The organism is Janthinobacterium sp. GW821-FHT03A03, from assembly GCF_059421435.1.
The window spans coordinates 229,498-286,733 of the sequence record NZ_JBWKUZ010000003.1; the positions used below are offsets into that span (position 1 = coordinate 229,498).

Sequence of the window (57,236 nt, forward strand, 5' to 3'; positions counted from 1 at the left end):
TTTTCGGGCGCGCGTTCGAGACGGCCGAAATAAAGGTCGACTTGCCGGCGTTCGGCATGCCCAGCAGGCCCACGTCGGCCAGGACTTTCAGTTCCAGGCGCAGTTCGCGGCGTTCGCCTTCCTTGCCCTCGCCTTTTTGGCGCGGTGCGCGGTTGGTCGAGGACTTGAAGTGGATATTGCCCCAGCCGCCTTCGCCGCCCTTGGCCAGCAGTTCGATCTGGCCGTGTTCGGTCAGATCGGCGAGGATTTCGCCGCTCGCGTTGTCGATGATCAAGGTGCCGACCGGCATGCGCAGGTGGATGTCATCGGCGCCCTTGCCATAGCAATCTGCGCCACGGCCAGGCTCGCCATTGCGAGCCTTGTGCATTTTGGAGAAACGGAAATCGACGAGCGTGTTGATATTGCGGTCGGCGACGGCCCAGATGGACCCGCCCTTGCCGCCATCGCCGCCATCGGGACCGCCGAAAGGCCGGAATTTTTCACGGCAGAAAGATGCGCAGCCGTTGCCGCCATCGCCCGCGATGACTTCGATTTTTGCTTCGTCGATAAACTTCATAATTTTGCCGCCATAAAACTAAAAAGGCTCTACCTTGGGCAGAGCCTTTCGATTGAAGGCTTGCGCCTTACATCATGCGATCATGGCGGAGCGAACTGGCGCTCCGCGAATGAATTACGCTGGTACTGCTTCGTTTGGTACAACGGTCACGAATTGCTTCGAGCCGGCACCTTTGACAACGAACTTCACTTTGCCAGCGATCAACGCGAACAGAGTGTGGTCCTTGCCCATGCCTACGCCTTCGCCGGCGCGCACTGGGGTGCCGCGTTGACGAATGATGATGCCGCCAGCATTGATAGCTTGGCCGCCGTAGACTTTAACGCCCAGACGCTTTGATTCTGAATCACGGCCGTTTCGCGTTGTGCCGCCGCCTTTTTTATGTGCCATTTAAGACTCCTTGATAGCTGATTATGTAGACAAACTGCGTCAAACAGCGGCGATTAGCCGTTGATCGAAACGATTTGGATTTCGGTAAAATTCTGGCGATGGCCTTGATGCTTCTGGTAGTGCTTACGACGACGCATCTTGAAAATTTTGACCTTATCATGGCGACCATGCGCCACAACCGTAACCAGTACCGTTGCACCTTCGACCAATGGCGCACCAAATTTAATGGTGTCGCCCGCGCCTACTGCGAGAACTTGATCGATGGTGATTTCGGAACCAATGTCTGCCGGTATCTGTTCTACTTTAAGTTTTTCGCCAGCGACAACTTTGTATTGTTTGCCACCGGTTTTTATGACCGCGTACATGATTTGAAACCTCATCAAATGTTGAAAGAATTTGTCCCACTGTCACGCAAAGCAAGCCGTACACAACAGGGGGAACCAGCGATTATACACGGACTGAGAAATTGCGTCAAAAACTATTCACAAAGCTTGACGATCGTGGTATGTCGACAACCTGGACACGATGTCAGGCTTGCGCAAGGCGGACAGCAAAACGCGCGGCAATGACAATCAGAACAATCAATTGCTCTACAGTCATAGGCAAACGTCACGCACGCGCAAGCCATGTCGTATAATCGCGGCACCCACAATCTATTGCAGGTTCGCCTTGTCTGACGCTAACAAACACGTTAACCAACACACCATCGTGCAAACGATTGCTGCCGATATGGACGCAGTCAACACGGTGATCCGCCAAAAACTGCATTCCGATGTGATTCTGATCAATCAGATCGCTGAATACATCATCAGCGCAGGCGGCAAACGCATCCGCCCCGTGCTGATCTTGCTGGTGGCCAACGCCCACGCCTATCGCGGCACGGCGCACCATGAACTGGCCGCCGTGGTCGAATTCATCCATACCGCCACCCTGCTGCACGACGACGTCGTCGATGAATCGTCGATGCGCCGCGGGCGCCAGACGGCCAATGCCCTGTTCGGCAATGCGGCCTCGGTACTGGTGGGCGACTTCCTGCACTCGCGTTCGTTCCAGCTGATGGTGTCGCTCAATAATATGCGCGTCATGCAAATCCTCTCCGACGCCACCAATGTGATCGCCGAAGGCGAAGTGCTGCAGTTGCTGAACATGCACGATCCGGACGTGACGCAAGAAAGCTACCTGAACGTCATCCGCTCGAAGACAGCCAAGCTGTTCGAAGCCTCGGCGCAACTGGGCGCCCTGATCGCCGGCGCCAGCGAAGACGATATCGAGGCGGCTGCCGAATACGGCCGCTCGCTGGGCACGGCCTTCCAGCTGATCGACGACGTGCTCGACTATGCCGGCGACGCCGCCGAAATCGGCAAGAACGTGGGCGACGACTTGCGCGAAGGCAAGCCGACCATGCCGCTGATCTGGCTGATGGAAAACGGCACGCCGGAACAGCGCGAACTCGTGCGCAGCTGCATCGAGCAGGGCGACGAACAGCATTTCGACGCCATCCTGACGGCCATTACCAGCAGCGGCGCCCTCGACTACACGCGCCAGCAGGCGGAAATCGCCGGCCAGCGCGCCGCCGACGCCATCGCCGGCTGGCCCGACAGTGTCTACAAGCAATCCATGCTGCAACTGTGCTCGTTTGCCGTGGACCGCAATCACTGATCGCGTTTGACCTGCATCAATAAAAAAACGGCGCCGATGGCGCCGTTTTTATTACTGCCGTTCATGCTCCATGGCCGCATTCGCCAATTCCTGCACGATGGCCGGTGCCGCTTCCAGCCGTTCGCTGTAGCGGCTGCCCAGGTAATCGCGGCGGTCGCGCACGAGCAAGGTAAATTTGTACAGCTCCTCCATCACGTCGACCAGGCGCTCGTAATACGGCGACGGCTTCATGCGCCCGTCATCGTCGAACTCCTGGTAAGCCTTGGCCACCGAGGACTGGTTCGGAATGGTGACCATGCGCATCCAGCGCCCCAGCACGCGCAAGCCGTTGACGGCATTGAACGATTGAGACCCGCCCGACACTTGCATCACAGCAAGAGTCCGGCCCTGCGTGGGGCGCACGCTGCCCGTTTCCAGCGGCAGCCAGTCGATCTGCGATTTAAAGACGCCCGTGACGGCGCCATGCCGCTCGGGGCTGCACCAGACTTGCCCTTCCGACCACAGCGACAGTTCGCGCAACTCCTGCACTTTCGGATGCTCGGGCGGGACGCTGTCGACCATGGGCAAGCCGTGCGGGTCGAACACGCGCGTGTCGGCGCCGAAATGGCGCAGGATGCGTTCCGCTTCCAGGGTCAGCAGCTTGCTGTACGAGCGCTCGCGCAGGGAACCGTACAGCAGCAAAATGCGCGGCGCGTGCGTGGACACCTTGACCGGCGCCAATTTATCCAGGCTGGGCACGTCCAGGTGCGCGGCATTGATATTCGGTAAGTCGTTCATTCAGGCCACCGGCTTGCCGTCGGCGCCCACCACGGCCTGGCCGTCTTCCTTGGTAAACGCGCCTTGCTGGGGCAATGGCAGGATTTCCAGCACTTTTTCCGACGGCCGGCACAGGCGCACGCCCAGTTCCGTGACGACGATGGGGCGGTTGATCAAAATAGGATGGGCTTGCATGGCGTCCAGCAGGGCCGCGTCGGGCAAGTCAGGATTGGCCAGGCCCAGCTCGTCGTACAGGGCGCCCTTGTCGCGCATGGCCGCGCGCACGGACAGGCCCGCACGCTTGATCAGGCCGGCCAGCTCCTCACGCGAGGGCGGGTTCTTCACGTAATCGATAATGACGGGCTCGACGCCTGTGTTGCGGATCAGGGCAAGCGTGTTGCGCGAGGTGCCGCAGGCCGTGTTGTGATAGATCGTGATCGTCATGTCGTAGTTTCCTTCGGTAAAGTAGTCAGGTCCGGCACGCAGCAAGGCGTGCCAGCGCAGCAATTCTCGGTCAAAAAGGCCAGCAAGCCGTTCATGCCCGCGTAATTGGCCGCATAGATGATGGAACGCCCTGCCTTGCTTGCCGTCACCAGATTGGCATGCGCCAGTTCCTTCAGGTGAAACGACAGCGACGACGGCGCGATGGCCAGCGCGTCGGCGATTTTCGTCGCGGCCATGCCATCGGGCCCCGCCTGCACCAGCAGGCGGAACACGGCCAGCCGCGATTCCTGCGCCAGCGCGGCCAAGGCGGCGATGGCGCCGCCGCTCGTCAGTGCAGCCAGCTCGGTCCTTGTGGTGTTTTCATTTTCCATATTTCAATAATAGTCGAATTATTGAATCATTTCAAGCGACGGCTCCTGGCGGCGTCTCTTACGTAACCCAGCGCACCGACCGATATGCGCAATCGGTCTACCTTGATGAAAAATCACTGCGATCGGCATCACCATGACACGCTCGACACTCCTGAACATGCTCGGCTGGAGCCTGGCCGCCCTGCTGGCCCTGATCGCTCTCCTCGTCATCGTCGTGCTGACCTTCGACTGGAACCGCGCCCGGCCTTACATCAACGAGAAAGTGTCGGAAAGCACAGGCCGCAGCTTCGTCATCGGCGGCGACCTGCAGGTGGCATGGAAGCAAGGCCTCAAGACGGAGCCGGGCTGGCGCCGCTATGTGCCGCGCCCTGTCATCAGCGCCCAGGATGTACGCATGGGCAACCCGGACTGGGCCACGGCCGGCCCGCAACTGGCCAGCGCCAGGCGCATCGACGTGGCCCTCCACCCGCTGGCCCTGCTGCAGCACAGGCTGGTACTGACGGACCTGGCGCTCGACGCACCGCAGATCGCCCTGCAGCGGCGCGCCGATGGCAGCAACAGCTGGACCTTGAAGGACAATGGCCCGTCGGCCTGGGAAGTGGACATCCAGCGCATGGCCTTCGCCGACGGCGCCATCCGTTATCTGGACGAGGGCATCGCGCTGGACGTACAAGCCAAGGTCAGTTCGACGGCGCCCGATGCCACGCCGGGCGATGCGCACGGCAATGCCCCTGTGCACAAATACGGCATTGCATTTACCCTCAGTGGCAGCTACCGCAAGGCGCCCGTGACGGGCGGCGGCAAGGCGGGCGCCGTGCTGTCATTGACCGACAACAACACTGTCTATCCCGTGCAGGCCCACGCCGTGCTGGGCAAGAACAAGGCCGGCATCGATGGCACCCTGACGGACCCGCGTTCGCTGTCCGGCATCGATCTGCAGCTGAACCTGGCGGGCGCCAGCATGGCCGACCTGTATCCATTGACGGGCGTGCTGCTGCCGGAAACGCCGGACTACGCCACCAGAGGCCGCTTGCTGGGCAAGAAGGATGGCAGCAGCTGGAACTGGACTTATCAGAATTTCAAGGGCACGGTGGGCCAGAGCGACCTGGCCGGCACCCTGCAATATTTGCCGCGCCAGCCGCGGCCCCTGCTGCGCGGCGAAGTGACGTCGCAGCAGCTGCGCCTGGAAGACCTGGGCCCCACCATCGGCGCGGACAGCAATGCGCAAAAACAGGCGCGCGGCAAGGCGCCCGTGCAGCCAGACAATAAAGCGCTGCCCGTGGAACAGTTCAATACGGCGAAATGGGATGCGCTCGACGCCGACGTGAAATTTACCGGCAAAAAACTGGTGCGCACGCACGATATCCCGCTCAACGATATCGTCGCCCAGATCCACATGAAAGACAAGGTGCTCAGTTTGACGCCGCTCAACTTCGGCATGGCCGGTGGCGACATTACCTCGAACATCACGCTCGATGGCCGACAAAAGACCATCGCCGCGCAAGCGAAGGTAGCGGCGCGCCACCTCAAGATACGCGAACTGTTTCCCAAGCTGCAATCGATGCAGGCGAGCTTCGGCGAAGTGTATGGCGACGCGGCCCTGACGGGTCACGGCAACTCCGTTTCCGCCATGCTGGCCAGCGCGAATGGCGAGCTGGCGGCCACCGTCAGCGAAGGCTCCGTCAGCCAGTTCATGCTGGAACTGGCCGGCCTGAACCTGGCCAACGCCGTCTTCGTGAAAATCTTTGGCGACAAGCAGGTGCACCTGAACTGCCTGGCCAGCGATTTCGCCGTCACGAATGGCCAGGCCGACGTACGCCGCTTCGTGCTCGATACGGACACGGCCGTGGTGAACGTCACGGGCAACGTCAACCTGGCAAGCGAAACCCTGAACCTCGACGTGCGCCCCCGCACCAAGGGCGCCCGCATCATCACCCTGCGCACGCCGCTGTACGCGAAAGGCACGTTCAAGCACCCGGACGTGGGCCCGCAAAAAGGCCCGCTGGCCCTCAAGGCGGGCGCCGCCGTGGCCCTGGCGACCGTCGTCACCCCGCTGGCAGCCCTGCTGCCCTTGGTCAACGTCGACAAGGCCCCCGACACGGACTGCGCCGCCGTCATGGCGCAAGCGAACGCCACGCGCAAGGCCCCCACCTCCCCGGCGACGCATGCGCCGGCAAAAAAAGTGAGCGAAGCGGAAATCAAGAAGGCGCAACAGGAAAAGAAATAGACCTTGATGCAGCCGCTTGCAACCCACTCCGCCATCTGCTGTAATGAAGGAAAGCGGGGTGTGGCTCAGCCTGGTAGAGCGCTGCGTTCGGGACGCAGAGGCCGGAGGTTCGAATCCTCTCACCCCGACCAAGAATTCCCTTATAAATCAAGGGTTTTTCAGGTTTCGACAAATGTGGTTTTGACAGTTCTTTTCCCTTTAGTGGCAAATTAGTGGCAAAGCTTGCGGTTTCGCCGCAAAACATATAACCCCACGTCAATAGACTCTGCTCCATAACACCTAGGAGCGCAGTCTCATGGCATCTATTGAAAACCGGTCCCGCTTCATCGTCACTGTTCAAAATCGCGAAGACCTGACCCAAACCTTCGCTTACAACCGCGAGAAGCAACTGAAGCTCTACCTCGCGGAGCTGAAGGCAGGCGGCTACAAACCGAAACTGGAGCGCACCGACGACAGCTTCGCCATCCGCATGCGCGAGGCCGGCCACCGCCCCCAATGCCTCTATGCGCTTAGCGAAAAGGAGGCCATCGACATCAAACAGCGCCTGGAATTAGAACGCCGCAACGGTCTGTTCGTGGACTATGCCAAGGGCCGCAGCGTGACATTCGCCGACCTGCTGGCCCGATACCTTCGCGAGGTGTCTCCCCGTCACAAAGGCTTCGAGGTCGAAGGCTACATAATCAATGCCCTCTTGTCCGATGCAGGGCTTCCGCGAGTGGACATCGCCCAGGCATACGCCGACCATAAGAATCCGCACCCTAGCCTAGAAGGCAAGACGTTCCGCAAGCCTTCGGGCAGGAAAATGCGCGTACCGTCACCTGCTTCGTGTTTCATTCGCAAGCCCTTCGCGGATATAGTGCCAGACGACTTCAACGATTACATCGATGACCGTTGTCAGTCAGTGGAGGCGCCCACCGTGGACCGGGAAATAGACTTGTTCTCGGCCGCTTGTCGCATGGCTATCGACACCTGGCGCATTCCCGTCGCCAAGAGTCCGATGGACGGCATCATGCGTCCGAAGTATTTCAATGAGCGTGACCGACGCCTGAAAAATGACGAAGAATCGCGCTTACTGAGCGCAACATATAATGAGGACGCTCAGAAATCCATCGAACAGCGTCTTGAAGAACTGATGCACTGTGAACGCGCGGCCTCAACTGAAGCGGCCACCAAATATCGACGCAAAAATATTATCAAGGATGCGCGCGCATTGCATTTGCCTGAGGCTGAGGCCAGCTATTCACATACGCCTTGGCTGGAGGCCTTTACCCAGTTCCAGCTTATGACCGCTGCGCGCCGCAGCGAAACTATGTCGCTGACCTGGGACAACATCGACTTCTGCCAGCAGACAGCATTTATCCCCGAGTCCAAAAATGGACGCCCTCGCAAGCTGGCGTTACGCAAGGATATGATTGAGTTGCTCCAGAAGTTGCCGCGCGATGGCGAGAAGGTGTTTCCGATGAGTCTGGACGCGCTGCGTAAGGCGTGGATGCGAATCTGCGAAGCCGCCAGCTTGGTGGGTGATGATGAGCTTCGTGTGCATGACCTTCGGCACGAGGCAATTTCCCGCGTCGCTGACGCGGGAGGCACACTCCCCGGTGGGTTCTCGTTGGTTGACCTGCAGGCGTTCAGCGGACACCGCGACACGCGTATGCTGCTTCGCTATACCCATCTGTGCATGCCCAGCTTGGCAAAGCGACTGGACGAGGCGTTTGCTGATAAAAGCCAAACCGTGGTGCATCGCGGGCAACGGCGCCTGAAGAAAGGCGCGCAGTTGAGCATGAAAGACTTAGCCAACGCACAGCCGACACAATCACCCGCGTTGATTGTCGCGTCGGAGCCACAGGCGCGGCCATGCAACGTAGTGCCGTTCCGCCCCCGCGCCGCAGCCTGAGCAACAGGTCCGGTAAGACGAGGGCTTCGCAAGTGCCCTCGTCTCTTCAGCAATGTGCTGCTACTTCAACTTCGTGCTGTAGGAGGAGCAACGGCTTTTCACCGAGTTAGCTTACGAAACACCTTTCCCCACCGGCCATCTCCAATGTCCCTACGCGAGCTCATCTACGAACTCCATCTGCCTGCAGCCCCCCCTCCAACAATGCCATCAAGGGTATGCATTTCCATGCATACAGAAAATTGCGTAATGGATGGCGCGCCAATGTGCTGGCGGCGATTGGGGGCAAGGTGCCTGCGGCACCAATTTCCAAATGCGCGCTGGAAATAGAACGGTACTGTGCAGGCAGCTTGGACTGGGATAACGCCTATGGCGGCTTGAAGCCCCTTTGGGGTTGCCTCGTGGTGCCGAGCGCGCGTAATCCGGGCGGACTGGGGCTGATTGAGGATGATAGCCCCAAGTTCACGCCTGAGGCACCACGCGTACTCCAGTTGCCGGCAAAAAGAGGAGCAGGCTACGCGGTCGTGCGCATCTACGCCATTAGCTAATTGGCCGCTGGCGATGGCGCCTGCATTCTACGTTAAGGAATCGCGCGGCGAGATTTTCTGAGACGAATCAGCTCGCGAACATCATCCTCTGGCCCTGTATCGGTGAGGGTCAATTGTTCAAAGCTACCGGATGTTGTGCACTGACGCACAATTTCAACCGGCTACTCAGCGGACGTTGGTCACAGCAATCACCGCATTATTGTCGCTAGCGCCTGTTCGTTCATACCGAATATTCTTGCAGTGTGTCAAAATAGACAGATTAATGGCGGAGAAACTATGCGTAAAATACACCTGAATTTCTTGCAGGACTCCGACCGCGCGCTGACCGTGCTCGTCACAGTGCCCGTGGCGCTCATGTTGGTCGGATTTGTCGTTGCAGTCTGCGCAATCCTAGGCGAACACTCGTCGCCGTTCTAGCCTCCAGGCAGCGTATACATCGTGTTCAGACATTGACGCGCGCGAAGCGAAACGCGTCAGTTCATTTCTACAATACCTGGCGCCGGACCGGCTTGGTAGGTGCTACAACGCCTCCTACAGCTCCCTCGCGGCCGGTGGGGAACCTATGGTTTATTTCTTCTAAGAACCAATTCACCTTCCACTTCGCTTCCATCTGGCATTTTCACTTTACCTTTCACTTCAATATCGTAATTATTATAGAGCGCGAAAATCAATACTGAACCAACGCCCAAAACGACTATTGCAGTTAAAGATGAACCACCAACAGCGAAAGCAGCCACCCCTGCAGTTAGGCCAACTGGATTCCAAAAATTCGTAGCAGCAACGCCAGCCCCAACAGTAGCCGCCACCATTGCAGCGCGAGAGGAATATTTTACGATTTTAATATTTTTAGCCAATGAGCTATTAATGACAACTATTTCTTCCACATTTCGCTGAAGTGCTTGTTTCAATTCTTCCTTACTTGACACAACTGCATAATTTTTCATGATTTTACCGTAGTAATATGGTTCGAATGTATGCTAATTCCGTTTACTGCCAACCTGGAACGCGAACGACAAAAGCAGTGTTCATCAGCACATGCAAGCCGGCTCTAATTTAATAGCCCCATCTACCAATCAGCGAGGATGAAATTCTTCCAAACTTATCTTTTTCCCTATGCTCATGTTACATTGCGCGTATATTTAAATCGATTGAACCACTTATCCCCTTGGAGACACTATGACGTCGTATGCAGAGTATGTTGAACAAATCGCAAAATTGCAATCCCTGGCCGAGGCTGCCCGCAAAGATGAAATCAGTGGCGCAATTCAGAAAATCAAGGAACTGATGCAGCTTTACGGAATTACCGTGGAGGACCTCGCCGCAGGAAGTCGTGCGAAGCCGGCAAAAGCCAAGGGTTCGGTTGCGCCACAATTTAAGAACCCTGAAACGGGTGAGACCTGGACTGGCCGTGGCCGTGCGCCACGCTGGCTTGATGGCAAGGATAGGGATGCATATCGGATTGCGAACTAAATTCGATTAAAAGCTGGCGTAGCCAAGAAGACCCTGCATGCCCTGGCCGCGATTTTGACCAAGAACAAAGCGTTTTGGACTTCGTACCCCCAGTCCATTTGATGGTTTTCGCAAAGCATCTTCTGCGTCGATTACCTCGCCGGTTCGCACGAGCTCAGGTAACTCGCGCTTAAAGTGTTTGAAATAGCATTCGGCAATAAAGACTCGAAGCGGGAGCCTCCATCTTTGTTTCCCCTCGGTGGAAAAGGAACCGAATTTCTTTAGATTCAGTCCCAACTCGTGAGCCATCTGAATTTCCGCACCGCTCAGCCTGAACCGAGGCCGCGCATCAAACCAAGGATTAAGTTGTAGCCGAATTTTAGTCATTCAAATCGAATTCGTCTCGAGGTCAAAAATAGTCGGTGGTCGTGCCAAATAAGGGCCGTGGTGACTGCTCGCGCTCAACACCGCTGGACTCGGCGTACATGGTAACGGGACACAAGCACGCACCACTTTGGCTTAATATCCAAAGAATATTTTCTTAATAAATGACTCTATAACGAAAGAAGCGATGATAAGTAAACTTAGCAATGTACTTTTGAGTGTCGACGATGTCATTCCTGGTGACGTAATTCTTTTACGGAATCAGACGTGGTGGAATTTAATTCTAAAATTTTTGAAAATAAAAATAGAAATGCTTTCGGCGTAATGGCGAGAGATTTATCTTATTATCTTTGAGAGTCCGTTAGAGAGGTCAAGCTAAGCCAAACGCAGGGAAGATTAAACTCCCTGCATCCATTCTCCCACGCGAACAGCAATTTCTTGAGGGATTCTGCCTGATATAAGATTTGCCACACTAAACCGCTTATCGTCCTGGATACTATATTTTTTAAAAAACCGTTCCAACAGAGCTTTTCCGTGAATACGGCGAGAAATAGCGAAGACTCGTTGCTCGACGGTTCCTTGAGGCAAATCAAAGGCTTCAATTTTTTGTTTCCAAGAGGCGTAATCAGCAAACTCTTGAGCGCTGAAAGCTTTGAATGGTCCAGCGTGGAGCAGTTGCTCGAATGCTGCGCGGCTATCTACCTGAGAACCAAAACCATCACCAATTTTTGCCTTACCGAGCGAATGCAGCAAAGCGTTAGCTGCGGCATGAGCAACAAGAATATCGCAGTGCGATAAAATTTCAACCATTACTTCATCAGCTGGGCGGCGGCCATCTCCCCTTGTCTTCGAATTAACACGCTCCTGCTCCCAGGCAACAGCATCAATCAAATAGTTTTCCAGCTCCCATCGCAATGTATAGTAAATATTAGGGTTTCTATTTTTATTTTCAGAGAGAAATAATGCATCGTCAGGCATACAAGAGAGTTCTGAATCCTCAACTGCGTCGCGGTCAATTAATCCGTAAGCCTGGATGCCGGCTGCACGCTGATGCAACACATTACGTTCAACGCCAGTGCAGCCCGGGAGCGGAACTGGTCCAGATTCAGAAAGCTTGAAGACCGCCTTATCGGCGATTCCCGCAAACCAGTAATTTTTATAAACTCCAAGGTCATCTTGGCCCTCTACAAAAATTTCAACGCGGTTGGCATAGCGGCTTCGAATTTGCGCCGTCGAGAGACCTCGGCCACGTATACTAGCCATGAACATCCCCTTCAAAGCTACGCTTAAGGAAGGCTACCTCTTCTTGGATTTTCTGCGCTCGCTCCTCCTCCTCTGGACTCTCCAAAATAGCTGCAGATTTTCGAAGGCCTTTCTCCTCGACTTCTATGGCTAACGAATCTATTATTTCCATAGCGTGACTAGCAAGATACACACACAAGCCAGCATTTCGATGGAGCATTTCCTTTAATCTAAGGGAAATCCGCGAGCGCCACTGAGTATGCAAGTGGGCGTCAACTTCATCAATAATCAGTATTGTATTCCGGGTCATGTGAGCCCCTACCCGAAGGAAAATCTGCATCAACGACTTTTCACCACTACTCAGCTGGTCCAGGCGATATGGCTGAGAGCCGAGCGTTCGAACCTTGGCAACCAGCTCATTACGATTAGGAATCCCCAACAACTCTTTATCAGAATCGGCAAACATGAACTCATTTACGAATTCCAATGCTGCATCGTATCGACCATCGTCCAGCCAAAGCATCCACACGAGTAGATTATCCAAGGACTCAGTCCAACTGCGGCCCTCTTGGCGGAACACATGCAATGGGCGGTAGTTCCAGTCAGTGGGCGGTTCAATTGCCCTACGCTCGGACGAAGGCAACTTCACGATATCACGATAGGCCGGGAAATAAATCATCGTGGGCGCAGATAACGGAGAATTAGCAAACGCCTCCACGTTCTCTCCGACACTATCTGCAATCCATGAAACGAATTCCTTAGACCAGTTATCGGCCATACCTGCCCAGCGGAAATCACTACTACCTCGTCTGATGACGCTTACGTTATGCCAGCTATCGGCCCGTACCTCGAGTAACATATCCTGAGACCAAGGCTTGAACCAGACCTCCGATTCAGCACGGCCCCCAAATATAGAAAAGACAACGGTGTGTGAAACACCTTCGCTGGCATACGAAGCCCGGAAATCGAGCTGAGCGCGGCCCTCTCCTGCATCCAAAGGCTCAAATCCAAACGGATTCGCGGGACGCTCTGGATGGTTACCTAACACCCCCATAAGCGCGGCCATAGTCTCAAGAATATGGGTTTTACCGCGCCCATTTCCACTCAGAAAAAGAAAGTAGTTACTGGGCTCACCGGGCTCATCTCTGAAGTCGAAGTATTCGACCCTATCCTGAAAAGGGCCAATTCGCTCCAATGTGAGCCCCAGCGGTACAAACTCTGTCAATATAAACGAATTGTCCATGTCTTTCTTTTTAAGAGCGCCGACCCGAAATTATTGATTTAATATCCGAATTATCCACGAATGCACACTGCACTCGCTTCACTTCCTCACCTACAATTTTCACAAGCGCATCGCCCTGCCCAAGCAAGAGTTCAGCACCAGAATCGTCCAAGATAATCCGCGATTCGGAAGATTTTTGCACACTCAAAGCTACTCGGCTTGGGACATTCGTTCTTAGCAGACCACTCAGCGTCACGCTATCAGGCCTTTGTGTTGCCAATACCAGATGTATCCCACTAGCACGCCCCTTTTGAGCCAGCCGAACTAACGGCATTTCCGCCTCGGGGTGTTGCATAATCAAGTCGGCCAATTCCTCCACGAAAACTACATGATAAGGCGGTGCATCAGTCCTTTGTTTTCTCCATTCCAGGAGGTTTTTGAACCCCAGTTCTGCAAGCTTCGCTTCACGTTCGCCCATCTCCCTCACGATATCTTCAAGATGTTTTTTGGCAACTGTCATATCCGTGATTGGGCTTTCAGGTGTAAGGTGAGCCAATCCTTTGTACACGGCAAACTCGACCTGTTTGGGGTCGATGAGCGACAATTTCAATTTATCCGTTCCGCTCTTCACAAGTAGCGAACAAATAATCGCATGCAGGGTCACGCTCTTACCGCTGTTCGTAGTACCTGCCACCAAGAGATGCGGCGCCTGGCACAAATCGAACTTGACTGCCGCACCCGTGGGGTCAACACCCAGACAAACGCCTAGTTGTGCTTGTGACTCGTCGGGGACTTCATTGGAAATTTGGCTCCACGTAACTGTATGCCAGGCATCCTTAGGCTTCGGAATGTGTGCGGTAACAGTTCGTGGCGTACCTGGCAAAGAAAACGAAATAGGGCCCGTGCCCAGAATAAGTGCCAGATTTTCATTTGCCTTCTGTAGGGCACGAAGCTGTGTTGCATCAGCCAAAACCAAATCAAAACTCTGTAGACGCGGTCCGTCGGTTCGCTTAGCAATTTGCGCCGCGATACCCAACTCCGTCAGAGCAGCCATTAGTGGCCCACTCAGGTCCGTCTCGACCGCGTCCGGAACTTGGACGCGGCTCAGCAATTCCTGATACAGAAATTCGTAGAAATTATGAGTTTCACGCCAGCCTGTACGAATCTCCGCGAGTCCCCGCCGAATATGGCGTTGGAGCAAACGACCAAATTCATCGTGTGCCGCATCAAATAAGTCCAAGTCATGATAAACAGATAGAACTGCTCTATACGAATCCTCGTAATTGACCTCAGGTTCTTTCCCGAGCAACTGCTCCCAAGCGTATTCGCCACCCCGTGGACGATAATCATCGTAGTCTTCAGACGGGGGCTCAGAGCGCGCAAATGACAAAGCCAAGGCTAACCGCAGGGCTTTCCACTTCGGCTCCCGGTCTTCTGCAAGAAGACCTTTTCTTAAGATTTTTCGGACGAGCAACTCATCTTCTTCACTTATGTAAACCTTGCTCATTGAACGGCTCCCGCTGCTTGGTGCATTGATACCCCTGACGTTACGATAGTCGAATCGCCTTTAGGATTGCTCAAGCAGAATTCACCAGCAATGAAAGGTTTGAGTAAAGCGTACTTTGCAGCATCGAGCTCGGAATCTGTAGGCAAAACAATTACCTGTTCCGCCGCGGCTGGGTAGAACTTAGTAATCAACAGCTTTTGGTGTCCGGCATCGATACGAGCTAAGGGCGTATCGATTACGACCGGACATGGCATCCCAGCTACATCCTTTAGCGCCCAAAGAAACGACTGCGCTGCGAGTTGCTTCATACCGGCAGAAATATTTCCCATACCAACGGTTTTTGCATCTGAATCCAAGTAATTAATCTTATAATCGTCGTCAAAGACAATACTTTGAATTAACGAATTTGAATCCATTAGCACTTTAAAATGCTCATTCATTTTTTGCTGTATTTCTGTCTGGCGCGCTTGCTTTAGCGCACCTCGGTATAATCGAATTCCGTTCAGAGCCTTCTCAGCTATTTCGACTCCAACTTGATTTCGAGTCGCCTCACTAACTTTTCGTTCTTGAACATTTACGTCAGTCTTCAATTTTTCAATTAAACGACCAGCCGGATTGAGACTCTCTTTAAGGGAACCGATTCTTTCGCGAATCTTTTCAGATTGACCAGTCAAATCGGCGATTTCTGAACGGCGTGCCAGCTGCCGCTCACGCTCGGTCTCAGGAAGTGAACTTAGGTCATCGAGCTGCGCTGAAAGTGCTAACTCATCCCTAGAAATTTTGATTATGTCTCGGAGCTGCGAAGTGTAAGTTTCACGCACGACCCCATTGGTAGTATACGGGCGAAGCACGGACTCAATCTTTCTAGCCCTTTCAACACTAATTCTCCAAGCACCTTCATCATTTGAGGCGCTAGCCAATTCGATTTCCGACTCAATTAATAGCTCGGCTTTTTGTTTTAAGAATTTAGTCTGCGACTCAGTCAATTGCTGCTTTGGATGTTGCGGTTCGTCGAACAATCTGGATGGTAAGCGAGAAATAATTGCACGCAGCTCTTCAACCAACTCCGCTTTACCCTGGGAGCTATCTTTTATTTTAGCTATGGCTGCGGCAAGAAGCTTAGGATGACATACTAAGGGAGCAGCACCAGGGAAAGAGTCTATAAATAAAGCAGTTTTAATCTCCAAGTCGCTTTTTTTCTCTGCAATTTGTGACTTCACAATGCTTTCGCTTTGCTCATTCACGGCCGCCCGTGAAGTGTTCAGACGCTTTTCAAGTTCTTTCATTCGACGTTTGAGGTCAACATCTTCACGTTCGAAGTTATCAATCTCAAGTTCAATTTGAGAGCGCTTGGACCGCTCCACTTCATATTGCCCACGAAGTTGCTCTAATCGCAGCTGCTCTTGACGAGCATTACTGTCCCGGCGAAGTTTTTGAAGAACGCGGCTTAGATAATTATCAGCTGTATTAATAGAGGTAATATCAAGCAGACGCTCGACTTGTTCCAATACGGCCTCAGAATTACTTTCTGCAATTTTTTGGACCTGCTCAGCATCGTATATAAAAAAAGGAACTAACGACCGGGGAAGTCGGCGGTTCAAAAACTCTTGCCGTTGCTCTCCATCATCGAGGACATCTTCGTCAGTTACAAAACTCGGCTGAATTACCAAAGTCTCTACAATCGTGGAGGTTCCTTCCAATGACCAGGACCTGGTTGCGATGACCGTTCCTCTCGCTTCTTCCCAAGTTACAGAGATACTACATTCCATTTCTTTGGCTGCGAGAGCCTTGCGATTGAATACACCCTCCCACTCTGCGCCACGGCCGAGCATGTATTCTCGCGAAGTGTATTGTTTTCCTTTTGAAACGGTTCGCAATTCAGTATCACCGCTGCCGACAAAAAATAATATCAGCGAATTAATGAAACTAGTCTTACCAAATCCATTTCTACCATGAATCAGAATGACATTTCGGCCTTCTTTGTTCAAGCTCGGAAAATCAAAAACGCCTTCACGGTAGGAAAACAAATTCTTTATTGTAATATTTTTAAAAATCATGGGGCGGCTTGCTCCACCTGCTTCGCAGCTAAAATCAAAGTTTGTTCGAGGTCGCGTTCTAGGCCTGTTTTAGCGCCGTATATCTCAAGCGATGACCATTTATTTTTCGTCAGATGTAAAATAGCATGCAACAACTCAGCTGGTACGTCCGCTTCAAGCGCCGCAGTCTCCAAAAAATCAATCGCAGACGCCTTTACCGCTTCTTCCGGATGTTCAAGGTAATCGGTAGTCAGGGTACGCCCAAACTTTTTCGCAATATTTAAGACTTCCGCCTTTGTATAATCAAATTCCACGTTCCAAATTCGCTGAATATTAGTGAGGTCCTCAGTAGAAATCAACTCCCACCCAGCTTGTTTTTCTGTTTCTAACAGTTCGTGCAAAATTTGTTTTCTGGCTTCGCCGGTAAAGGGACCTGTCCCTGGCGTTCCGTCCCGTTTGACAGGACTCCGCATTCCCTCTGCGTCCCTATATTCAATTAGGTGTGTTCTGAATGTGTTGAGTGGTTTCATCCACTCTTCACCAGTAGCAATAAATCCTTCCATGGATTTATCCTGCTTTACTACAGTGCATGTCCAACAGCCGAAACGACTCCCCCCGCAAGAAGGTGTATTCAAGTCGAAGACCACTGGGCATTCCCCGCCATTTGCCTGACGATACAATTGAATAATCTTATCGTGGTTACCACCCCAAGCAGGGGGATTGGAATATAGATATTCCCACACTTCATCAGTTGACCACGAAACAATAGGTTTGAACACCATCGCGTCAGGTATCTCGTGATGCGGATTCAAATTTCGTTCACTATTCGTGAACGACTGAATTGACTGAGCACGCAAGGAGCTTTCATCCATACGTGAGCCCAGTAACAAAATCACGCTTCCGCTTTTTGCGACAATCGTATCAATCGCACGTCGTGAAGGTTTAATTTTCATATTGCTCGTGCACCACCGGAACCAGCGGCTAGGAGGCGGGTAACCTTTACCGATTAATTTTGCCCAGAATCCTTCGTCCATATCTGGGAAAACTAGCTGAGTGTGCAAATTCAGGTTGCGTGCACGTGCTGAAGCCTCAATGCGCTTCATTGCATCCATGACGTACTCGGATACGATAGGCGCTTCTACCTTTGTATCACTCGACAGCACATAGACTGGCTTTTTTGCAGCAGGCCCAAGCTCGAGCAACAACTCCATCACAAGTTGGAGAACGAGAGTCGAATCTTTGCCTCCAGAGTAGGCAACGACCCACGGTCGGTTATCGGCTTCATATTGCTCACGAAGCAGTTGTTTGGTTTCGTCGATGTTGTTCAAAATTCTCTCACTTCCAGCCTGGCAGATGTCGCCTATAAGCTCGCTTACGTCATCACTTAATGATGACTATCTATTGTACCTTGACAACTGTTTTGTCAATTGCTTTCATGCAATTACTACACATCCCACCGAGGATGGTGCCACTACTGCCACAGTTGCATAACAATAGCTCTTTCCCTTGGCGCTCACTCTAGAGGTCTGTTAGGCCCTATTTCATCCAGGCTGACTTCTACATGGGTTCGTCCCAGCGCTCTCATGCACTGAAGAAAGAATGCAAAACTGAATGTCCCACGAGACATCTTGTTCGTAATAGCACTCGGGGACTCGTCGACACCAATCACTGCCAACAACTGGGAAAGCCGTTTGTGGGTAATTCCCCTGCGAACCAGCTCACCGCGCAAGATTCGGCTAGCCTCCAAATTCCAGTCTGCCATGTTGATAATTTGCAACGCTGTATGATAAAGGCCATCATCTTCGCAGACAGCACTTGGAAAACGCCACATAAATCGCATATATGATACTAATATACCGTTTTTAGTATTTTTAGATGTTTTATATAAAGCTCGTACATATATTTACTCGCTCGGCAACAGGCCAAGGTAAACAGGACAAATGAAAAGAAGGAAGATGGCACGCAGGCAAACGTGAACCGAAACCAAGATTCGAAGCATGGTCGCAGAAGGAGACGGGGTCTTGCTGACGCTGGGTTTGTCGACCAGACGTACGTGCGCTATGCGGTTGATGCTACCTACGCGAGGACCAACTCGGCGACGTTCAAGGCCGTGGAAAAGAAACACCCGGGCATGCCGAAGGAGACCATCTTGCGCGACCTAGTTGCGAGCCAACCGGGCCAAGAGGGAAAATGGTTCACTGCGACCAAGGATGCTGGCTTCTTCGAGTTGGCCATCGAGCTGGCGAACGGAGTCCGTCAGACCCGCAGACGCTCGTAGGTGCGGCTAGGGACATTCAAAGGGGCAGGTAATATCTCCAAATGCCGACCCAGCAATTGCGTTGGAAATATCAGCTGAATTTGTCCATAGATGGCGTGGACAGCGCTGTGGACGCCGATGCTAACGTTAAGTCGCTGGCCGCGACGCACAGGACGCAGCGCATCTGGCCGGTTGAGTTAGCAACGGCACGCGACCTTGCGTTGTCTAGGTCGACCACGCGGACAAGCAGCCATACTATTTTGGATATAGAACCGCCGAACGGTGGATGGCCCAGGGGCGCCTTGGTGGAGGTACTATTTCGACAAGCCTGCATCGGCGAGATACCGTTATACGCTGCGTTTAGCCTATACAATCAAAAAAAGCGCCTTAAGGGTAATAAATCGACTTCCCAAGTGCGTCCTAATTCATTTATGTAGCGAGCTCGACACTAGCGAGGAAAACCGTGGTTTGGAAAAAGACATCCTTCGAACGACAGAAACTCTTTGACGAAGTCTGGGCTAACCCAGTAACAAAACTGGCGAAGGAATACAGTTTGTCAGATGTGGGCCTTCGGAAAATATGTGTTGTACTTGACGTGCCGCTGCCACCAAGAGGGTATTGGTCAAAGCTCGCAGCCGGCAAGGCGATTCCGAAACCGGCGCTGCATAAGACTACTGTCCCGACGACTTATGTACGTATGCTGCATATAGCCGAGGTTGATGAGGTGCTGGAAGAGCGTGTCGCAATAGCTCAAGATTCCACAACTGCTGCTACAAAATCTGATAAACCGAGTTACGCACCGCCTACAGACCAAGCAGCATTTTCGCCGCAAACGAAGCTGGTCGTGCGTGCTATGAAGAGCATCAAATCCGACGAGGGTGCACTTAGTTCACTCGGCGTGACCTGGGCTGATATCTCGGTCTCTGAGGAATTGAAAGAGCGAGCGCTTCTGCTGGTGGACAGGTTCGCATATGAGCTTGACGTACTCGGTGCAAACTTTGAAAATGCGCATCCCCCCGTCCCCCAACTCCATCGCGGGGCTCGCCGCGAATCTGGCATCAAACGGAACTGTTTTACTTTGCAGGGGCAACGCTTCTTCGTTCGTATCCGGGAACGCATCATCCAAGAGCTGGTGCCGCTACCGCTGGCTAAACCTCTTAAGGTACCGCGCGCATGGGCACGCCAACCTGTAGGGGAATATCGTCCGCCAGAATATTGCTATATTCCGACTGGAAAGTTACATGCATCTATCGTTGACGCCGCCACGTACTACGAACGCTATAAAGTCGAGGACACCGTCCGGGGGACGATTGAGGTCAAGGTAAGAAAGGCCGTCCATTGGGTCGCGGATGCGGCCCTGCGTTGCAAAGTGGAGAACGAGGTGCGCGCAGAGCGCGAACTAGCTCGACGCGTGAAGGCGCAAGCATGGGAGACCGAGAAGGCGAATAAGGACGCACTGCTAGCGGCGCTCGCAGGGTTCGAGAAAATGGCAAAAGACCTAGACCGCTCTCGGTCGCTTCGCCGCTTGATGGAAGAGATAGCAGCACGCCCAGCCGCGCCGGTGGAACTCGTTGGTAGCCTGGAGCTGATTGCATTGATGGCAAACTGGATTGACCCTCTTGTGAAAGCGCCATGGCCCGAGGTCGATGGCATATCGGAAAGGAATCCGTACGGAAGTCTTTGGTAATTATTGTTTGTTTCGGCACTCGTGATTCCAAATCTCACCCCGTCGGTTCGCCACGACCATTGAAGAGCCAGTCGAGATGGAAGCACCAAGCGAGGCCGAAAATATTGGTGCCGGCTATTGCCATTTGGGTTTACCAGAAGCGACTTCGTTCTAAGAGTTCCTAACTGAGGACGCATAAATCCGTATGAGCTAAGTCTCAGCTCTGCCTTGTCCCTATGGTCCGCTTCTTCGAGCCAAAATGGGAGCAATCAACGCGCGCGATGGTCCCTTGGGATGACCACCGGCGAGCCGTTCGCAGTCGCTGGCCTTTACAGCGTGCGAGAAGAAGAGAATGGAAAGCAGTCGCTTTCTTTCTCCCGGTTGACCATCAACGCCGACGACGACCGGCTCATTAAGCGCTTCCACCGCCTGGGGAAGAAAAGCACGCGCTGGTCATTGTCCCGAACGCCGACTACGACGATTGGCTTGGATGCAAGGACCCCGAACGCGCGCGGACATACCTACAGCCCTACCCGGCCGAACTGATGGCAGGACAGCCGGCGCCAAAGGTACCCAGTGTCAAGCAGAGCGAACTATTTTGAGCTGGCGGCAGTAAGCGCAGCCTGCGGTCGCCGGAATCCAAACAGCTCCAACGCCGGGACAAGGTTTCTAGCCACCACACGCGTTGCATGAATCGAACGATTCCAATGGGTAGCACGAGTTAAAACAGTAATATCGTATATACCATTTGCAGCATGTCAATCCGTACCATCGTTTACGTCATCGGCGCCAGTCGCATGCTCAACCTACCTTGCCCCCGCCTTTAGTGGCATCTTTCGGTTTAACCGCAGGCGTCGCGTCTGGAGTTTCTGCCAGTTTCTTGCCTCGATTTCCTTGGGCCTGGTCGTACTGTCGGTTGGTGCCAGGCGTGCCCCTGTTGGCATTGGGCATGTTGGCGCTGTTCTCTCGCGGCGCAATTTTCTTGTTCATTTCGACCTCCGTTAGAAGTTGGCAATTGCATATCCGGTCGCCTATCTAATCAGTTCAGTCGAACATCCGACCAAGCCACCAAGAATGCTGTTATGTAGGTTCTGAGTTGCCTGCGTCTACGCCAGTCGATGATACTACTTGGCCCGCGCACGCGGCGCCCTTTTGGACAAAGCGAGCGAATTGGGCTGGATGGATGGGACTACTTTCCACCCATCGGAAACCTAGTTAGAACCGCCAGCGGAACTGCCGCGTTGCACCAGCGGTTCGAGCACAAAAAAATTCGCGATGGCGATGATTTTCTCGTTGGACTACCTGCGAAACCAACAAATCACTCACCATACGGTCATGCTGCAAATCCCGTGAAGTTGCCCATAGCTCACATGGTCAATGTTCGAACACTGGGTCAATCTGGCGCAAAAGGAGAGACGCGGTTGCCCGACCTCAACTTTTCTGTGAGTCCCTTTGGTAGCGATGTGGACGGCCCGTTTTTAACCAAACGTTGAGGAAGATGACTCACCGCCGCCACCAAATGAAATTCCGCCTGAGCCTTATTGTCGGCAGGGTGAGGATTCAGGAAATCGAACCAAGATGATTTGGCGAACTGAGCGATGAAATAGGATTCCTCGTAAGTATTAATAAACCGTTGCAATGCCAAAAAATCGGCAACCGAAACCGGGAACGGAAATTGTACGTACTCCGTATCGGCGAGGAAAACAACTTTGCACTCTCCCATTGCAAATATCGCTGCGGCTATAGTTGTTGGATGGGCAGCTGAAAGTAGATGTTCTCCACCTTGGTAAAGATGGCCTTCGACAACGCCAGCAGAGTTCAAAGAAAGCGTAAATGCGATTGCCTTTTTTATAATTTTATTCCATTTCTTTTTCCGACTCGGCAAACCGCTGGGTGCGACGCAATACTTGGCTAGCACGCGATGTAAGTGCTCGTAGTCGCCCACCATTGCCACCTTAGTAATTTCCTGTACTTGGGCGGCAGTCCACCCCGACTCCAGTGCTGCGTTTCTAAATCCGCCCAATAGTTCGATGGCGTTGATGTTCTTGATGGCATAGGCGACGGGAACTCGGTTGTGTTGGTTGTTCATATGGAATATTCCTTAGTTTGAGATTCGTAGTGGTATAGCTTCAGTGTTTATATCGATTACTCTTCGAGCGTGGCGACCAGGGCTCTGACCGCAAGGTACTTCGGCGAGTCAATGCGCATGGTCCCGATGCGTGTGTCCGCCTCAGTCTAGAGGTGGGTACTGCGGCTGAACCTCTCGCACGCTACAGCTCGCTACACCCAGCAGCCGTATAATCCCCACCATGGAACATACATTCACCCTCAAATTCCAGCTCTCTGACGACAACTGGGACCACGATAACCTCGTCGAACGGCTATTCGCTGCGGGTTGCGGCGATTCACTAATCGGAGTCGGGTGCCCCGGGTATATTGCGCTTGAGTTCACACGCGACGCGGCCAGCAAGGATGCTGCAATTGAGTCCGCCCGCGCCAACGTGATGTCGGCTATCCCGATGGCGTTGCTGCTTGACTGGCGGACGGCTAGGTTCGATTAGAGCAACCGGCAGCTCCATCAGAGGCACAGATGTGCTTCGAACATTAAGCTTCGAGTAGGCCAATACAAGCGCGGCCCGAGTGCAGGGGCCGCGCGAGCGCAGTTCGCTACCGCGAGAACAAGGCCATCAACCAACCTTGTTGTACTCACGCTGCCAAAGAACTGCTCTTGTTGTTCACTCGGAGAATTCCCGCAATATGCGGTGACGGGCGGCGCTATCAGAGCACCCGTACAAGCTGAATTGCCCAGTGCCGATTTGTTGCCGCCATTCGTATACGGTGCGACGATTACCGTCGGAGTCAACCGTCCAACCGTTGCTGGGCATTAATGCCCATATACCCTCGCCGCCATCGCTCGTCCGCATACGCACAGTTGTATCTTCATCGTTGTCGATGAACGTCCACGACCACATCCCATCATCGTCGCAGTTTAATTCCTTAATTCTGTTTGTCATTCAAAAAATCTCCTTTGATGGTGTGCTTGAATATTCTTCAGAAATTTTTGTTTTATGTCGTCAGAAGTAGCATTTACATGAATGGATGGTCATGGTGGCCCCGGGAACCCAACGCCGCACGGCCATTAGCAGTTGACGCCCCCGGCCTCACCATTGCTGCCATAATTCGGTTGGTTTGAAAAATTTCTCTGTGGTTTCGGCGAAACTATTACCGTCGAGTCGGGAGCACTCGTGCATTAACTCGAGCAACAATTCCGCGGCGCCGTTATTGGTATATTTCCTAGTAGTGCCGGTTACGACATCCAGAAAATTTTTCCTAAATTTATCCATTAAGTGCTTCTTTGTTGGTGCCTAAGGTTTTCGCTTGTCGCGGCATTAAGTTTCACGACATCCAGTAGGATTAAAGAGTTTTTCAATGACCACAGCCGTATAACTACGAACTAATCGTTCAACCCATATGCCTATTAAGACATAATTCCGAATGTTTTAATATTTCATTTCAAGCAACAATACAACTGGTCTCCCTACCCTATTTTTCATTTACTTATATTTTTGTTTGTTTTTTTGCGACCCAGTTAGTGGCATATATTTTTCATTCCCGTTGCTAATAAACAACGAAACCGGAATTTGGCAATGAAATTTTCCGACCCGTTGATGACTACGCAACGCTAGCAAAGTGTTCCTGATATCGAAAGTGCATGCCGACGCGCTCCGCTTGAACCGACGCTAAGTGGTGCCGAAAGCGCGTCGCGATGGCGACCAGTTGCGAGAGTAGCCACAGGCTATCGGAGCGAAAAAAAGCCCCCGGGGAAGTCGGGGGCCGGAATCACAACGAACAGTACTATCGATGCTTACTGTTATCCCGCTCTCTTCGCTTGCGGAGCGCTTCTTTGAAAATTGCCAAACTCTCTTTTATGAAATCTATGGCACCGAGCAATGCAAAAATCGCGATTGTCACGTATGTCATATTCATAATTGCTTGCAGCACGGACATTGGATTATTCCTTTTTCGACTCACTCAACATCCTACGTTCGAGCCCTCAAATTAATCAGCAATACGGGAAATACACATATTGATTCCGATTTCTCAACTCCTTTTTGAATCCCTTCGGTGCCGGCGATAACGGAGTGATTCGGACTAGCCCCTTGTCCATGTGAGAAATTGCAGTGCGTAAGTGCAGGTCCGCCTGGTCGTCGAACGGCAACGGGTGCAAAAAATCAAACCGGGAAAATGTTGCAAAGCCACTCATAAAGTCGGCTTGGTCCTGATTGCTGAGTAGAGACGCCAGCACGAACAAATCCTCCGTTTTAATCGGGAACGTGAATTCTGCTTCTCCCTTGTCGGATTTGAAAACTAACGTACGCCCTTCCATTGCGAAAATTGAAGCAGCAATGGTCGCCGGATGTGTTGTCGCGATTACCCTTTCTTTTCCTCCTCCAACAAACAGGTTCCCAATTACAGCGTTACGGCTATTTTTGTAGAGTGAAAGTACAATTTTGTTTTCCATGATTTTCCTGTGATTTTTATTGGCCTGAGTGGCGTGTGCGATTGACCTATATGGAGAGTTTTATCTGCTCCCTTACCTCGTATAGGTACAAATTCGAATTCTTGTGGTGCAAGTCAAAAAAATTCCGCATCTCATATGGATTGCGAAAGTAAGGAGTAACCCGCCGAGCTCTTAGGCTGAGGCAGCGTTCAACTTCGTAGATTCATTGTTGAGAAACACATGTCACATGTATCGCGGTCGAAGCCGCTGCGCTGACGAGAGTCCAATTGGCCATAAGTCAGCCTTGCCGATTTTTCTAGTTTTATTTTCCAGCATTGCTCTTCCATGGAAGCACTTTCAGCGGCACAAACTGGACTCTTCGGTTGCCCAAGTAGTGGGCAAATTGAAAGTAAAACAAAATGGTCCATTTCCCGCGCCGGGTCTGTAAACCTATTGCGCGTGGCTGTCCATTCGTTTGGTTTTTAAAGAGCAAAAGCCTCCCCATAAGAAAACGTGGACGAAAAAAAACCCCTATGGCACTTGGCCATAGAGGTTTTTTTCCCCAAACCCCATTGCACATGGCAATAGGACCCAGAAAACCACGTCCGCTTTATGGGGGGACGCCGCATCATTGTGATGCGATGAGGCAAGTATTCTACGCGACAACTTTATTGTCAACTGTTATTAGTTCCTCTCGTAACCTGTCGCTTGCTCTATCAGAGTTGGCTTACGGCAGCACGCGTTGCCTGGGCAAGTCGACGTCCTCTTTAAGTGGGCACATGGTGCTCGGCGCAGGAAGAGCGCCATGAACATACCTGCCTCAGCGTTGGCCAGTATCAATCGCCGCCGGCCTTGGTGACCGAGCGCGCATATAAATTCATCCGCTATACCGCTCAACAGTACGCCGCGTACTGGCACGTAGAGCCGGCAACATGCCAATGCAGGCCTATACATCACCGCCACCATGGGAGCTGCATGAACAACGCACTATTAGATTTGAACGAGCTCAGCGCCTTGCTTGGCCGTAGCCCAGAGACAATTAAGAAGGGCCTGAAACGCAACCGGCTTGCTGTCCCGCCGCGGATACACATCCCAGGTACACGGTTGCTGCGCTGGCGGCAAACCGATATCGACAGTTGGCTCGCCAGTCACGTCGAAATCCGGGTTGGGAGCTGCAAATGACAGCGCGCTTCGAGCCTCACCTATACGCTACGACACTGAATGCTTCGGGCGACCATGCAGTCGACGGCGGCCTTATTCACACCTGGACAGGCAACCATTGGGCCGTTACAGACGATGATATTGCCTGCAAACAGGCATACCGCTGGCTTGCAACGTCCGAGCCAAGCCATACCACCGCCGAAAACGCCAGGAAAGCGGTCAATTGCGCGAAGCTCTGGCTTCCTGAAGTGGTGAAGGAGTCGACTGATGTCGTGATTCCGTGTGCAAACGGTTATGTTCATGTCAAGGATGGCGAGCTATCGCTGATTTCTCCGGACAAGTCGCTCGGAATCAAACACTCACTCATTTGTGAGTTCCGGCCGGATTTTGGGCCAGCTACCCAATTTGAGAAGTTTTTACACATGGTGTTGCCGGACCCAGCGGTCCGGTCGCGCGTGCAGGAATATATCGGCTATACGCTGACGTCGGACGCCAGGTATCAAAAGGCCCAGCTGTGGCTGGGAAGTGGCGCCAACGGCAAAGGCGTGCTGGCCAATATTGTTCAGAAATTACACGGCAATACTGCCGCAATCGGCCTTGATGCGCTTGACGGCTTCAGCCTCTCCGTCCTCATCGGCGCAAGCCTAATTTACGTTGATGAAGTTCCAAGGGCACGCATCAACGAGCAAATTCTCAAGAGTTTGATTGCCGGAGAAAGAGTGCAAATCGACCGGAAATATGAGACCCCCCTCAGTATTCACATCCGCGGCAAATGGCTGGTGCTGGGGAATCATCTTCCTGCCATTACTGACCATAGCATTGGTTTCTGGCGTCGATGGGACATTGTGCCCTTTGCCGTGACGGTGAAAGAAAGTGACCGCGACCCGCTTTTGGCAGACAACATCATCCGTGCCGAAATGCCTGGCGTGCTCAACTGGGCTCTCGAAGGCCTCTTACGTTTGCAGAAACGTGGCGCATTTGAACCGGCATTGCCGTTTGCAATGCAGAATATCCTGAGCGATGCAAGGCGGGAAACCAACTCAGTACAAGCGTGGTTCGAGGAGAACGACATTCTCGAGTCTGACTCACTGCAATCGACAAAAGATGGCGTTTATGAGCATTACCGCGACTGGTGTTCACGTAACGGAATGACGTCGATGGCATCCCCCCGCTTTTGGCAAACGATTCGCGGCATCGTGTCCTTGGAGGAGGGGCGCAAGCGCGAAGGTAGTCAACAAATCCGTTACTGCAATCTGATTCTCCCGAACGGCATGCGGAAATCAGGCTTGGCTCTAGTCGGCGGTTAAAATGGGAATCACCTTACCTATCCGCTGATGTGACCGAACGCGCCAAGGAGTTCAAGTTGGTCGGAGCACAAAACGCCCATAGATATGGGCGTTTTTCCCATGTGTGCCGTGTGTGCCGGGCAAATTCAATAACTATTTAATATTCAGTAGAATTTCAGGAAACCATATTCACCCGCGTATTAGTTCTAAATATTGCCTAGCACACTTGACACAAAGAAAAACAACTCACCTATGACAGGAACGGCATAATTCAACGAACCATTTTTAAAGAATGGCCTGGCACACTTGACACACACAATATCAGGTCATTCAGGAAACGTAACGTGTGTGCCTCCGGCATTCGCTCATGTGCCAGCGCAGTCTTCGCCTGAAAAAAATGCCGACCAAGCGCACGCGGGACCCACTTCCATTATTAGAAGAACTTTTCCCAAAGAACAAAAGAAACGGCGCCGCTACCGCGGCAGTTGTCCAAGGTTCCAAGCAATGCAGCGATGCTTTGAAAAACGTTCCCTGCCCTGCCAAGCAACTGGCCGTGAGTTCGACAATCGCATTGTGTCGGCCACAGGCACTACACCTTACCCAGCACCACAGCACCCGCCGAGCTCCCTGGCCAACTGATTCGCCCCAGACTGCTAACCGTTTGCGACTACTAACCGTGTGCAGCTACATATGGTATGCAACTACAAACCGTATGCGAATCGCTATGGCTTCCACGTGCCCGCCGGTCGCAGTGCCCGCTCGTAGAGCGGGAATGCATGGAAACGATATGCGGGTTCGACCGCTCTCTTCAAACTCAGTAGCCGTTGAAAAATATCGTGTCCGTTGCTGGGCGCGAAGGGGCTTTGAGGATACGACGTGACCCTGTGCGCGGAGCGAGCACGGCCCAGTCGCTGACGCTGGCAGTGGTACTGACACTGAAACGTCCGACATATTCATTGACTCCGCCAGAGACAGTCAATACCAGGCTGGCCATCTGTGGCCGCCCTTTCCGTCTACTTCAAAAATGTCGCATCGCCATCCCTGTTTCCGCCGCGCGTTCGCTACACGTGTTCAGGCCACAACGCGAACATGATTTGTAACACATCGGTATGCGCGCCATCGCGTTCTGTCACTGCCTTCCGCGGTCGCCCGGTTCGCTCCGAAGACCGTATCAGCTTGGACCGCGGTCCACCGCCGATATAAATCCATTCGCTACATATCAGTAGAACGAATACCACCGTTCCAACCGAGCACTGTCAATCAAAGGAAACTTATATGCATAAGCAAGCATTTTTAATCGCCGTAAATCATCCCAAGGGAGGAGTTGGCAAAACCACCACCACTATGGTCCTCTCGGGCGAGCTCGCTGAGCGGGGCTACCGCGTTCTCGTGGCGGATTGTGATGCGCAGGCATCAGCGTCCGCCTGGGCCCACGCGGCACCGGAAGGCAAGCCGTTTCCGGCTGCCGTGGTCAATCTCTCAGCGCACGCAGGAAAAGTGCACAGGGAAATTCAAAAACATCTCGGAAATTACGATTTCATCATCGTCGATTGCCCACCGGGATTGGATTCGTTAAGCCCGCAATCGGTGATTCTCGTAGCCGACTTGGTCATCGTGCCGTTGCCACCCTCGCCTGCAGACTTATGGGCGGCTCGTGGAGTCAAACGTTTGATTGAACGGGGAACAGATTTCAATCCAGCGTTGAAAGCCGTCATTTTGCCCAACAGGGTCGTAAGGACCTCGCTATCAAACGCCATCATGCAAGAACTGAGTGAATTCGGCATCCCATTGATGTCGTCGAGGATGACGAACCGAACCGCGTATCAGGAGGCAGTCGTAAGCGGCGTATCGGTTTCGGCGTTGGGCCGCGATGCGAAGGCGGCGGCCGATGAGGTCAAGGCACTCGCCGACGAGGTGTTGGCGCTACTGGGAGAGCAAAAATGACGAAAAAAATGTTTGATAATGTCAAGGTTCGGGCGACAGTCACGCAACAGGATGTCGCTTTGGTGGACCGATTCGACAAGGCGGATTCTATTCTGTTGAAGGCTCCCGAACCCGCCACCGAAACCAGGCCAACTGAAAAAAAATCATCCGTCGTACGGGACACATTCTCCATGCCCCCGGATGACTATGCACGAATCGAGGAAATGCGCATCATGGCCAACAAGGAGGGTCGGAGTTCGACCAGCAAAAGCGAGGTCGTGCGTGCCGGATTGCATGCACTGGGGCTACTCAGTGCTCAACAATTAGTCGAGGTACTTGGCCGGCTTGAAAAGCTTGTGCCTGGCAGGAAAAGCTGATTTGCTCTATACCGTTATAACGCTCATCGCGCTATAACGGTATTTTTACACACCCGTGACACCCAAATACCCTACCTGGTGTTTTGGCGGGGCAATCGGGGTAGGGGCGCAATAGCAACAAGCCTATTACTTCATTGCGCTGCTGCTGTTGGTGGCGATGCGCGCCTTCAGGTCGGCGATACGTTGCGCGGCTGCGCTGCAGTCGGCGGCAGCCATCTTGCCCTGGCTGTCAACCTGGTAGAACGGATAGCGGCTTGTGTAGTAGACCGAAGCATTGCTGCGGCACGCCGTGTCCATCACAAAGTCGGCAATCATGTAGCGGCTCACATACTCAACCAGGCGTGGCGCAACCTTCGTGCCAGTCGCAGAGTCGGTGACCTTCTGTGCATCCGGCGTTTTCGCGTCCATCAGTGTCTTGAGCATCATGGCCGCGGCCGGCACGAACACACCGTTGGACCAGGCGCCGACGTTGATGGCGTTACCCGCACCATCCACGCCACTTGCCGCGTAACCGCCCTGGGCAGAAGCACCGACCGCCTTGGCCACCGCACTTGCCGGCAGGTCAAGCATCACGCCCAGGTATCCCAAGCCGTCGAGCAGTTCACGGCTCTGCAGCGACTGAGCGCCATAGGTCGTTGTGTCACTCTTGACCGCGCCCTTAAGCACATTCAGGTACACCGACTTGTCTTCCATCATGAATAGATTCGCCGAGTCTAGAGACAGCAGGTTCTGCATGCCAGTCGAGAAGGCGCTTGCCAGCGTCGCGCCCTTTCGAGCCTGATAGGTCATAGCATTAGCGGCGATGTCCGTCAGCGGACTGATTTTGAAATTGTTGTACTCGGTACTGATGAACGGCGCCACCAGTTCCAGCGTTCCGCCCGGCTGCACGGTGTTGTCTGCCGCACGGGTCGTCTTCCCCCCGACGGCCACCAGGCGCACCATACCCATCGGGGCGTCGCTGGCCGTGATGGTGAAGTAGCCGTTGACGTCAGTCGTGGCCGACGCACCCAGGGCAGTACCGGAACTGCCGTCGGGCTGCATACCATAGGCCGTTACAACAGCGCCGACATATGCCTCACCGCGAATGGTTTTGGTGGGGACGCCTGGCGCGGCCGCGCCAGTCAGAGGATTGGTGACCGTAGTTGGCACCGTAGTCGGGGGCGTGGTCACAGGCGGAGTTACCGCGCCGCTGCCACTATTCGAACCACCGCCTCCGCAGCCGGCTAACAGTGCAACGGCAGCTACCGCCAAAATTTTCGATGTCTTTGTCTTCTTCATGTCTGCCTTTGGATGTGAACATAAGCATGGCTGCTCAAGCAGCCACTTGGTGATTTCAAAATGTGTAATTCAGAGCAACGCCAATGCTTTGTTTTTCGGATGGGGCCTTTGTCGTTGCCATGGCAATTTTCGCTGTGGTATTTTTTAGCAGCCGTCTGCCTTCCACTCCCATTTTCCGGTTAGCGGGTCATGGCAATAAGGGGCTTGGAAGCGGACCGTGCATCCGTTCTCGAATGTCCTGGTGCAGTCACCGTTATTGCACTGATACGTCGAACGCACCGTCTGGCCGGGCGGCGGCCCGCAGGCTTTCGTAGGAGCCGCATTGCGCGCGGTTTGCTTCGGGTATCCCGCATCGTCCCACCAGTGGGTAATTCCGGTTTTTTGGCATTCAACATACTTGTGCTCCTCGCATTGTTGATAGGCCCGGTCTACCGCATCCTGCTCGCTGTCGTAACCAGTGCTCATCGAACATCCCGTTTTGCCACAAACAATTGCGCCCGCTCCGGGCCCTTTTTGTCTATGCCACACCTTGCAATTTGTCGCTGATTTCGACAGGCCGGCTTCCTTTGCTGCCGTTCGACATCCGTTCAACGCTGTGGAGTCTGCAATTTTCTGGGTAGGGAAGTTCCATCCTGCATAAGTAGTAATAACGGGATGCCGCTCCACCCAGGCGATGGCTGAATAAGCGTGGCTGATGCCGGGAAACAGCAGGCATGCGAGCAACCCAAGAAAGACCGGTAACTCCCTCATGAATTTTTTCATTCTTACAGCCATCATTGCTTCCATTCCTGATGCCAAGGCACTAACAGTTTACGTAAAACAACATTTTACATCAAGTTTAATATCGTTTTATATCATTTCAATAAAATGGTGAGCGTCCGACCATGCTGCATTTTCGTGAGAAAGTCACATGCCAAGGAAACCCAAGGCCGCCAGCGGGAGCACCCTCGGCATTCGGATAGGCCGCAACATCAAAATCGCCAGGCTCGCCCTCGGACTCACACAGGCAGAATTGGCCGAATCCCTCGACCTGGAAAATGTCACCGTGTCGCGCATTGAGACCGGCGCCCAACTGCCATCTATCGACCGTTTGGATGAGGTTGCAAGGGTCTTGAAAGTCTCCCTTACTGCCCTTCTGGCCGACACGGACAAGGACAGCGCGATGACGGATATGCTAGTCGAGGTGATAAAAGACCTTCCGGCGCGCGAAAAAAAGTTTTTGTATGAATTCTCTGCGTCGTATGCAGCGCACTGGAAGGCTGGCAAGAAGAAATAATTGGCGCCAGCTGCACGTACCATCCCCGACTATCGAACTGTGCTCAAGCAAGACAGTTCGGTGCAGCCTGCGCCCGCCGACAAGACCTAGGCGAATAGCCCCGCTGCAGGCTGGTTCTCAGAAGGTCTGAACCGGCCGCTCCCAACTGAGCTATCAATCGTCGAATCCCGTGCCGGTAGATGAAAAGCCTTAGTCAAACATAGACCCCGTGTCGACCATTGACACGGACTCCCAATGGTCGGACATCGACGCACTGTCGTCATGATGATTTAAATCGAATCCGAACGAATTTCCCATCATATCAAAACCTCCAATCCCCCCGGTCATTGGAAGGCCGGTTGCCGGGTTGACCATGAAGTCATCGGATGATGAAAAGTCGTTCGTTTCGCTTGCGCCTGCCGACCCCGCATCAGAATCAAAAGTACCAGTTGAAGCAAACAGCAGGTCGTAAAGTTGCGCCATAAATTTCATCTTATCTTCTTTTGTTTTATTATTGAACTTAAAATTCTAGCAGAATTTTTTAAATAGATATGACTATTTTTTAGGCATATAAAAAGAACGAGTTCTTTTTATCCAAAAAATATTTTTAAACCTATATTAAGAATATTTATCATATCCCGGAGACTGTAGCTATACGTGTTAGCACGTGAAAAATACTGCCAACAAGAATACAAGGACATACGGTATGACTATTACAAATAATATTTTTGAATTCAAAAAATCGGGGCAAATCATCGCATTTATCCAGGCCAAAAATAAGAAGCAGGCACGTCAAAGGACTCAGCTCATCAGCCACCTGGTTCACATCCCGAAAAATTGCAAGGTAAAAGCCGTCGAGCACGGCACCCTATGCAGGGCACCGATTTTCTTCGAGAAACATTTAGGTGCTTTGGAGGATGCCATCGAGGACGCGCTGGCTGAAGCATAGCGCTGCAGCCGCCATGCTTCTCTGACGACCTAATGCAGACGCCGACTAACAACATTGAGGGAAAAGCATGAAGCCCATCGACATCGGTGATATCGTTGAAAAGCTTCTGGACTTGCGTATCTACAGCCCAGAATTAGCCAAGCGAATGGACCATGAAAAGGAACTACCGGAAGATGAGCCAATTCCGTTCTTAATTGAACGAATCGAAGCTTCGTTCTCGGCATGCGAACACGTTACTGGGAAAAATAAAACGATTGCTTTTTCTGAGCTAACGGCATGGTTGATTATCAGTTATCAATTTTACCTGATGCGACTTGCGCGGGAAGACAATCCATGGATGTTCACTTTCCCGGAATCAAAGCTCCACACCCATCACTGATTAAGTCCGGAACTAGAATTTTTAGAACCACGGTGTGTAAAGAAAAAAAGTACTAGGCCAGATTATTTTCTTTTCATGGCGGATTCCTTTACAGGTTTCCGCCATTTTCCAATTTATATTTTTCGTGCCAAGTCACCAACAGTTTTCGGGGTATCTCCATATATAGCAATTCGCACCATCTTCGGCAAATGATGGTTCATGATTTCCTTTAGCGTACGAAGCTCGCCCGCCTTGCTACCGTCGCGGGAGCACTCGGCAGAATGCTGCCCTTGCCATTTCCTTTTCACGCGTCCCCAGTGCGAGTCCGCATGCCGATGGAGGTCAATAACCTGGTTTCTAACCCCAGAAAACAAGGGACGTGACCGCTGACAAACCAGTATGCCAAGGACACCCCATGGGCGCCCGCCATGAGCTCCCTCGGCACCGTACTTGAAGTTCACCGCAGCCAGTTCGATGGCCGCTTTGGTCTCGTTAAACGCGGCATCGGAGAGCTTCCAGGTCCACGTCGAGACGTCCTTGAACACCAGTTTCTCCTTGCCAGTCTTTTTGTCCGGAAGGTGACGCGGGGACTTCTTGTGCGCGTAATGCAAAACATAGTCGGTGAACGTAATGTGCCCATCGGCGGCCATGGCGTTCTTCGCCACATGCGCGTCAGGCGTGGCCGGGTCGTTCAATCCGCCCTTCCCGTCATCGGACAATAGCCACCAGGCGACCAGGCCATTTGCAAGCGGATAGGCGATAAAGTGCATCGCCGCTAGGCCTCTCGTACGGTCGTAGGCACGGCCTCGGGCGGTGCGGATAATCGGATAACGGACCGCCATTTTTGCGACAAAGGCACCGAGCTTCTTGGGTGCCATAGCGCCGCCGCACCACCAATAGTGGCGGCGGAACACCAACAGCTGCAAGAGCTGCATCAGGACGGTTTTGTTGCGAGGAACTTTGATTTGAAGTGCGGCGTCGGCGGCTCTCATTGTGCGTCTCCAGGTTATTTTTTTGTTTGGGATGCCGCGTATAGGTAACGCGCCAAGAGGCCCCGGAGGGGCCGTGCACAGACGCCCTATTGTTTGCAGAAACTGAACCCATTTCGCGATTTTCCCAGCGACCGATTCGATTCTCCGAGACTGGTTGCTATACGCTTGCGAAGGTCAAGATTTGACTTTGCATCGCACTGAACCAGACGGCGCGCCAACGCCAGCACTATCGAACATAGTTTCACCATGCTCGCAGTGCTGAACAGGTCGCCAAACCGTTCAGCATTGCATCGTCAACATTTCATCCGGCGTGAACCAGGTTAGCCACCTGGTGCCACAGCGCGTAGTGCATTCCAAAAAAGTGCCCGCTACGTGTCGGAAGGGGCACGGAGAGTAACCCCGTCCTAAGGGACGACTAATCCTCCGTGTCTACTTCATAAGTTGTACCGCTTCGGTATGAGCGGAGTGACAGACTGGCGCACAATTCCTGACATAGAAGTTGTGAGCGAGCCCGTGCGATTGGAAAATAGATGTTGATTCGTTCAACAGGGCGTAAGCCTGTGACCACCGACCTTGTCCGTCGGTGCGAGCTCTTGATATGCGAGATGGCAGTGAAGCCTGCCCGTTGGTGTGCCACCTGCTCCCCAGATAGGGAGCAGACGCACGACAAAAAGCACACACGTAGTCAGGCCGGGCGAGTCGAGGTGCGCAAGCATCGTAGACCGCGGGTATACACAACACCGGCTAGAACCGGTCTAGGGGTATGCACAGCAGCGAGAGATGACCCGGGTCGCACCGGCCAGTCTCGAGCGTTACCTGGAGCAAAAGCGTGTAATTGCCCGCGAGGGCATTGTGAGAACAAGAACTGTCTAGGGCCTGCAGTGCCTGGAATTTCTGGAATTGAACGGAGAAGATTGTGATGAGTAATCGGGTGCTTAATGGGGTCGGCCTGATGAAATCTGGAGATGCGCCAGCAAACAATACCGTTCGAGAGGAAGCAGTGGTCTGTTCGTGAAGCCTTGCGTATCTAACCAACACAAAATGGTCCGCGCGTGCGGGGGATTTTTGGCTCCCCGCAAACCAAGGGCTATAAGCCGATTGCTGTCGTAGCGCCTGAATTTCGGCGCATAAGGGCGGGGGTCATTCCCCGGACAAGATGTATCCCTGAGTATGCAATCGAGTGGCCGGCGAGAGCCGTGTCGGATGAAAAATTGACGAGCGTAGTGAAACTAGCGTCCCGTGGAAAGGGCGTTGGGGGACGGATGCCTTGGCGGGCATCCACCGACTTTTGTACCGGCTGCAAACGCGAATTCAGGTTGGCGCCTGAATGAGCGATGCCGGAATGCAAAATGGCTGGGCAGCGCTGGCGCAAGTCAGCGGCTGAACCAGCGGCAAGGATAGAGAAGTTCAAACCAGGTGGCCAAGAGGATTCCCTCTGGCTTACCGATTGATGTTAAAGACCGCCGGCTTAGTTGCTGGCGGTCTTCCCGTCGCTGGTTACGTCGATAGGATTCGCGAGCTCAGTCTTGTCGATATCGGCTGCGACCACGACCGCGCCGGAATGAAAGCAACTTCGCACTCGGCGCGTGATTTTTACGACATATAAATCCTCTGGATATACGGGTTTTCACAACCGTAGACGTAGAGGCCATGCATGAAAAACGCAGCAATCACCGCCATTCCCACCACCCAGACAAAACGAGCAACTAAGAAAGGCGACACAAGCCCGACGCAGATACAGCAGCGGATGTAAAGGCTCCGCGAGGTCACCCTCACCAGCATGGCAGTCTCGGATGCTGGCGACACCAAGAAAGCCCTGATTGCCGCTACCGTCGCCGCGCTTTAAAGTGGCCGGCAGACGCGACGGCCCTCGAACGAGGGCAATTTTGGCCCGACTGCTTTTCCATGTCGGGCGCCACGCTTCAGGGCTTCGCCACAAGTCAGTCCTCTTCCTCGACACCTCGGCACAGAGAGCCCGGCCGAGGCCAACATCTACACCCAACGCTTACCTTGCAACATACGGTTAAGCCAGCAGCGCGTCAATTTTCGCTTGGTCGCGCGACCGCAACATATCGACTTCAGACTTCGAGGATTTCACCTTTGATTTCCGTGCAGCCTTCTGTGGTTTCTCCATAGGCGGTTGGAAATTCGTAGGGAGGGTCTCTTCGGCGGTCAGTTGATGCTCCAGCCAAGCGTAAAAAACTGCGGGGTGCCAGTAGACTCTATTGCCCAGCTTCTTGGGTGCGGGCAGGGTTCGCTCGTTCACCCAGTTTTCAATAGTGCGCAAGGACACGCCCAACACATCGGCTACGTCATCTTTGGTCAGCGGTTTGAAGGCGTTGGTAGTGGTCATACTGGAACTCCATGAGTTGAGGTCCAGCGTGTAAGTAAAGGGAGTTATTCTTTTTCGCAGATTTCCGGAAAAAGACACCGTAGCGCTGAAAAAGGTCCAAAGGGCAGTGGCAAATTAGTGGCAACTACGTATTACCTGCCACTACCCGAAGCTGCGCGAAACTGAGCGCAGCTGAACGCAAGTATTTGATTTATAATGAAAAGACCCCTCAACGGAGCGGGTCTAATGACGGAGAAGGCGCGTTCGGGACGCAGAGGCCGGAGGTTCGAATCCTCTCACCCCGACCAGCCGTTTTCCTCACTGTGCCGGCTCGAACTGCTGGCACCTTGACCTGCGCGTTGGCAGCTTGCTGAGAAGTATGATATTAATTGCATCATTAGTATCCTGATCACTTCTCGCGCAAGGGCCTGACCGATGTCTTTCCTGATAGTTCTGGCCGCACTGGCCTTCCTCATGCTGGCCGCCTACCGCGGCTACAGCGTGATCCTGTTTGCGCCCGTCGCCGCGCTCGGTGCCGTGCTGCTCACCGATCCGTCCGCCGTGCCGGCCGTGTTCAGCGGCATCTTCATGGAAAAGATGGTGGGCTTTATCAAACTGTATTTCCCCGTCTTTCTGCTCGGCGCCGTGTTCGGCAAGCTGATCGAGCTGTCCGGCTTTTCACAGTCCATCGTCATGGCGGCCATCCGCTACATCGGCAGCGCGCGCGCGAATGCCGTGATCGTCGCCGTGTGCGCCGCGCTCACTTATGGCGGCGTGTCGCTGTTCGTGGTGGTGTTTGCCGTGTACCCGTTCGCGGCCGAACTGTATCGCCAGAGCAATATTCCCAAGCGGCTGATGCCGGGCGCCATCGCCCTGGGCGCGTTCTCGTTCACCATGGATACCCTGCCTGGTACGCCGCAGATCCAGAACATCATTCCCACCACCTTTTTCAATACGACCGGCTGGGCTGCGCCGTGGCTGGGCACGATAGGCGCCGTGCTGACGGTGATCATGGGCCTGGCCTTCCTGGAATGGCGCCGGCGCTCCGTCATGGCGACGGGCGAAGGGTATGGAGTGGAAACGGAGCAGGCCAAGACCGGTGGGGGCAACTTGCCCCACCCGCTGCTATCGGTAGCGCCTCTGGTGCTGGTGGGCGTGGCCAACTTTGCGCTGACCAAGCTGATTCCCCACTGGTATGGCGCAAGCTACGTGCTCACCGCCGAGGCCCTGCCGGGCCTGCATGCGCCCGTGTCCACGGCGATCGCCTCCGTGACCGGTATCTGGGCCGTGGAAGGCGCCTTGTTGCTGGGAATCTTGCTCGTGTGCATTACCGCTTTCGGGCGCATCCGCGCCGCCTTTGCCGAAGGCACCAAGGCGGCCGTCGGGGGCGCGCTGCTGGCGGCCATGAATACGGCGTCCGAATACGGCTTCGGCGGCGTCATCGCGGCGCTGCCCGGTTTTCTTGCCGTCAGCAACACCCTGCGCAGCGTGCCCGATCCGCTCGTCAACGCGGCCGTGTCCGTGACGACCCTGGCCGGCATCACGGGCTCGGCCTCGGGCGGCATGAGCATCGCGCTGGCGGCCATGTCGGACAGTTTTATCCAGGCCGCGCAACAGGCGCATATCCCGCTCGAAGTCATGCACCGCGTGGTGGCCATGGCCAGCGGCGGCATGGACACCTTGCCGCACAACGGCGCCGTGATTACCCTGCTGGCCGTCACGGGGCTCACGCACCGCCAGTCCTACCGCGACATTTTCGGCATCACCGTCATCAAGACGGTGGCCGTATTCCTCGTCATTGCCATCTATTACATGACGGGGCTGGTCTAACCTAGAGGCGCGACGACGATGCCGGCTTCGCCACAGCTTGCGCCGGCTTGAACAGGTGGCTGATGCCCATCGTCAGCAGCGGACCGGCCAGCGCCAGGTAGGAGCTGTCCACGCCATACGGATTGCCCGCCAGGAACCAGCCGATGGTGGCGATCACGGAGACGATCACGCCGACGAAGGCGCCGCGCGGGGTGCCGAATTTCGGCGCGTAAAAGGCCATCAGCACCAGCACGGCCAGGGTGGCGCGCAGGGCCTTGCCGAGGAAGGCGATCATCAGCAGTTTTTCCGCATACAGCGCCAGCACCAGCGGCAGCAGGCCGGCCACGACGATGGCGATGCGCAGGAACATCAGCGATTTCGCGTCATTCTTCGCCTTGTTGTACCACGGGTCATAAAAATCCTTCATGGCCAGGGTGGCCGATGCCAGGGTGGTGGCGGAAATGCCGCCGAACAGGGCGCCGGCCAGGCCGACGATCATGATACTGGCGGAAAACGCCGGCATGTGCGCGATCAATGTCGGAAAGGCATCGATCGACTTCATGCCCGGATACAGCACGGCGCTGCACATGCCGATCAGGGCCGCCATCAGGCCGAACGGAATCATCAGCGAGGACACGTAATAGCAGGCGCGCTTGGCCACGGCCGGATTGTCCGTGCTGACCAGGGCCTGGATCACGTATTGCGTGGCGAAGATGGAACCGATGCCGCCGATCATCCAGGCGAAGATCTGGCCCCAGCCGATCTCGACCCAGTTGAACATCTTGGCCGGCAATTGCGCCTGCAGCGCGCCGATGCCGCCGGAGGCTTCCAGCGCATATGCGAGCGCCAGGATCACGCCCAGGTATTTGACGATGGAGTGGGCAAAATTGGTGTACACGACCGAGCGCATGCCACCCAGGCTGACATAGATCACCGTGATGGCGCCCACCAGCAAAATAGCCACGGTTTTATTGATATGCAACACAGCGGCCAGCACGGCGCCGCCGCTCGCGTACAGGGCCACGGCAACGATGCCCAGCGCTACGATGGTGAGGACGGAAGCCGCATAACGCACGGGCTCGCCGTAGGTTTGCGCCAGGATGCCGGAAATCGTCGACTGCCCGCTTTCCTTGTATTTCTTGACCAGCACGATGGCCAGCAGCAAGAAGCCCAGCGACAGCGCCACCAGGTTCCACGCGGCGGAAATGCCCAGTTCATAGCCCTTCTGGGCCGTGCCGATGCTGACGGAACTGCCGATAAATTCCGACAATAACAGCGCGCCGATCAGGTAAGCGGGATAATTGCGCCCACCCGCCGTCATGCCCTCGGCGCTGTTGGCATGCTTGCGCACGCTGTAGGTAATGTACGACATGAGGGCGAAATAGCCCACCGTGATCGCAGCGATGATGATCAATCTGTTTTCCATCCGTCTACTCCAAGTCTGCTTTTCTTATTATTATTTTTCAAGAAAGCTTCCCCTGCCGCATGCCGGACCAGCCGGTGACGGTGCTCAGAGGAAAGTCAAATTCCTGCCATACCGATACGGTACAGCAAGCCTCACAACAAAAAGGTCCGCAACTGTGCCGTAAACAAGTCGGCCGCCTCGACGTTCGAGATATGCGAGGCGGGCACGCTTGCCAGGCGGCTGCCGGCGATCCGCTGCTGCAGCCAGCGCCCGTCGTCGACAGTGGTCACGAGATCGTGCTCACCAGCAATAATCAGGGTCGGCACGGCTATCGTTGCCACTTGCGCGCGCAAGTCCGCCTGGGCCAGCGCTTCGCAGCAGGCCGCATAGCCGCCGGCATCCTGGCTGCGCAACGTGGCCGTCATGCGCGCCACCGTGTCCGGCTCGCGCGCAATCAACTGCGGCGTAAACCAGCGCGCGGCGGCGCCATCGGCCACCGCGGCCATGCCGTCGCGGCGCACTTGCTCCGCCCGCAGCTGCCACGGTGCGGCGGCGCCGATGCGCGCCGCCGTATTCGCCAGCACGAGCTGCGTCAAGCGCCGCGGCTGGTGTATGCCCAGCCACTGGCCCGTCAGGCCGCCCATGGAAATGCCGCAGAAAGCGGCGCGCGCGATATCGAGGTGGTCGAGCAGCGCCACCACGTCCAGGCCCAGCCGCTCGATGCCGAACGGCGCGCCGCCGCCGGCGGACTGGCCATGGCCGCGCGTGTCGTAGCGCACGACAAAAAAGTCGCCGGCCAGCGCGGCCGCCTGCACGTCCCACATGGACAAATCCGTGCCGAGGGAATTCGACAGCAGCAGGCAGGGTTTGCCGCGCTCGCCATCGGTACGGTAATGCAGGCCGATACCGTCCACCTCGCACGTTTTCCCGGCAGTGTCGTTGCCTGTATGCGTCATCACATGCCTCCCTCAGGAATCGTCGCCGCGCACCGACGAAGGATGGCGGCACAGCGGCATCACGTCGATCTGCATGTAAGGGAACAGCGGCAGCGAGGTCAGCAAATTATGCAGCTCGTCCACGCTGTCCACGTCGAAGACGCTGACGTTGGCGTACTGGCCGGCGATGCGCCACAGGTGGCGCCACTTGCCCTCGTGCTGCAGGCGCTGCGCCAGTTCCTTTTCCGTTTTCTTGAGCTGCGCCGCCTGCTCGGCGGGCATGTTCAACGGCAGGTTCACGTTCATGCGTACATGGAATAACATGACTTCTCCTTATTGACGCTGCATGGAACGCAGCTTGTCCATATCGATCTCGACGCCCAAACCCGGGCCCGTCGGCACCTGCAGCATGAAGTCGCGGTACACGAGCGGTTCGCGCAAGACTTCCTGCGTCAGCAGCAGTGGCCCGAACAATTCCGTGCCCCAGGCCAGTTCGGCAAACGTCGAGCAGACATGGGCCGTGGCGGCCGTGCCGACGCCGCCTTCGAGCATGGTGCCGCCGTACAGGCCGACGCCCGCCAGGCGCGCCACGGTAGCCACTTCCAGCGCGGGCAGCAAACCGCCCGACTGGGTGATTTTTACCGCATACACGTCGGCCGCGTCGGCTTGCGCCAGCGCCAGCGCATCGGCGGGGCCGTGCAAGGCTTCGTCGGCCATGATGGCCACGTCGAAGCGCTGCTTCAGGCGCGCCAGCGCGGCGCGGTTGCCCGCCTTCACCGGTTGTTCGATCAGGTCGATGCCGCCCGCTTCCAGCGCGGCGATGCCGCGCACGGCGTCCATCTCGCTCCAGGCCTGGTTGACGTCGACGCGCACGCTGGCCCGTTCGCCCAGCGCCCGCTTGATCTCCAGCACGTGGGCCACGTCGTCCATCACGTCGCGCATGCCGATCTTCAGCTTGAAGATGCGGTGGCGGCGCAGTTCCAGCATCTTTTCCCCCTCGGCGATATCGCGCGCCGTGTCGCCGCTGGCCAGCACCCAGGCCACCGGCAGCGCATTGCGCACGCGGCCGCCCAGCAATTCCGACAGCGGCACGCCCAGGCGGCGCGCCTGCGCGTCGAGCAGCGCCGTCTCGATCGCGCACTTGGCGAAGCGGTTGCCCTGGATGACCTTGCGCACCAGGGCCATCGCCTTGGCCACTTCGCTCGCTTCCATGCCGACCAGCAGGGGCGCGATATAGGTATCGATATTCGTCTTGATGCTTTCCGGGCTTTCGCCGCCGTAGCTCAAGCCGCCGATGGTGGTCGCCTCGCCCCAGCCCGTGATGCCGTCGGCGCAGCGCAGCCGCACCAGTACCAGCGTCTGCGTATTCATGGTAGCGACGGACATCCGGTGCGGGCGGATGGTTGGCACATCGACCAGGTAGGTCTCGATATTTTGAATCATATTTATTCCGTATAATTCTGTGGAGTAAGCATACGATATGCCCCCAATGCGGCCACGTCCAACACCAAGTTGGTATCAAACCTATACCTGAAAGGTATGAAGATGGAATTACGGCACTTGCGCTACTTCATCGCGGTAGCAGAGGAAAAGAACTTCACGCGCGCCGCGGCGCGCCTGCATATCGCGCAGCCGCCGCTGAGCCGGCAAATGCAGCAACTGGAAGAGACGCTGGGCGTGACGCTGATCGAAAAGGGCTCGCGGCCCTTGCGGCTGACGGAAGCGGGCGAGTTCTTCCTCGCCCACGCGCGGCCGCTACTGGACCAGGTGCGCGACCTGAAGGCCATGACGCAGCGCATCGGCAAGCTCGAACGGACCTTGTCGATCGGCTTCGTCGCCTCGACGCTGTATGGCGAATTACCCGATATCGTGCACCGCTACTGCGAACGCCATCCAGAGGTGGACGTGACACTGCACGAAATGACGACGGTGGAGCAGCTCAAGGCCCTGAAGGAGGGCCGCATCGACGTGGGTTTCGGACGTCTGAAAAGCGAAGACCCCAGCATCCGCCGCATCCTGCTGCGCGAAGAGCGCATGATGGTGGCCCTGCCTCCCGGCCATCGGCTGGCGCACGGCGAGGGAGGTCTGTGCCTGACGGAGCTGATGCACGACACCTTGCTCGTCTATCCGAAGTCGCCGCGGCCCAGCTTTGCCGACCAGGTGCTGGCCATGTTCAGCGAAGCCAATATCACGCCAGGTCCCGTCACGGAAGTGCGCGAACTGCAGATTGCAATGGGGCTCGTCGCCGCCGGCCAGGGCATCTCGATCGTGCCGGAAAGCGTGCAGGCCATGCATCACCGGAACGTCGTGTACCGCAAGCTGGACGACAAACATGCTTTTTCACCGATTCTGTTCAGCGTGCGACATATGGATCGCTCGCCGGAACTGGACGACCTCCTCGCCGCCGTGTATTCGATCTACGATGAACACGGCATTACCCACGTCAAGGAAAGCCTGTAGCGGTGACTACGCCGCGTCGGCCAGCAATTCCGGGCGCAGCGCGCGGATGCGTAGCTCCGTGAAATAGCCGCCCGCCTCGTTGTAGCGCAGGTAGTGGCGGCCACAGTCCAGGCAGCGCGCCACCTGGCTCAGGTTCGCGGGATAGTAGCGCGGCGCGATGGGCGCATCGGCGCTGTCATAGCGCGTACCGTGCGGGTGATACTCGTCAAACGTCGGTTCCTCGTACGGATCTGCGCGCAGGGTGCCGATTTCTTCAAACCGGTCCAGCTCCAGCGAAGTGGGCAGGCGTTGCCAGGCATCGAGCGGGACGGCGCAGCAGCTGCATTTTTGCGTGACGCCGGCCGACATGGCGGCCAGCGTGGACAGGGCGGGGAAGTCGATGAATATCATGTTCAGCCAAGGCAAAGGGGCGGCCCTTGGCAACGAGCCTGGCCGCACCCCTTATTCTAGCGCAGCCACATACGGCCGACACGCGGCCCACACTTTGCCAGCCACAGTTCCAGCAGCACCAACATGCCGGCGGAAATGAGCAGCAGCGGCATCAGCGCGCACATGCCGGCCGCCACCAGCCAGGCCAGCACGGACGGCGAGGTCCAGGCGCCCGGCAGCAGCTTGGGCAAGCCCAACGAGTCCGGCAAGCGCCGCTTGAAGAACATCACCCAGCCCGACACGAGTGAAAACAGCACGCTGGCGCCAAACAGCAACAGCAAGGCCTGGTTCCACCAGCCGAATTCGCCACGGTGGAACGGGATGCCGATGGCAGTCGCCTTGCCGAACGCCGTCTGCGCCTCCCAGCCCGCGTAATACAGGGGCTTGCCGCTGTAGGCATCGAATTGCAGGTCGAAGCGCAAGGTGGGCTGGCTGCGGTCGGCCATGGTGGCGCGCCACACATCGTCCTGGCTGGCCGGCGCCGTCAGCTGCACGGCGATGGCCGGCGCATGGCTGCGCGCCACCCGCCACGCATCCTGCCAGTCGAGCGGAGCGCCCTCCTCGATTGAGTGCAGGCCCCGCGGCACGGGCGGCGGCGCCTGGCCGCTGACGTCGCGCAGCGTGCGAATGCGCCCGCCCGCCTGCTGGCTCCACGTCAGGCCCGTCGTCAGGATCACGATGCTGACGATGCCGAGCGCGACGCCGAGAAAGGCATGCCACTGGCGCCAGCCATTGCGCCCCCGCGCGCCCCGCTTCGGCAAGCCCGCTTGCGCGCCGCGCGGCCACCACAGCACCACGCCCGTCACCAGCATCACCATCAGCCAGCTGGCCGCCAGCTCGATCATCCAGCGCCAGCCATCGTTTTGCAGCAGCCGCGAATGCAGTTTCTTCGCCCAGTTGCCGAAGCGTTCGCTGCTGGCCAGGCTGCCCAAGACGCGCGCATCGTAGGGATTCACATACACGATGACGGCTTGCGCGGGCAGGCCGAATTTTGGCTTGACCGGTGCGGCATGTCCGCCATGGCCCGCATGTTCATCCTGCGCGCCGCCGGGCGGCGCGAACGCCACCTGCACTGCGTCGTCCTGTTGAAACGGCGGCACCACGTGCTGCACCGCCCAGCCGCGCGGGGCCGCCCGTTCCGCCCCCGCCACGGCGGCGTCCAGCGGCAGCATGGACGCTTGCGGCGCCACGTGATCGAGGTGCTGGTACAGCCTTGCCTCGATCTGCGGCGTGAACACATACAAAATGCCCGTCAGGGTAGCCACCAGCGCGAATGGCGAGGCAATCAGCGCGGCCCAGAAGTGGATGCGCCAGTACAGGCTTTTGCGCCGCGCGATGAGAAAAGTTGCGTCGTCCATGGCCATCCTCACAGTGCGTTATAGGTATAGGACAGGCCCAGCATCACGCTGCGCGGCGCGCCGGGCGTGTACTGATTCTGGCTGTTCGGCGCATAGCTACCCGTGCCCGCATAACTGCTGCTGGCCGAATCGGCATAGCGTTTATCGGCCACATTGCGCACCTGCGCCCACGCTTCCAGCCCGCGCGCGACCTGATAGCTGGCGCGCAGGTTCAGCAAGGCGTGGCCCTTGTACTCCACCGTGTTGGCGTTGTTCATCCAGTAGCGGCCCTGGTGCACGGCTTCGACTGCGATACGCGCACCCGCCACGGGTTTGTAGCCGATTTCGACTGAGGTGACGTCGCGCGGCGCCTGCGGCATGGCGCGGCCGCTGTAATCGAGGGTACTGGAGACCTGGTAGCGCAGGTAGCGGTGGCGCGCGATGGCCGTGGCGAAGCGCGCATCGAACAGGCCGCTGTCGTAGTTCAGGCCCAGCTCCAGGCCTTCGCTGCGCGTGCGTCCCGCATTGCGGTTTTCGCTGTTCCCCGGCGAGAGCGTGTAGCTGACGATGGTGTCGCGCCCGTCGAGGCGGTACAGGGCCGTGTCGAGTTTCAAGCGGCCCTGCAAAAAGGCCCAGCGCAAGCCCAGTTCATAGTTGTTGTAGACGGACGGCTGCAGGTCGGCGATGCCCGTCTTGCCATACAGCTGGCTCACTTCGGGCGGCGTGAAGCCCTGGCTGACGTTCGCATACACGCTGCCCGCACGACCGATGGCATAGGTGGCGCCCAGCTTCGGGCTCACATGCGAAAAACTGCGCGACTCGTCGGGGGCGCCGTAATTGACGCTGCCGCCGGGCGCCAGCTTGTTGTGGTAATCGTAGCGGATGGCGTCAGAGCGGCCGCCCAGCACCACGCGCGTGCCCGCCAGCGGCGTCAATTCCCACTGCGCGAAGACGGCCGTGTTCAAAATGTCCGTCTGGTAGACGCGCACGCCCTGCGGATTGGACGCGTTGGCCAGCGTATAGCGCAGGTAGCGGCCCGTGGCGGCATCGCGCACGATGGAGAGATTGTCGCTGACAAAGGGATTATCGCTCTTGTCGACATACACGCCGGCGACCAGGCGCGAACGCAACCACGTGAACTCCTGCTGGTGTTTCACGTCCAGCCCCAGCGAATCAACGTGATTATTGTTGATGACGCCCTTGCACAGCATGCCCGCGCAACTGCCGATGGAGTAGGCGGGAATCTGCCCGTGGTCGTTCTTGCGCGTAAACACGGTGACGGTACTCGTGCCATTGGCAGTCGTCGCGCCCTCCCATGCCAGGTTCATGCGCGTCGTCTTGTCCTTGCGGTAGGTGAAGGTATTGAGACTCTTGCCGGGATTGCTGCGGTAATCGTTCTCGAACAGGCTGCCCGTCATGGCTGCATCGAGATCCGTGTGCACGATGGTGGCGCGCAGCTGCGACGCGGGGCCGAGCGCATAATCGGCGCGCAGCGAGAACGAATCCTTGTCGCCATAGCTGTACTCTTGCCAGTTATCGCGCGAACGGCGCGAACTGTAATGGGAAAAGCGCAGTCCCAGCGGCCCCCAGGTATCGCTGGCGGCCGTATCGTAGCGGGTGAAGCCGCCCACGTTGTCGCGCCGCACGCCCGCGCTTGCCGTCGGCGTGGCGCTGGCACCGGCCGTGAGGAAATTGACGGCACCGCCGACGGCATTGCTGCCGTACAGCGACGAGGCGGCGCCCTTCACCACTTCCACGCCGCTGGCCCCCGCCATGTTCATCTCGTTGAGCGAGTTGTGGTTGAAGACGCCCAGCGGGCGGATAGGAATGCCGTCTTCTAGGTACTGGTAGACGGCATTCGTGCCGATGGGCTGGCGGATGCTCATGCTGTGCTGCTCGTTGCCCAGGTCATTCCAGTACACGCCGGCGATGCGGTTGAGGATATCGCCCATGGTCCTGGGCTTGTCGCGCTCCAGGATTTTGGCGTTGACGACGCCGATCGCCTGCGGCGTCTCGGACAGCCACGATTGCGCGCGCGAGCCGGAAACGACGACCGTGTCGATGGCGTGGTCAAATTGCTGCGCGTGCACGCAGGGATAGGCCAGGGCGATGGCTGCCGCCAGCATCAATAATTTCTTGTTCATGTGATTCTCGTTTAAGTGTGCGGATGCGGGACGTCACACCGCAAGGTGGACAGCGCCAGCATTGAAAATGCAAAAACTTAAATGAGACCGGGCGGCGCGCGCGACTGCGCGGTGGACCAGATGAACAGCGGTGACGGGGACTGGTAGTACAGGGCCGGGAAGATGGCCGTGCCGCTGGCCACAAGCAACGGCAGCACGGGACTGGCCGGCGGCAAGCCGACGGAACCCGCATGCGTGGAACAGAAGGCGCAATGCTCCATCTGCATGACCTTGTCGCCGGACTTGCCGTCGACACCGCCATCATCGACCTGGACAAAACGGATGCCGGCCACCGAGCATATTTCTGCCCAGCCGGAGCCGGATTCCTGCTTGGCGCTGGCGACGGCCTGGGAAATCGACGGCGCGAGCGCCGCCAGCAGGATCGCGAAACAGGCGATCCAGGCGGCAAAGCGGCGCGTGAACAAGGTCATTCCCATGGCCGCATTTTACCAGCGGCTGCCGGGAGTGGGTAGCGGAAAGCGGTTCAGGCGGCCGGACAGGCGGCGTTGCCGTTGTCAAAAGCACGCACGACGCTGGCCGCATCGGCGGCGATGCGGTTCACGGCGCGGCGGTGACCGAGCACCAGTTCATCGTAGCCGGCGCCCACCTTTTCATTGGCGATCGTGCGGCAAGTGACCACCTTGTTGCTGGCCAGCTGGCGCACGCTCCACACGGCATCGATTAGCGCATACTGGCCCATCACGGACTCGAAACGCTGCACATTGGTGCTGATGCGATACACGGGCAGCTTGTCCGGGTATGGCGTGCGGAACACATCGATGGCGCCCAGGTCGTTCGTCACGGCCGTCGACAGGGCCTGGCCGATCTCGCCGGCCAGCGGCCCCGCCCAGCGCCGCTGCTCCAGCAGTTCGATGCGGCCCGATGGCGCCGTCACCACGAACTGGTTGCGGCTCACCTGCTGCGGCACGCTGACGGCCAGCACCTCGACATAGTATTTGACGGGCTTGGCCGGCTGCGCGTCGGCGCCGCCGCTGAGCGTGTAGAAATGCTCGGGCTGGGGCGTGGAGCAGGCGCCCAGCAGGATGGCCGCCAGCAGCGCGGCAAACATCGGCTTCATCATTTTTCATCTCCTTTTTTGCCACGAATCAGGGCCTCGGGGTGGCGCTCCAGGTAATCCGACAGGGCATTGAGCGATTGCAGGGTCTGCGTCAGCTGCTGCAAGGCCTGGCGCACGTCCGACTGCAGCGGCGAATCCTTTTGCAGCACCTGTTCGGCCGTGCCGAAGGTCTGCTTCGCCGCCGTCAGGGTATCGCGCATTTCCGGCACCACCTGGCCATCGAGCTGCTTGAACAGGGTATTTGCCTGCTTGATCGTGACGTTCAGGTTGTTGCCGATCTCCGCATACGGCACCTGATCGAGCTTGCGGGCGATGCTGGCGATCTGCGTCTGCAATTCATCGAGGGTATTGGGCACGGTCGGCACCTCCAGCGGATACCTGTGCGGATCGAGCGCCACCTTCGGCGCCTTCGGGAAGAAGTCCAGCGCAATGTACAGCTGGCTGGTCAGCAGGTTGCCCGTGCGTAGCTGCGCGCGCAAGCCGCGGCTGACCATGCGTTCGAGCAGCTGGTGGCCGGCCGAGCCTTCCGCATCGTCGACGGCCGCCTTGAAGCGCATGCCCAGGCGGGCCGGATACAGGTTGACGGTGACGGGCATGCGGAAGTTCTTCTTCATGGGGTCGAACTCAATGCCGACCGAGCGCACCTCGCCCAGCACGATGCCGCGGAAATCGACCGTGGCGCCGGGCTGCAAGCCGCGCAGCGATTGGTCGAAATAGAACACGGTGGTGATCGCCTCGCCGTCGGGCTCGCGCATGGCGCTGGCCTCGTCGGCCGCCAGGCGGTAACTGGTGCCGGCCGGCGCCGGTTCGACGGGCTTGCGGCCGTTTTCCGCCTCGAAGGCGATGCCGCCCACCAGCATGGCCGCCAGCGATTGCGTATTCAATTTGAAGCCGTTGGAATCGAGGCGCACGTCAACGCCGCTGGCATGCCACCAGCGCGCATCCTTGCCGACGAACTGGTCGTACGGCGCATTGACGAAGACCGACATGGTGATGCCGTTGCCGTCCTTGTCCAGCGCGAAGCTGACCACCTTGCCCACCCGCAGGCGGTGGAAGAACAGGGGCGAACCCACGTCGACGGAGCCCAGGCTATCGGCATGCAGGGTGTACAGCTTGCCCTTCTGGTCGCCGGCCACGGCGGGCGGACTCTCCATGCCGACGAAGTTTTCCTTCTTCTGCTCCGACTTGCCCGTGTCGACGCCGATGTAGGCGCCCGACAGCAAAGTGCCCAGGCCCGTCACGCCGCTGGCGCCGATCTGCGGGCGCACCACCCAGAAGCGCGAATCGGCGGTGGCGAAGCGCCGCGCTTCCTTGCTCATGTCGATCGTCACGAGCACCTTGCTCAAGTCGTCGCCCAGGGTGATGGCGCGCACCTGGCCGATATCGACATCCTTGTACTTGACCTTGGTCTTGCCCGGCTCCAGGCCTTCAGCGCTCTTGAAGCTGACCGTCACCGTGGGCCCCTGGTCGAGGATGGACTTGGCGGCCAGGCCGGCGCCGATCAGCGCGGCCAGCAGCGGGATGAGCCACACCAGCGACGGCAGCCAGCGGCTGGCAGGGTCCACATCAGGTTCGGGCAGCAGCGCTGCTGCTGGCGCGCCGGTTGCGGCAAGGTCGCCCGCTTCTTTGTCAGACATGCTGTTCTCCAATCACTGTATTGTTTCCGGTATTTGCCACCACCACGGGTTCTTCCTCGCCAGGCACCTGTCCGTCGACGGGGTCCCAGATCAGGCGCGGGTCGAACTGCATCGCCGCCAGCATGGTCAGCACCACCACGGCGCCAAAGGCCAGCGCGCCGGGGCCGGCCGTGATCACGGCCAGCGACTTGAAGCGCACCAGCGCCACCGTCAGGGTGACCACAAAGATGTCGAGCATGGACCAGCGGCCGATGAATTCGACCATGCGGTACAAAATGGTGCGCTGGCGGGGCCGCCAGCGCGAACGCCGCTGCGCCGTGAACGCCAGCAGCGCCAGCACGCCCAGCTTGAGCATCGGCACGACCACGCTGGCGATGAAAATGATGATGGCGAGACCTTTCGAGCCGCTGGTCCAGAACAGCACGACGCCGCTCATGATGGTGTCGTCCTGCGCGCCGAACAGCGATTGCGTGACCATCACGGGCAGCAGGTTGGCGGGAATGTAGAGGATCATGGCGGCGATCAGCAAGGCCCAGGTGCGGTTGATGCTGTCTGGTTTACGCACGTGAAGGGCCGAACCGCAGCGGGCACACTGCAAATGCTTTCCCGCGCCCTGCGGCGGCGCTACCAGACCGCAGGCATGGCAGGGCACCACCTTCTCACCGGGCGAGAAAGCCTTGTAGCGGATGCCGGGCAGCGCCTGGCGCGTCAGCTCGTCGCCCAGGTTCCACAGGGCCTTGGGGTCGAAGGAGACGACGATGGCCAGCAACAGGGTCAGCGCACCAAACGCAAACAGGCCTGGTTGCGGCACCACCGTGGCCAGGCTGGTCATCTTGACAACCGTGATCAGGATGCCGATCATCAGCACCTCCGTCATGCCCCACTCGCGCGCCGTCTGCACGGCGCGCAGCACGCGGTGAAAGCCGGGTACCTTCACGCCGCCGCGCAAGCCCAGCGCCACATACAGCAGCGAGCCGAGTTCGATGGCGGGAAAGAGGATGGTAAACAGGAAGACCATCGTCGCCACGATGTGCATCTGCTCGGACCACAGCACGCGGATGGAACCGAGCAAGGTAGCACTGGAGGTCAGGCCATTGACGTCGAGTTCGACGATGGAGAAAAACTGGGCAATCAGGAAGACGAACGCGGCGCCGAGGGTCAGCGCCACCACCTTGCTCAATTCGGCCGATGCGCCGCGCGCGTGGGCGCCGCGATACAGCACCGAGCGGCAACGGAAGCAGCGCGCCTTTTCGCGCGGACGCAGCGCACGTTTGCGGTACAGCACGCCGCAGTCATGACAGCTAATCAGGTCGTATCGGTGCACAGTGTGAAGTTTGCCGGCGCCCGCAGCGCGACTATCCCATGTCAATGCCAGCCATCATGACAGAATTGGCATTTTCCTGCACTACGGCACTATTCTTTTCCACTCGCCCGCAACAACGCCTCCACGGCGCGGCCGATCTGCAACACTGTATCGTCGGCGCCGGCCAGGCCGCAGATGCCCAGGCCCACGGGCAGCTCGCCGTCGGCATGGCAAGGCAGCGACAGCGCGCAGCCGTCGAGGAAGTTGATCACGCTGGCGTTGCGCAGCACCAGGCCGTTCGTGGCAAAGAAGGTGGCGTCGTCCGCTTCCAGCGGCGCGAGCTGCGGCGCCAGAATGGCCACGCTGGGCATCAGCCAGGCGTCGAACGGCGCCAGGCGCTGTTTCGCGATGGCGATCAGGCGTGCGCGCGCATCGAGCACGTCGATGTAGTCCGCCGCGCCCTGCTGCTGGCCGCGGCGGATACGCGCCGCCACGCGCTGGTCGTACTGTGCGCCCTTCTCTTCCAGTAACGCCCTGTGCCAGTGCCAGGCTTCCGCCGCCACCAGGCCGCCGCCGCCATTGATCGTCGGCAGCTCCAGCAATTCGGGAAAGTCAAACCGTTCCACCAGGGCGCCGGCTTGCCGCAGCTTGTCCAGCGCGGCGTCGAAAGCCTGCTGCACCTGCGGCTCCACGTGCGTGCCGACGTAGTCCAGGGTAAAGCCGAAGCGCAAGCCTTTCAGTGCCGGCGCCTGCGCGCCGATTTCATGGCCCGACAGCGCTGCGTACAAAATGGCGCAGCAATCGACGCTGTGCACGATGGGGCCGACCGAATCGAGGGAGCGCGACAAGGGCACAGTACCGTCGAGCGAGACACTGGCCGCCGTCGGCTTGAACCCGGTCAGGCCGCAAAAGGCCGATGGAATGCGGATCGAGCCGCCCGTATCCGTGCCCAGCGCGCCGGCCGCCATGTCCAACGCCACCGTGACGGCCCCGCCCGAGGTGGAGCCGCCCGCCACGCGCGCGCCGTCGTGCGGATTGCGCGGCGTGCCGTAATGGGGATTCAAGCCCAGGCCGGAGAATGCGAATTCGCTCATGTTGGTGCGGCCCAGCAGGACGGCGCCGGCCGCGCGCAGGCGCGCCACGGCAAGCGCATCGGCATCGGCGGACGGCGCATCGGCCAGCGCCAGCGAGGCGGCGCTGCTGGTTTGCCCCCTGACGTCGAACAGGTCCTTGATCGAAATGGGGATGCCGGCCAAGGGCGAGGCAACGATGCCGGCGGCGCGCGCCGCATCGCTGGCCCGCGCTTCCATCAACGCCTGTTCGCCATCGAGGCTGACATAGGCAAAACCGCCCTGCGCCCGGTGCGCCTCGGCGCGCGCCAGCATCTGCTGCGTCAATGCCACGCTGGTGATGCGGTTGGCGGCCAGGTCGGCCGCCAGTTCCCTTATCGTCTTCTTGCCAGTCACATCCATGCTGCCTCCCCCGATTTCCCAGGCATGCATCTTACCGGATGCCAGCGGCATGGTCGCCGCCCTGTCAGCCGGCCAGGAAGTCGAGCAGGGTCAGGGCGACGATCTTGCTGGCCTTGCGCAAATCATCGAGCGCCAGGCGCTCGTCGGCCTTCTTCGCGTTCGACTCGGGCACCGTGCGCGGGCCGGCGCCATACAGCACGGCGGGGATGCCCCGCTCGCCATACAGGCGCGCATCGGCATACAGGGGCGTGCCGACGGCGGGTATCGTCTCGCCGAGGATGGCTTGCGCATTCTTTTGCAGGCTGCCGACCAGCTGCTCGGAACCGGGCAAGGGCCGCAGCGCATGCGACAGCAGCAGGCGGCGGATCTCGATGCGGATGCCGGGCTCGCCCCGCACGGCGTCTTCGATCAGCGCGCGTACCTGCGCTTCCACCGCCACCGGATCTTCCTCCGGGATCATGCGGCGATCCATCTTCATGACGACCTTGCCCGGCACCACATTCGTATTCGTGCCGCCGTCGATGCGGCCCACCAGCATGGTGGGCGAGTCGATGCCGGCAACTTTCGATTTGATCTTCTTCAGTTCCGGCAACTGGCCGTAAATGGCGTTGAGGATCTTGTTGGCCGCCTGCAGCGCATCGTGGCCCGTTTCCGGCATGGAGCCATGTCCCGCCTTGCCGTGCACGGTGATCTCCAGCTGCAGGCAGGCGTTGTGCGCCGTGACGATGCCGTAGCTGAAACCGGCGGCGATGACGAAATCGGGCTTCGTCAGCTGCTGTTCCAGCAGCCAGCCCGGCCCCAGCAAGCCGCCGAATTCCTCGTCGTAGGTAAAATGCAGTTCCAGCTGCCCCTTCAGGGGTATGCCCAGCGCTTCGAGGGCGCGCGCGGCAAACACATAGGTGGCGAAATCGCCTTTCGACACGGCCGTCGCGCGGCCGTAGATATAGCCGCCGTCGATCTGGCCGCCGTATGGCGGATACGTCCAGTTGTCGCCGGGCGGCACCACGTCGCCATGCGCATTCAGGGCCACCGTCGGTCCGCCTGCCGCATACGGCCGGCGCACGATCAGGTTGGTGATGCTCTGCATGCCGTACGCTTCGACCTGGTCCGCTGGCACGGCATGCTGTTCGGCGTTCCAGCCATACGCCTGCAGCAGTTGCGCGACCAGCTCCGCATGGGGCGCGTTGTTGCCGGGCGGCGTATCCGTCGGCTGCTGCACCACCTGCTGTAAAAAGGCGACCTCCTCGTCGAAGTGGTCATCGATCCAGGCCGTGATTTTTTCCGCTTGCGTAGTCATTTCTCTCCTTGCATGGTCTGTTGCAGCCAGGCGCCCAGTTTGCTGCGCTCGGCCTCCGTCATATTCGTCAGGTTCCCGATCGGCATGGCCTTCAATTCGATGGCCTGCTTGTAGATTTGCGCCGCGTGCTGGCGAATCTCCGTTTCATTATCCAGCATCATGCCGGCCGGCGCCGTGGCGAAACCCGCTTGCGTTGGCTGTGCCGAATGGCAGGTGGCGCAGCGCTGGGCGATGATGGCATGCACGGCCACGAATTGCGCTGCCGGGTCCACCGCCGGCGCGGTCGCCGCGACCACGGGTGCCTTGGGCGCGATGGCCACGGCCACGCCCACCAGCAGGGCCACGCCGAGGGCCGGATAGCGCCACTCGACACGGCCCTTGTGACGCAGGTTGAAGAAGTGGCGGATGAAGACGCCGGCTGCCATGATCAGCGCCAGCACCAGCCAGGCATGGTCGTTGCGGTAGGTCATCGCGTAGTGGTTGCTGATCATGATGAACAGCACGGGCAACGTAAAATAATTGTTATGCACGCTGCGCTGCTTGGCTTTCAGGCCATGTTCGGGATCGGGCAGCTTGCCGGCGGCCATGGCTTCGACCATCTTGCGCTGGCCGGGAATGATCAGCATCAGCACATTGGCCACCATGATGGTGCCTATCATGGCGCCCACGTGGATGTAGGCGGCGCGCCCGCTGAGCAAATGCGTGAGCACGTACGCGGCGCCGACGATCAGCGCAAACACCGTCACGCCGAACCACAATTCATATTGCGCCAGCTTCGAGCGGCACAGCAGGTCGTACACGGTCCAGCCGATGACGAGGGTGGCGATGCCGATGCCGACGGCCTGGCCGCTGCTGATATCGGCCACGGCCTTGTCGATCATCATGGCCTGCGCATTGAAATAGTAGGCGATGGTCAGCAGCGCAAAACCGGACAGCCAGGTGGAATACGCTTCCCACTTGAACCAGTGCAACTCTTTCGGCAGTTCGGCAGGCGCCACCAGGTATTTCTGCGGATTGTAGAAGCCGCCGCCATGCACGGCCCACAGTTCGCCCGAGACGCCTTTCTTCGCCAGCTCGGAGCCGGGTGCGGGCGGACGTATGGAATTGTCGAGCCAGACGAAATAAAAGGAAGCGCCGATCCAGGCGATGCCCGTGATGACGTGCAACCAGCGGACGATCAGGTTCAGCCATTCAAGGCCATACGGGATCAGGTAAGCGAAGACTTCCATACATTTCCTTGAGTCAGACTGAACCAATATTCATGCCAATCTACACAAGATAAACGGATTTGCCGCCCGCCACATGAAAACTATCGTATATTTGACATATTCAAATTGATATACAACAAAGCCGCCGCCACATGTCCAGCCTGCCGCAACACCTCGACCTGCACCTGATCCGCATCCTTTACCTGCTGCTGGTGGAAAAGAATGTCTCGCGCGTGGCGCTCAAACTCAATCAGCCGCAGCCGTCGATTTCCGCCTCCCTGCGCAAGCTGCGCGAATTGACGGGCGACCCGCTGCTGGTGCGCGGCGCGCGCGGCATGGTGCCGACCCAGCACGGCGAAAGCCTGCTCAATCCGGCCAAGCGCATCCTCGACCAGACGGAAAGCCTGTTCGTCAAGAAGACGCCGTTCGTGGCGCAGGAAGAAGCGCGCACCTTCCATATCGCCGCGCCCGATTACCTGGACAGCCAGTTCCTGCCCAACGTCGTGGCCTTGCTGCGCCGCGGTTCGCCGAAAAGCCGCGTCGTGCTGCATAGCCTGGGGCCGGGCATCGATCATATCCGCCAGCTCTCCGACGGCGGCCTGGACCTGGTGATCGCCAACTGGGACGAGCCGCCCGCCCATCTGCACATCTCGAAGCTGTTCGAAGACCCCATCATCTGCGCCATGCATGCGGAAAACGCCTATGCCCGCCGCACGGCCAGCGATGCCATGACCCTCGACGATTATCTGAGCCTGCCCCATGTGGCGCCGTCGCAGATGATGCCCGGCTACCACGGCGTGATCGACTCCTTCCTCGAGCGGCAGAACCTGCAGCGCAACGTGGTGGTGGAATCGGCGTATTTCGGCCTGATTCCCTACATGCTGACGCAGACGGACCTGGTACTGACGACGGGGCGGCAATTCATGCGCTTCTATGAAAAGACCCTGCCGCTGAAAACGTACACCGTCCCCCTGAAATTCCCGCCAATGCGTTTTTACCAGCTGTGGCACCAGCGCGTGCACCAGGCGCCCGAACACAAATGGCTGCGCGACCAGGTCAGCGCGGCCGCCAAGGCGCTGGTGCAGCGATAGCCGCTATCAGCGCGCGCATATAATGGATGCCGGAACAGGGCGCTATCATCACCGCTTGCATGATCGGAAAACCATGACCACCCTTTCAGACCTGAACGCCGGCAGCCAGGCCGATTTTATCGCGCACTTGCATGGCATCTACGAACACTCGCCCTGGATACCCCTGCGCGCGGCTGCCGCCCGGCCGTTTGCCAGCCTGACGGCCCTCAAGACGGCGCTGCAGCGCGTGCTGGCGCAAGCCTCGCCCGAAGAGCAGCTGGGCCTGATCCGCGCCCACCCTGAACTGGCCGGCAAGGCCGCCATCGCAGGCCAGCTGACGGCGGAATCGACGCGCGAACAGGCCAAGTCCGGCCTGAACCTGTGCAGCCCCGAGGAATTTGCCACCCTGCAACACCTCAACAGCGAATACAACGCCAAGTTCGGCTTTCCCTTCATCCTGGCCGTCAAAGGGCCGACCGGTGAAGGCTTGACGCGGCAGGACATCATCGCCACGTTTGCGCGGCGCCTGAAGAACCGGCGCGCCGACGAACTGGCCGAGTCGCTGCGGCAAATCAAGCGCATCGCCGAACTGCGCCTGA

52 protein-coding genes and 1 tRNA gene (2 of these 53 only partly in view) are annotated in these 57,236 nt (G+C 57.1%); 17 read left to right on the forward strand and 36 right to left on the reverse strand.

Going from position 1 to position 57,236, the window contains the following annotated elements; genetic code table 11:
- From obgE to rplU, 3 genes are all read right to left on the reverse strand, one after another.
- A protein-coding gene (obgE, locus tag AC07VI_RS10530) for a GTPase ObgE (RefSeq protein ID WP_086145143.1) crosses the window boundary here: on the reverse strand, nucleotides 1–556 show its 5' portion. The gene continues 554 nt to the left of window position 1, outside the view; only the first 556 of its 1,110 coding nucleotides appear in the window; the start codon lies at nucleotides 554–556; its stop codon lies off the left edge, out of view.
- A 114-nt stretch (nucleotides 557–670) separates the two neighbouring features.
- Nucleotides 671–943, reverse strand: coding sequence for a 50S ribosomal protein L27 (gene rpmA / locus AC07VI_RS10535; protein ID WP_070219281.1), 273 nt, complete (start codon nucleotides 941–943; stop codon nucleotides 671–673).
- 53 nt (nucleotides 944–996) lie between these two features.
- Nucleotides 997–1,308 carry a 50S ribosomal protein L21 gene (gene rplU, locus AC07VI_RS10540; RefSeq protein ID WP_038500602.1) on the reverse strand — a complete coding sequence of 104 codons (312 nt, stop codon included), beginning with the start codon at nucleotides 1,306–1,308 and terminating at the stop codon, nucleotides 997–999.
- A gap of 304 nt (nucleotides 1,309–1,612) precedes the next feature.
- Between rplU and ispB the strand changes: the two genes are divergently transcribed.
- Nucleotides 1,613–2,602 (forward strand): octaprenyl diphosphate synthase, encoded by a 990-nt coding sequence (gene ispB / locus AC07VI_RS10545; protein WP_086145142.1) that lies wholly within the window; start codon nucleotides 1,613–1,615, stop codon nucleotides 2,600–2,602.
- A 51-nt stretch (nucleotides 2,603–2,653) separates the two neighbouring features.
- Here the strand turns inward: ispB and arsH are convergent, their stop codons facing one another.
- Genes arsH through AC07VI_RS10560 form a run of 3 tightly spaced genes read right to left on the reverse strand, consistent with a single transcriptional unit; the run spans nucleotide 2,654 to nucleotide 4,173 of the window.
- The gene (gene arsH, locus AC07VI_RS10550) at nucleotides 2,654–3,379 is read right to left on the reverse strand and encodes an arsenical resistance protein ArsH (protein ID WP_086145141.1); all 726 of its coding nucleotides are present in this window, start codon (nucleotides 3,377–3,379) and stop codon (nucleotides 2,654–2,656) included.
- Nucleotides 3,380–3,802, reverse strand: coding sequence for an arsenate reductase (glutaredoxin) (gene arsC / locus AC07VI_RS10555; RefSeq protein WP_086145140.1), 423 nt, complete (start codon nucleotides 3,800–3,802; stop codon nucleotides 3,380–3,382).
- Nucleotides 3,799–4,173 (reverse strand): ArsR/SmtB family transcription factor, encoded by a 375-nt coding sequence (locus AC07VI_RS10560; RefSeq protein ID WP_086145139.1) that lies wholly within the window; start codon nucleotides 4,171–4,173, stop codon nucleotides 3,799–3,801. Before AC07VI_RS10560 ends, arsC begins: the two co-directional genes overlap by 4 nt.
- Nucleotides 4,174–4,306: 133 nt before the next feature.
- Between AC07VI_RS10560 and AC07VI_RS10565 the strand changes: the two genes are divergently transcribed.
- From AC07VI_RS10565 to AC07VI_RS10580, 4 genes are all read left to right on the forward strand, one after another.
- Nucleotides 4,307–6,400 (forward strand): AsmA family protein, encoded by a 2,094-nt coding sequence (locus tag AC07VI_RS10565; protein ID WP_086145138.1) that lies wholly within the window; start codon nucleotides 4,307–4,309, stop codon nucleotides 6,398–6,400.
- Between the two features lie 54 nt (nucleotides 6,401–6,454).
- Nucleotides 6,455–6,531, forward strand: a tRNA-Pro gene (locus AC07VI_RS10570).
- Nucleotides 6,532–6,695: 164 nt separating this feature from the next.
- Nucleotides 6,696–8,294, forward strand: a complete 1,599-nt coding sequence (locus AC07VI_RS10575; protein ID WP_492992690.1) for a site-specific integrase — start codon at nucleotides 6,696–6,698, stop codon at nucleotides 8,292–8,294.
- 215 nt (nucleotides 8,295–8,509) lie between these two features.
- Complete coding sequence (locus tag AC07VI_RS10580; protein ID WP_492992688.1) at nucleotides 8,510–8,839, forward strand: hypothetical protein; 330 nt, start codon at nucleotides 8,510–8,512, stop codon at nucleotides 8,837–8,839.
- Nucleotides 8,840–9,399: 560 nt separating this feature from the next.
- On the opposite strand, the gene AC07VI_RS10585 is transcribed toward AC07VI_RS10580, so the two are convergent.
- Entirely contained in the window at nucleotides 9,400–9,783 is a 384-nt protein-coding gene (locus tag AC07VI_RS10585; RefSeq protein WP_492992686.1) for a PM1101 family membrane protein, read from the reverse strand.
- A 232-nt stretch (nucleotides 9,784–10,015) separates the two neighbouring features.
- On the opposite strand from AC07VI_RS10585, the gene AC07VI_RS10590 reads away from it, so the two are divergent.
- Entirely contained in the window at nucleotides 10,016–10,309 is a 294-nt protein-coding gene (locus AC07VI_RS10590) for an H-NS histone family protein (RefSeq protein WP_492992684.1), read from the forward strand.
- Between the two features lie 6 nt (nucleotides 10,310–10,315).
- Here AC07VI_RS10590 and AC07VI_RS10595 read toward each other — a convergent pair whose 3' ends face one another.
- The 7 genes from AC07VI_RS10595 to AC07VI_RS10625 all read right to left on the reverse strand — a co-directional run bounded on the left by AC07VI_RS10595 (nucleotide 10,316) and on the right by AC07VI_RS10625 (nucleotide 18,519).
- Entirely contained in the window at nucleotides 10,316–10,597 is a 282-nt protein-coding gene (locus AC07VI_RS10595; protein WP_494808787.1) for a hypothetical protein, read from the reverse strand.
- Nucleotides 10,598–11,068: 471 nt separating this feature from the next.
- Nucleotides 11,069–11,935 (reverse strand): hypothetical protein, encoded by an 867-nt coding sequence (locus AC07VI_RS10600; RefSeq protein WP_492992680.1) that lies wholly within the window; start codon nucleotides 11,933–11,935, stop codon nucleotides 11,069–11,071.
- The gene (locus tag AC07VI_RS10605) at nucleotides 11,928–13,157 is read right to left on the reverse strand and encodes an AAA family ATPase (protein ID WP_492992678.1); all 1,230 of its coding nucleotides are present in this window, start codon (nucleotides 13,155–13,157) and stop codon (nucleotides 11,928–11,930) included. Before AC07VI_RS10605 ends, AC07VI_RS10600 begins: the two co-directional genes overlap by 8 nt.
- A gap of 10 nt (nucleotides 13,158–13,167) precedes the next feature.
- Entirely contained in the window at nucleotides 13,168–14,643 is a 1,476-nt protein-coding gene (locus AC07VI_RS10610) for an FtsK/SpoIIIE domain-containing protein (protein WP_492992676.1), read from the reverse strand.
- Entirely contained in the window at nucleotides 14,640–16,700 is a 2,061-nt protein-coding gene (locus AC07VI_RS10615; protein WP_492992674.1) for an AAA family ATPase, read from the reverse strand. The genes AC07VI_RS10610 and AC07VI_RS10615 overlap by 4 nt, the downstream gene beginning before the upstream one ends.
- Complete coding sequence (gene dndC / locus AC07VI_RS10620) at nucleotides 16,697–18,007, reverse strand: DNA phosphorothioation system sulfurtransferase DndC (RefSeq protein WP_492992672.1); 1,311 nt, start codon at nucleotides 18,005–18,007, stop codon at nucleotides 16,697–16,699. Before dndC ends, AC07VI_RS10615 begins: the two co-directional genes overlap by 4 nt.
- Nucleotides 18,008–18,192: 185 nt before the next feature.
- Entirely contained in the window at nucleotides 18,193–18,519 is a 327-nt protein-coding gene (locus tag AC07VI_RS10625; protein WP_494808788.1) for a DUF6471 domain-containing protein, read from the reverse strand.
- A gap of 880 nt (nucleotides 18,520–19,399) precedes the next feature.
- Here AC07VI_RS10625 and AC07VI_RS10630 point away from each other — a divergent pair.
- The gene (locus tag AC07VI_RS10630) at nucleotides 19,400–20,623 is read left to right on the forward strand and encodes a hypothetical protein (RefSeq protein WP_492992670.1); all 1,224 of its coding nucleotides are present in this window, start codon (nucleotides 19,400–19,402) and stop codon (nucleotides 20,621–20,623) included.
- A gap of 780 nt (nucleotides 20,624–21,403) precedes the next feature.
- On the opposite strand, the gene AC07VI_RS10635 is transcribed toward AC07VI_RS10630, so the two are convergent.
- The 3 genes from AC07VI_RS10635 to AC07VI_RS10645 all read right to left on the reverse strand — a co-directional run bounded on the left by AC07VI_RS10635 (nucleotide 21,404) and on the right by AC07VI_RS10645 (nucleotide 25,124).
- Nucleotides 21,404–21,592, reverse strand: coding sequence for a hypothetical protein (locus AC07VI_RS10635; protein ID WP_492992668.1), 189 nt, complete (start codon nucleotides 21,590–21,592; stop codon nucleotides 21,404–21,406).
- 403 nt (nucleotides 21,593–21,995) lie between these two features.
- Nucleotides 21,996–22,691, reverse strand: a complete 696-nt coding sequence (locus tag AC07VI_RS10640) for a hypothetical protein (RefSeq protein ID WP_492992666.1) — start codon at nucleotides 22,689–22,691, stop codon at nucleotides 21,996–21,998.
- Nucleotides 22,692–24,665: 1,974 nt separating this feature from the next.
- A complete protein-coding gene (locus AC07VI_RS10645; RefSeq protein ID WP_492992664.1) occupies nucleotides 24,666–25,124 on the reverse strand; it encodes a hypothetical protein in 459 nt (152 codons plus the stop codon).
- Between the two features lie 1,157 nt (nucleotides 25,125–26,281).
- Here AC07VI_RS10645 and AC07VI_RS10650 point away from each other — a divergent pair.
- The 3 genes from AC07VI_RS10650 to AC07VI_RS10660 all read left to right on the forward strand — a co-directional run bounded on the left by AC07VI_RS10650 (nucleotide 26,282) and on the right by AC07VI_RS10660 (nucleotide 29,850).
- Nucleotides 26,282–27,571: a DNA primase family protein gene (locus tag AC07VI_RS10650; RefSeq protein ID WP_492992662.1), complete on the forward strand. Its 1,290-nt coding sequence runs from the start codon at nucleotides 26,282–26,284 to the stop codon at nucleotides 27,569–27,571.
- 1,254 nt (nucleotides 27,572–28,825) lie between these two features.
- Nucleotides 28,826–29,494: a ParA family partition ATPase gene (gene parA / locus AC07VI_RS10655; RefSeq protein WP_492992660.1), complete on the forward strand. Its 669-nt coding sequence runs from the start codon at nucleotides 28,826–28,828 to the stop codon at nucleotides 29,492–29,494.
- The gene (locus AC07VI_RS10660; protein WP_492992658.1) at nucleotides 29,491–29,850 is read left to right on the forward strand and encodes a hypothetical protein; all 360 of its coding nucleotides are present in this window, start codon (nucleotides 29,491–29,493) and stop codon (nucleotides 29,848–29,850) included. Before parA ends, AC07VI_RS10660 begins: the two co-directional genes overlap by 4 nt.
- A 126-nt stretch (nucleotides 29,851–29,976) precedes the next feature.
- Here AC07VI_RS10660 and AC07VI_RS10665 read toward each other — a convergent pair whose 3' ends face one another.
- Entirely contained in the window at nucleotides 29,977–31,128 is a 1,152-nt protein-coding gene (locus AC07VI_RS10665; RefSeq protein WP_492992656.1) for a carboxypeptidase-like regulatory domain-containing protein, read from the reverse strand.
- Nucleotides 31,129–31,272: 144 nt separating this feature from the next.
- On the reverse strand, nucleotides 31,273–31,914 hold the full coding sequence (locus AC07VI_RS10670; RefSeq protein WP_494808789.1) for a hypothetical protein: 642 nt from the start codon (nucleotides 31,912–31,914) through the stop codon (nucleotides 31,273–31,275).
- Between the two features lie 124 nt (nucleotides 31,915–32,038).
- Between AC07VI_RS10670 and AC07VI_RS10675 the strand changes: the two genes are divergently transcribed.
- Nucleotides 32,039–32,404: a helix-turn-helix domain-containing protein gene (locus tag AC07VI_RS10675; protein WP_492992652.1), complete on the forward strand. Its 366-nt coding sequence runs from the start codon at nucleotides 32,039–32,041 to the stop codon at nucleotides 32,402–32,404.
- Nucleotides 32,405–32,593: 189 nt separating this feature from the next.
- On the opposite strand, the gene AC07VI_RS10680 is transcribed toward AC07VI_RS10675, so the two are convergent.
- Nucleotides 32,594–32,875: a hypothetical protein gene (locus AC07VI_RS10680; RefSeq protein ID WP_492992650.1), complete on the reverse strand. Its 282-nt coding sequence runs from the start codon at nucleotides 32,873–32,875 to the stop codon at nucleotides 32,594–32,596.
- Between the two features lie 214 nt (nucleotides 32,876–33,089).
- Here AC07VI_RS10680 and AC07VI_RS10685 point away from each other — a divergent pair, with 214 nt between their 5' ends.
- Entirely contained in the window at nucleotides 33,090–33,332 is a 243-nt protein-coding gene (locus AC07VI_RS10685; RefSeq protein WP_492992649.1) for a hypothetical protein, read from the forward strand.
- Between the two features lie 67 nt (nucleotides 33,333–33,399).
- On the forward strand, nucleotides 33,400–33,711 hold the full coding sequence (locus tag AC07VI_RS10690) for a hypothetical protein (RefSeq protein WP_492992647.1): 312 nt from the start codon (nucleotides 33,400–33,402) through the stop codon (nucleotides 33,709–33,711).
- A 113-nt stretch (nucleotides 33,712–33,824) separates the two neighbouring features.
- Here AC07VI_RS10690 and AC07VI_RS10695 read toward each other — a convergent pair whose 3' ends face one another.
- Both AC07VI_RS10695 and AC07VI_RS10700 read right to left on the reverse strand, forming a co-directional pair.
- Entirely contained in the window at nucleotides 33,825–34,682 is an 858-nt protein-coding gene (locus AC07VI_RS10695; protein ID WP_492992645.1) for a hypothetical protein, read from the reverse strand.
- Between the two features lie 2,023 nt (nucleotides 34,683–36,705).
- On the reverse strand, nucleotides 36,706–37,035 hold the full coding sequence (locus tag AC07VI_RS10700; RefSeq protein ID WP_492992643.1) for a helix-turn-helix transcriptional regulator: 330 nt from the start codon (nucleotides 37,033–37,035) through the stop codon (nucleotides 36,706–36,708).
- 414 nt (nucleotides 37,036–37,449) lie between these two features.
- On the opposite strand from AC07VI_RS10700, the gene AC07VI_RS10705 reads away from it, so the two are divergent.
- The gene (locus AC07VI_RS10705; RefSeq protein ID WP_492992641.1) at nucleotides 37,450–38,844 is read left to right on the forward strand and encodes a GntP family permease; all 1,395 of its coding nucleotides are present in this window, start codon (nucleotides 37,450–37,452) and stop codon (nucleotides 38,842–38,844) included.
- 1 nt (nucleotide 38,845) lies between these two features.
- Here the strand turns inward: AC07VI_RS10705 and AC07VI_RS10710 are convergent, their stop codons facing one another.
- The 4 genes from AC07VI_RS10710 to AC07VI_RS10725 all read right to left on the reverse strand — a co-directional run bounded on the left by AC07VI_RS10710 (nucleotide 38,846) and on the right by AC07VI_RS10725 (nucleotide 42,606).
- Nucleotides 38,846–40,249, reverse strand: coding sequence for a sodium:solute symporter family protein (locus AC07VI_RS10710; RefSeq protein ID WP_086145136.1), 1,404 nt, complete (start codon nucleotides 40,247–40,249; stop codon nucleotides 38,846–38,848).
- Nucleotides 40,250–40,380: 131 nt separating this feature from the next.
- The gene (pcaD, locus tag AC07VI_RS10715; protein ID WP_099374737.1) at nucleotides 40,381–41,184 is read right to left on the reverse strand and encodes a 3-oxoadipate enol-lactonase; all 804 of its coding nucleotides are present in this window, start codon (nucleotides 41,182–41,184) and stop codon (nucleotides 40,381–40,383) included.
- A 12-nt stretch (nucleotides 41,185–41,196) separates the two neighbouring features.
- Nucleotides 41,197–41,487 (reverse strand): muconolactone Delta-isomerase, encoded by a 291-nt coding sequence (gene catC / locus AC07VI_RS10720; RefSeq protein ID WP_086145134.1) that lies wholly within the window; start codon nucleotides 41,485–41,487, stop codon nucleotides 41,197–41,199.
- A gap of 9 nt (nucleotides 41,488–41,496) precedes the next feature.
- On the reverse strand, nucleotides 41,497–42,606 hold the full coding sequence (locus tag AC07VI_RS10725) for a muconate/chloromuconate family cycloisomerase (RefSeq protein ID WP_086145133.1): 1,110 nt from the start codon (nucleotides 42,604–42,606) through the stop codon (nucleotides 41,497–41,499).
- A gap of 102 nt (nucleotides 42,607–42,708) precedes the next feature.
- Between AC07VI_RS10725 and AC07VI_RS10730 the strand changes: the two genes are divergently transcribed.
- On the forward strand, nucleotides 42,709–43,623 hold the full coding sequence (locus AC07VI_RS10730) for a LysR family transcriptional regulator (RefSeq protein ID WP_099374785.1): 915 nt from the start codon (nucleotides 42,709–42,711) through the stop codon (nucleotides 43,621–43,623).
- 6 nt (nucleotides 43,624–43,629) lie between these two features.
- On the opposite strand, the gene AC07VI_RS10735 is transcribed toward AC07VI_RS10730, so the two are convergent.
- From AC07VI_RS10735 to AC07VI_RS10780, 10 genes are all read right to left on the reverse strand, one after another.
- Nucleotides 43,630–44,013: a hypothetical protein gene (locus AC07VI_RS10735; protein WP_086145173.1), complete on the reverse strand. Its 384-nt coding sequence runs from the start codon at nucleotides 44,011–44,013 to the stop codon at nucleotides 43,630–43,632.
- A gap of 56 nt (nucleotides 44,014–44,069) precedes the next feature.
- Nucleotides 44,070–45,410: a PepSY-associated TM helix domain-containing protein gene (locus tag AC07VI_RS10740; protein ID WP_086145172.1), complete on the reverse strand. Its 1,341-nt coding sequence runs from the start codon at nucleotides 45,408–45,410 to the stop codon at nucleotides 44,070–44,072.
- Between the two features lie 8 nt (nucleotides 45,411–45,418).
- A complete protein-coding gene (locus AC07VI_RS10745) occupies nucleotides 45,419–47,533 on the reverse strand; it encodes a TonB-dependent receptor family protein (protein WP_226936060.1) in 2,115 nt (704 codons plus the stop codon).
- 77 nt (nucleotides 47,534–47,610) lie between these two features.
- Nucleotides 47,611–48,009 (reverse strand): DUF2946 domain-containing protein, encoded by a 399-nt coding sequence (locus AC07VI_RS10750; protein WP_226936058.1) that lies wholly within the window; start codon nucleotides 48,007–48,009, stop codon nucleotides 47,611–47,613.
- Nucleotides 48,010–48,056: 47 nt separating this feature from the next.
- Entirely contained in the window at nucleotides 48,057–48,653 is a 597-nt protein-coding gene (locus AC07VI_RS10755) for a PqiC family protein (protein ID WP_226936056.1), read from the reverse strand.
- Nucleotides 48,650–50,287: a PqiB family protein gene (locus tag AC07VI_RS10760; protein ID WP_086145131.1), complete on the reverse strand. Its 1,638-nt coding sequence runs from the start codon at nucleotides 50,285–50,287 to the stop codon at nucleotides 48,650–48,652. Before AC07VI_RS10760 ends, AC07VI_RS10755 begins: the two co-directional genes overlap by 4 nt.
- Nucleotides 50,280–51,572 carry a paraquat-inducible protein A gene (locus AC07VI_RS10765; RefSeq protein WP_492992635.1) on the reverse strand — a complete coding sequence of 431 codons (1,293 nt, stop codon included), beginning with the start codon at nucleotides 51,570–51,572 and terminating at the stop codon, nucleotides 50,280–50,282. Before AC07VI_RS10765 ends, AC07VI_RS10760 begins: the two co-directional genes overlap by 8 nt.
- 128 nt (nucleotides 51,573–51,700) lie before the next feature.
- Nucleotides 51,701–53,062 carry an amidase gene (locus AC07VI_RS10770; protein WP_492992633.1) on the reverse strand — a complete coding sequence of 454 codons (1,362 nt, stop codon included), beginning with the start codon at nucleotides 53,060–53,062 and terminating at the stop codon, nucleotides 51,701–51,703.
- A 64-nt stretch (nucleotides 53,063–53,126) separates the two neighbouring features.
- Nucleotides 53,127–54,359 carry a M20/M25/M40 family metallo-hydrolase gene (locus tag AC07VI_RS10775; protein WP_086145129.1) on the reverse strand — a complete coding sequence of 411 codons (1,233 nt, stop codon included), beginning with the start codon at nucleotides 54,357–54,359 and terminating at the stop codon, nucleotides 53,127–53,129.
- Nucleotides 54,356–55,588 carry a urate hydroxylase PuuD gene (locus AC07VI_RS10780; protein ID WP_492992631.1) on the reverse strand — a complete coding sequence of 411 codons (1,233 nt, stop codon included), beginning with the start codon at nucleotides 55,586–55,588 and terminating at the stop codon, nucleotides 54,356–54,358. The genes AC07VI_RS10775 and AC07VI_RS10780 overlap by 4 nt, the downstream gene beginning before the upstream one ends.
- A gap of 131 nt (nucleotides 55,589–55,719) precedes the next feature.
- Here AC07VI_RS10780 and AC07VI_RS10785 point away from each other — a divergent pair, with 131 nt between their 5' ends.
- Nucleotides 55,720–56,658, forward strand: a complete 939-nt coding sequence (locus AC07VI_RS10785) for a LysR family transcriptional regulator (protein WP_034754583.1) — start codon at nucleotides 55,720–55,722, stop codon at nucleotides 56,656–56,658.
- A 73-nt stretch (nucleotides 56,659–56,731) separates the two neighbouring features.
- Nucleotides 56,732–57,236 carry the beginning of an allantoate amidohydrolase gene (locus tag AC07VI_RS10790; protein ID WP_099374744.1) on the forward strand. 1,259 nt of this gene lie beyond the right edge of the window, so the window shows 505 of its 1,764 coding nt (coding positions 1–505); the start codon lies at nucleotides 56,732–56,734; its stop codon lies beyond the right edge, outside the window.

Coding starts and splice junctions, on each gene's coding strand:
- parA (WP_492992660.1), top strand. CDS start 28,826: ATGCATAAGCAAGCATTTTTAATCGCCGTAAATCATCCCAAGGGAGGA.
- AC07VI_RS10585 (WP_492992686.1), bottom strand. CDS start 9,783: ATGAAAAATTATGCAGTTGTGTCAAGTAAGGAAGAATTGAAACAAGCA.
- arsH (WP_086145141.1), bottom strand. CDS start 3,379: ATGAACGACTTACCGAATATCAATGCCGCGCACCTGGACGTGCCCAGC.
- AC07VI_RS10760 (WP_086145131.1), bottom strand. CDS start 50,287: ATGTCTGACAAAGAAGCGGGCGACCTTGCCGCAACCGGCGCGCCAGCA.
- pcaD (WP_099374737.1), bottom strand. CDS start 41,184: ATGACGCATACAGGCAACGACACTGCCGGGAAAACGTGCGAGGTGGAC.
- AC07VI_RS10685 (WP_492992649.1), top strand. CDS start 33,090: ATGACTATTACAAATAATATTTTTGAATTCAAAAAATCGGGGCAAATC.
- AC07VI_RS10565 (WP_086145138.1), top strand. CDS start 4,307: ATGACACGCTCGACACTCCTGAACATGCTCGGCTGGAGCCTGGCCGCC.
- AC07VI_RS10640 (WP_492992666.1), bottom strand. CDS start 22,691: ATGAACAACCAACACAACCGAGTTCCCGTCGCCTATGCCATCAAGAAC.
- AC07VI_RS10730 (WP_099374785.1), top strand. CDS start 42,709: ATGGAATTACGGCACTTGCGCTACTTCATCGCGGTAGCAGAGGAAAAG.
- rplU (WP_038500602.1), bottom strand. CDS start 1,308: ATGTACGCGGTCATAAAAACCGGTGGCAAACAATACAAAGTTGTCGCT.
- AC07VI_RS10740 (WP_086145172.1), bottom strand. CDS start 45,410: ATGGACGACGCAACTTTTCTCATCGCGCGGCGCAAAAGCCTGTACTGG.
- catC (WP_086145134.1), bottom strand. CDS start 41,487: ATGTTATTCCATGTACGCATGAACGTGAACCTGCCGTTGAACATGCCC.
- AC07VI_RS10750 (WP_226936058.1), bottom strand. CDS start 48,009: ATGGGAATGACCTTGTTCACGCGCCGCTTTGCCGCCTGGATCGCCTGT.
- AC07VI_RS10600 (WP_492992680.1), bottom strand. CDS start 11,935: ATGGCTAGTATACGTGGCCGAGGTCTCTCGACGGCGCAAATTCGAAGC.
- AC07VI_RS10745 (WP_226936060.1), bottom strand. CDS start 47,533: ATGAACAAGAAATTATTGATGCTGGCGGCAGCCATCGCCCTGGCCTAT.
- AC07VI_RS10695 (WP_492992645.1), bottom strand. CDS start 34,682: ATGAGAGCCGCCGACGCCGCACTTCAAATCAAAGTTCCTCGCAACAAA.
- rpmA (WP_070219281.1), bottom strand. CDS start 943: ATGGCACATAAAAAAGGCGGCGGCACAACGCGAAACGGCCGTGATTCA.
- AC07VI_RS10575 (WP_492992690.1), top strand. CDS start 6,696: ATGGCATCTATTGAAAACCGGTCCCGCTTCATCGTCACTGTTCAAAAT.
- AC07VI_RS10625 (WP_494808788.1), bottom strand. CDS start 18,519: ATGCGATTTATGTGGCGTTTTCCAAGTGCTGTCTGCGAAGATGATGGC.
- AC07VI_RS10690 (WP_492992647.1), top strand. CDS start 33,400: ATGAAGCCCATCGACATCGGTGATATCGTTGAAAAGCTTCTGGACTTG.
- AC07VI_RS10595 (WP_494808787.1), bottom strand. CDS start 10,597: ATGGCTCACGAGTTGGGACTGAATCTAAAGAAATTCGGTTCCTTTTCC.
- AC07VI_RS10770 (WP_492992633.1), bottom strand. CDS start 53,062: ATGGATGTGACTGGCAAGAAGACGATAAGGGAACTGGCGGCCGACCTG.
- AC07VI_RS10660 (WP_492992658.1), top strand. CDS start 29,491: ATGACGAAAAAAATGTTTGATAATGTCAAGGTTCGGGCGACAGTCACG.
- AC07VI_RS10615 (WP_492992674.1), bottom strand. CDS start 16,700: ATGATTTTTAAAAATATTACAATAAAGAATTTGTTTTCCTACCGTGAA.
- AC07VI_RS10705 (WP_492992641.1), top strand. CDS start 37,450: ATGTCTTTCCTGATAGTTCTGGCCGCACTGGCCTTCCTCATGCTGGCC.
- AC07VI_RS10775 (WP_086145129.1), bottom strand. CDS start 54,359: ATGACTACGCAAGCGGAAAAAATCACGGCCTGGATCGATGACCACTTC.
- AC07VI_RS10670 (WP_494808789.1), bottom strand. CDS start 31,914: ATGGAAGCAATGATGGCTGTAAGAATGAAAAAATTCATGAGGGAGTTA.
- AC07VI_RS10675 (WP_492992652.1), top strand. CDS start 32,039: ATGCCAAGGAAACCCAAGGCCGCCAGCGGGAGCACCCTCGGCATTCGG.
- AC07VI_RS10665 (WP_492992656.1), bottom strand. CDS start 31,128: ATGAAGAAGACAAAGACATCGAAAATTTTGGCGGTAGCTGCCGTTGCA.
- AC07VI_RS10680 (WP_492992650.1), bottom strand. CDS start 32,875: ATGAAATTTATGGCGCAACTTTACGACCTGCTGTTTGCTTCAACTGGT.
- AC07VI_RS10785 (WP_034754583.1), top strand. CDS start 55,720: ATGTCCAGCCTGCCGCAACACCTCGACCTGCACCTGATCCGCATCCTT.
- AC07VI_RS10710 (WP_086145136.1), bottom strand. CDS start 40,249: ATGGAAAACAGATTGATCATCATCGCTGCGATCACGGTGGGCTATTTC.
- AC07VI_RS10590 (WP_492992684.1), top strand. CDS start 10,016: ATGACGTCGTATGCAGAGTATGTTGAACAAATCGCAAAATTGCAATCC.
- AC07VI_RS10580 (WP_492992688.1), top strand. CDS start 8,510: ATGCATTTCCATGCATACAGAAAATTGCGTAATGGATGGCGCGCCAAT.
- AC07VI_RS10725 (WP_086145133.1), bottom strand. CDS start 42,606: ATGATTCAAAATATCGAGACCTACCTGGTCGATGTGCCAACCATCCGC.
- AC07VI_RS10735 (WP_086145173.1), bottom strand. CDS start 44,013: ATGATATTCATCGACTTCCCCGCCCTGTCCACGCTGGCCGCCATGTCG.
- AC07VI_RS10650 (WP_492992662.1), top strand. CDS start 26,282: ATGACAGCGCGCTTCGAGCCTCACCTATACGCTACGACACTGAATGCT.
- AC07VI_RS10645 (WP_492992664.1), bottom strand. CDS start 25,124: ATGGAAAACAAAATTGTACTTTCACTCTACAAAAATAGCCGTAACGCT.
- AC07VI_RS10780 (WP_492992631.1), bottom strand. CDS start 55,588: ATGGAAGTCTTCGCTTACCTGATCCCGTATGGCCTTGAATGGCTGAAC.
- AC07VI_RS10755 (WP_226936056.1), bottom strand. CDS start 48,653: ATGATGAAGCCGATGTTTGCCGCGCTGCTGGCGGCCATCCTGCTGGGC.
- AC07VI_RS10605 (WP_492992678.1), bottom strand. CDS start 13,157: ATGGACAATTCGTTTATATTGACAGAGTTTGTACCGCTGGGGCTCACA.
- AC07VI_RS10560 (WP_086145139.1), bottom strand. CDS start 4,173: ATGGAAAATGAAAACACCACAAGGACCGAGCTGGCTGCACTGACGAGC.
- AC07VI_RS10700 (WP_492992643.1), bottom strand. CDS start 37,035: ATGACCACTACCAACGCCTTCAAACCGCTGACCAAAGATGACGTAGCC.
- AC07VI_RS10635 (WP_492992668.1), bottom strand. CDS start 21,592: ATGAACAAGAAAATTGCGCCGCGAGAGAACAGCGCCAACATGCCCAAT.
- arsC (WP_086145140.1), bottom strand. CDS start 3,802: ATGACGATCACGATCTATCACAACACGGCCTGCGGCACCTCGCGCAAC.
- AC07VI_RS10610 (WP_492992676.1), bottom strand. CDS start 14,643: ATGAGCAAGGTTTACATAAGTGAAGAAGATGAGTTGCTCGTCCGAAAA.